Source organism: Paradesulfitobacterium aromaticivorans (genome assembly GCF_054657415.1).
Window position 1 is genome coordinate 1718207 of the sequence record NZ_BAAHYT010000010.1, and the last position, 57671, is coordinate 1775877.

The 57671-nt window shown below is 50.4% G+C and carries 45 protein-coding genes, 1 tRNA gene and 1 pseudogene (2 of these 47 running past the window's edge); 45 read left to right on the forward strand and 2 right to left on the reverse strand.

The window, feature by feature from the left end; translation table 11 throughout:
• The 5 genes and pseudogenes from leuS to holA all read left to right on the forward strand — a co-directional run.
• A protein-coding gene (gene leuS, locus ACYQ2N_RS14150) for a leucine--tRNA ligase (protein ID WP_459999895.1) crosses the window boundary here: on the forward strand, positions 1-1988 show its 3' portion. Its footprint begins 529 nt before the window's first position; the window shows 1988 of its 2517 coding nt (coding positions 530-2517); the start codon falls outside the window, past its left edge; it ends in the stop codon at positions 1986-1988.
• Positions 1989-2203: 215 nt separating this feature from the next.
• A pseudogene (locus ACYQ2N_RS14155) lies at positions 2204-2902 on the forward strand (flavodoxin domain-containing protein); the annotation flags it as partial.
• Between the two features lie 187 nt (positions 2903-3089).
• Positions 3090-3713, forward strand: a complete 624-nt coding sequence (locus tag ACYQ2N_RS14160) for a ComEA family DNA-binding protein (protein ID WP_459999896.1) — start codon at positions 3090-3092, stop codon at positions 3711-3713.
• Positions 3710-6208, forward strand: coding sequence for a DNA internalization-related competence protein ComEC/Rec2 (locus ACYQ2N_RS14165; protein ID WP_459999897.1), 2499 nt, complete (start codon positions 3710-3712; stop codon positions 6206-6208). Before ACYQ2N_RS14160 ends, ACYQ2N_RS14165 begins: the two co-directional genes overlap by 4 nt.
• Before the next feature lie 221 nt (positions 6209-6429).
• Complete coding sequence (gene holA, locus ACYQ2N_RS14170) at positions 6430-7437, forward strand: DNA polymerase III subunit delta (protein WP_459999898.1); 1008 nt, start codon at positions 6430-6432, stop codon at positions 7435-7437.
• A 247-nt stretch (positions 7438-7684) separates the two neighbouring features.
• Here the strand turns inward: holA and rpsT are convergent, their stop codons facing one another.
• Positions 7685-7957, reverse strand: coding sequence for a 30S ribosomal protein S20 (gene rpsT / locus ACYQ2N_RS14175; RefSeq protein WP_459999899.1), 273 nt, complete (start codon positions 7955-7957; stop codon positions 7685-7687).
• A gap of 244 nt (positions 7958-8201) precedes the next feature.
• Here rpsT and ACYQ2N_RS14180 point away from each other — a divergent pair, with 244 nt between their 5' ends.
• From ACYQ2N_RS14180 to ACYQ2N_RS14305, 26 genes are all read left to right on the forward strand, one after another.
• Complete coding sequence (locus tag ACYQ2N_RS14180; protein ID WP_459999900.1) at positions 8202-8534, forward strand: phage holin family protein; 333 nt, start codon at positions 8202-8204, stop codon at positions 8532-8534.
• A gap of 110 nt (positions 8535-8644) precedes the next feature.
• On the forward strand, positions 8645-9724 hold the full coding sequence (gene spoIIP, locus ACYQ2N_RS14185) for a stage II sporulation protein P (protein ID WP_459999901.1): 1080 nt from the start codon (positions 8645-8647) through the stop codon (positions 9722-9724).
• 93 nt (positions 9725-9817) lie between these two features.
• Complete coding sequence (gene murJ / locus ACYQ2N_RS14190) at positions 9818-11386, forward strand: murein biosynthesis integral membrane protein MurJ (RefSeq protein ID WP_459999902.1); 1569 nt, start codon at positions 9818-9820, stop codon at positions 11384-11386.
• A gap of 88 nt (positions 11387-11474) precedes the next feature.
• Positions 11475-13280, forward strand: coding sequence for a translation elongation factor 4 (gene lepA, locus ACYQ2N_RS14195; RefSeq protein ID WP_459999903.1), 1806 nt, complete (start codon positions 11475-11477; stop codon positions 13278-13280).
• Positions 13281-13285: 5 nt separating this feature from the next.
• On the forward strand, positions 13286-14509 hold the full coding sequence (gene hemW, locus ACYQ2N_RS14200) for a radical SAM family heme chaperone HemW (protein ID WP_459999904.1): 1224 nt from the start codon (positions 13286-13288) through the stop codon (positions 14507-14509).
• A gap of 136 nt (positions 14510-14645) precedes the next feature.
• Complete coding sequence (gene hrcA, locus ACYQ2N_RS14205; RefSeq protein WP_459999905.1) at positions 14646-15680, forward strand: heat-inducible transcriptional repressor HrcA; 1035 nt, start codon at positions 14646-14648, stop codon at positions 15678-15680.
• Between the two features lie 36 nt (positions 15681-15716).
• Positions 15717-16331, forward strand: coding sequence for a nucleotide exchange factor GrpE (grpE, locus tag ACYQ2N_RS14210; protein ID WP_459999906.1), 615 nt, complete (start codon positions 15717-15719; stop codon positions 16329-16331).
• A gap of 27 nt (positions 16332-16358) precedes the next feature.
• Complete coding sequence (gene dnaK, locus ACYQ2N_RS14215; RefSeq protein WP_459999907.1) at positions 16359-18200, forward strand: molecular chaperone DnaK; 1842 nt, start codon at positions 16359-16361, stop codon at positions 18198-18200.
• A gap of 138 nt (positions 18201-18338) precedes the next feature.
• On the forward strand, positions 18339-19463 hold the full coding sequence (dnaJ, locus tag ACYQ2N_RS14220; protein WP_459999908.1) for a molecular chaperone DnaJ: 1125 nt from the start codon (positions 18339-18341) through the stop codon (positions 19461-19463).
• An 8-nt stretch (positions 19464-19471) separates the two neighbouring features.
• On the forward strand, positions 19472-20413 hold the full coding sequence (gene prmA, locus ACYQ2N_RS14225; protein WP_459999909.1) for a 50S ribosomal protein L11 methyltransferase: 942 nt from the start codon (positions 19472-19474) through the stop codon (positions 20411-20413).
• The gene (locus ACYQ2N_RS14230; protein WP_459999910.1) at positions 20400-21137 is read left to right on the forward strand and encodes an RsmE family RNA methyltransferase; all 738 of its coding nucleotides are present in this window, start codon (positions 20400-20402) and stop codon (positions 21135-21137) included. The genes prmA and ACYQ2N_RS14230 overlap by 14 nt, the downstream gene beginning before the upstream one ends.
• 145 nt (positions 21138-21282) lie before the next feature.
• On the forward strand, positions 21283-22647 hold the full coding sequence (mtaB, locus tag ACYQ2N_RS14235) for a tRNA (N(6)-L-threonylcarbamoyladenosine(37)-C(2))-methylthiotransferase MtaB (protein WP_459999911.1): 1365 nt from the start codon (positions 21283-21285) through the stop codon (positions 22645-22647).
• 101 nt (positions 22648-22748) lie between these two features.
• Positions 22749-23093, forward strand: a complete 345-nt coding sequence (locus tag ACYQ2N_RS14240) for a histidine triad nucleotide-binding protein (protein ID WP_459999912.1) — start codon at positions 22749-22751, stop codon at positions 23091-23093.
• A 122-nt stretch (positions 23094-23215) separates the two neighbouring features.
• Positions 23216-23392 carry a 30S ribosomal protein S21 gene (gene rpsU, locus ACYQ2N_RS14245; RefSeq protein WP_206812066.1) on the forward strand — a complete coding sequence of 59 codons (177 nt, stop codon included), beginning with the start codon at positions 23216-23218 and terminating at the stop codon, positions 23390-23392.
• A 14-nt stretch (positions 23393-23406) separates the two neighbouring features.
• Complete coding sequence (locus ACYQ2N_RS14250; RefSeq protein ID WP_459999913.1) at positions 23407-23859, forward strand: GatB/YqeY domain-containing protein; 453 nt, start codon at positions 23407-23409, stop codon at positions 23857-23859.
• A gap of 215 nt (positions 23860-24074) precedes the next feature.
• Positions 24075-24362, forward strand: a complete 288-nt coding sequence (locus ACYQ2N_RS14255) for a YabP/YqfC family sporulation protein (RefSeq protein WP_459999914.1) — start codon at positions 24075-24077, stop codon at positions 24360-24362.
• Positions 24355-25533: a sporulation protein YqfD gene (gene yqfD, locus ACYQ2N_RS14260; RefSeq protein WP_459999915.1), complete on the forward strand. Its 1179-nt coding sequence runs from the start codon at positions 24355-24357 to the stop codon at positions 25531-25533. The genes ACYQ2N_RS14255 and yqfD overlap by 8 nt, the downstream gene beginning before the upstream one ends.
• A 58-nt stretch (positions 25534-25591) precedes the next feature.
• Positions 25592-26518 (forward strand): PhoH family protein, encoded by a 927-nt coding sequence (locus tag ACYQ2N_RS14265; RefSeq protein WP_460000547.1) that lies wholly within the window; start codon positions 25592-25594, stop codon positions 26516-26518.
• A 107-nt stretch (positions 26519-26625) separates the two neighbouring features.
• Entirely contained in the window at positions 26626-28863 is a 2238-nt protein-coding gene (locus ACYQ2N_RS14270) for an HD family phosphohydrolase (RefSeq protein WP_459999916.1), read from the forward strand.
• A gap of 1 nt (position 28864) precedes the next feature.
• A complete protein-coding gene (ybeY, locus tag ACYQ2N_RS14275; protein WP_459999917.1) occupies positions 28865-29353 on the forward strand; it encodes an rRNA maturation RNase YbeY in 489 nt (162 codons plus the stop codon).
• 6 nt (positions 29354-29359) lie between these two features.
• Complete coding sequence (locus ACYQ2N_RS14280) at positions 29360-29746, forward strand: diacylglycerol kinase family protein (RefSeq protein ID WP_459999918.1); 387 nt, start codon at positions 29360-29362, stop codon at positions 29744-29746.
• 24 nt (positions 29747-29770) lie between these two features.
• The gene (gene cdd / locus ACYQ2N_RS14285; RefSeq protein ID WP_460000548.1) at positions 29771-30193 is read left to right on the forward strand and encodes a cytidine deaminase; all 423 of its coding nucleotides are present in this window, start codon (positions 29771-29773) and stop codon (positions 30191-30193) included.
• A 210-nt stretch (positions 30194-30403) separates the two neighbouring features.
• The gene (gene era, locus ACYQ2N_RS14290; RefSeq protein ID WP_460000549.1) at positions 30404-31312 is read left to right on the forward strand and encodes a GTPase Era; all 909 of its coding nucleotides are present in this window, start codon (positions 30404-30406) and stop codon (positions 31310-31312) included.
• A 56-nt stretch (positions 31313-31368) separates the two neighbouring features.
• Positions 31369-32016, forward strand: a complete 648-nt coding sequence (gene deoC, locus ACYQ2N_RS14295; protein ID WP_459999919.1) for a deoxyribose-phosphate aldolase — start codon at positions 31369-31371, stop codon at positions 32014-32016.
• A gap of 78 nt (positions 32017-32094) precedes the next feature.
• Positions 32095-32862, forward strand: coding sequence for a DNA repair protein RecO (recO, locus tag ACYQ2N_RS14300; RefSeq protein ID WP_459999920.1), 768 nt, complete (start codon positions 32095-32097; stop codon positions 32860-32862).
• Positions 32863-32869: 7 nt separating this feature from the next.
• Positions 32870-33349 carry a DUF4342 domain-containing protein gene (locus tag ACYQ2N_RS14305; RefSeq protein WP_459999921.1) on the forward strand — a complete coding sequence of 160 codons (480 nt, stop codon included), beginning with the start codon at positions 32870-32872 and terminating at the stop codon, positions 33347-33349.
• A 103-nt stretch (positions 33350-33452) separates the two neighbouring features.
• On the opposite strand, the gene ACYQ2N_RS14310 is transcribed toward ACYQ2N_RS14305, so the two are convergent.
• Positions 33453-33881 (reverse strand): helix-turn-helix domain-containing protein, encoded by a 429-nt coding sequence (locus ACYQ2N_RS14310; RefSeq protein ID WP_459999922.1) that lies wholly within the window; start codon positions 33879-33881, stop codon positions 33453-33455.
• A gap of 147 nt (positions 33882-34028) precedes the next feature.
• Between ACYQ2N_RS14310 and ACYQ2N_RS14315 the strand changes: the two genes are divergently transcribed.
• From ACYQ2N_RS14315 to ACYQ2N_RS14380, 14 genes are all read left to right on the forward strand, one after another.
• Positions 34029-34202: an aspartyl-phosphate phosphatase Spo0E family protein gene (locus ACYQ2N_RS14315; RefSeq protein WP_459999923.1), complete on the forward strand. Its 174-nt coding sequence runs from the start codon at positions 34029-34031 to the stop codon at positions 34200-34202.
• Positions 34203-34528: 326 nt separating this feature from the next.
• Entirely contained in the window at positions 34529-35419 is an 891-nt protein-coding gene (gene glyQ, locus ACYQ2N_RS14320) for a glycine--tRNA ligase subunit alpha (RefSeq protein WP_459999924.1), read from the forward strand.
• Position 35420: 1 nt separating this feature from the next.
• Positions 35421-37499 (forward strand): glycine--tRNA ligase subunit beta, encoded by a 2079-nt coding sequence (glyS, locus tag ACYQ2N_RS14325; RefSeq protein WP_459999925.1) that lies wholly within the window; start codon positions 35421-35423, stop codon positions 37497-37499.
• Positions 37500-37734: 235 nt separating this feature from the next.
• Positions 37735-38370 (forward strand): transcriptional regulator CcpN, encoded by a 636-nt coding sequence (gene ccpN / locus ACYQ2N_RS14330; protein WP_459999926.1) that lies wholly within the window; start codon positions 37735-37737, stop codon positions 38368-38370.
• Between the two features lie 102 nt (positions 38371-38472).
• Positions 38473-39294, forward strand: coding sequence for a pyruvate, water dikinase regulatory protein (locus tag ACYQ2N_RS14335; RefSeq protein WP_459999927.1), 822 nt, complete (start codon positions 38473-38475; stop codon positions 39292-39294).
• A complete protein-coding gene (gene ppdK, locus ACYQ2N_RS14340; RefSeq protein ID WP_459999928.1) occupies positions 39287-41926 on the forward strand; it encodes a pyruvate, phosphate dikinase in 2640 nt (879 codons plus the stop codon). The genes ACYQ2N_RS14335 and ppdK overlap by 8 nt, the downstream gene beginning before the upstream one ends.
• 297 nt (positions 41927-42223) lie before the next feature.
• Positions 42224-42952 (forward strand): helix-turn-helix transcriptional regulator, encoded by a 729-nt coding sequence (locus ACYQ2N_RS14345; RefSeq protein ID WP_460000550.1) that lies wholly within the window; start codon positions 42224-42226, stop codon positions 42950-42952.
• Between the two features lie 176 nt (positions 42953-43128).
• Positions 43129-43623 (forward strand): hypothetical protein, encoded by a 495-nt coding sequence (locus ACYQ2N_RS14350; protein WP_459999929.1) that lies wholly within the window; start codon positions 43129-43131, stop codon positions 43621-43623.
• Positions 43624-43844: 221 nt separating this feature from the next.
• A complete protein-coding gene (locus tag ACYQ2N_RS14355) occupies positions 43845-52256 on the forward strand; it encodes a cell wall-binding repeat-containing protein (RefSeq protein ID WP_459999930.1) in 8412 nt (2803 codons plus the stop codon).
• A gap of 460 nt (positions 52257-52716) precedes the next feature.
• Positions 52717-53166: an HD domain-containing protein gene (locus ACYQ2N_RS14360; protein WP_459999931.1), complete on the forward strand. Its 450-nt coding sequence runs from the start codon at positions 52717-52719 to the stop codon at positions 53164-53166.
• A 19-nt stretch (positions 53167-53185) separates the two neighbouring features.
• On the forward strand, positions 53186-54178 hold the full coding sequence (locus ACYQ2N_RS14365) for a deoxyguanosinetriphosphate triphosphohydrolase (protein WP_459999932.1): 993 nt from the start codon (positions 53186-53188) through the stop codon (positions 54176-54178).
• A gap of 292 nt (positions 54179-54470) precedes the next feature.
• Complete coding sequence (dnaG, locus tag ACYQ2N_RS14370; protein ID WP_459999933.1) at positions 54471-56291, forward strand: DNA primase; 1821 nt, start codon at positions 54471-54473, stop codon at positions 56289-56291.
• Positions 56281-57456: an RNA polymerase sigma factor RpoD gene (rpoD, locus tag ACYQ2N_RS14375; RefSeq protein ID WP_459999934.1), complete on the forward strand. Its 1176-nt coding sequence runs from the start codon at positions 56281-56283 to the stop codon at positions 57454-57456. Before dnaG ends, rpoD begins: the two co-directional genes overlap by 11 nt.
• Before the next feature lie 152 nt (positions 57457-57608).
• Positions 57609-57671, forward strand: a tRNA-Asn gene (locus ACYQ2N_RS14380) (it continues 12 nt past the right edge of the window).

Consider the following 57671-nt stretch of genomic DNA (forward strand, 5'->3'; position numbering starts at 1 on the left):
AGCGTTGCGACACTCTGGTAACGAAAAAGGATCTTGAACAATGGTTCTTCAAAATCACAGATTATGCTGACGAGCTGTTACAAGACCTTGATAAGCTCCCTGGCTGGCCCGAAAAAGTTAAAACCATGCAGCGCAACTGGATCGGTCGCTCGGAAGGGGTGGAAATTTCCTTTTCCTTGGAAAACCGTCCGGACAAGATCCCGGTCTACACGACCAGAATCGACACCGTGTTTGGGGTAAGCTATGTCGTCTTGGCTCCGGAACATCCGCTGGTGCATGAACTGGTGGCAGGGACTGAGTATGAAAAAGATGTCCTTGCCTTTATTGAGAAGATGCACGGACTGAATGAGATTGCCCGCACTTCCACCGAAACCGAGAAGGAAGGAATGTTCATTGGACAGTATTGTGTGAACCCGTTAAGCGGGCAAAAAGTGCCGATCTGGATTGCTAATTATGTTCTTTTAGAATACGGCACTGGTGCGGTTATGGGCGTGCCTGCCCATGACGAGCGCGACTTCGAGTTTGCGCACAAATACAGCCTCCCGATCAAGACTGTAATCCTTCCCTCTGGTACGCCGGTTGAGGATAAGGACAAGGCCTATACGGACGAAGGGGTTATGGTTAATTCCGGCAAGTTTGATGGCCTCTCAAGTGAGGAAGGCTGGGAGCGCATTGCGGACGAAGCTGAACGTCTGGGCGCAGGGGAGCGCAAGGTTAACTTCCGCTTGCGTGACTGGCTTATTTCCCGTCAGCGCTACTGGGGCGCACCCATTCCCATGGTCTACTGTGACGAATGCGGCACGGTCCCGGTTCCGGATGAACAGCTCCCGGTGCTCCTGCCTGATGATGTTGTCTTTAAGGCCGGGGAAAATCCCTTAACCACCTCTCGGACTTTTATCGAGACGACCTGCCCAAAGTGCGGTGGCCCGGCTCACCGCGAGACAGACACCATGGACACCTTCATGTGCTCGTCCTGGTATTATCTGCGCTACACCGATCCCAGGAACACCGAGGCCCCGTTTGCCACAGGGGCAGCTGACCACTGGATGAATGTGGACCAATACGTGGGTGGAGTGGAACACGCCATCCTGCATCTCTTGTATTCTCGCTTCTTTACCAAAGCGTTGCGGGATTTCGGGCATCTCAAAGTGGATGAACCTTTTGCAAACCTGCTGACTCAGGGTATGGTCTGTATGGACGGTTCCAAGATGTCCAAGTCCAAAGGAAATGTGGTCAGCCCTGAGGAAATTATCGGTCGTTTCGGGGCGGATACCGCCCGCCTCTTTATCCTGTTTGCCGCTCCGCCGGAAAAAGATCTGGAATGGAGCGACCAGGGAGTGGAAGGGTGCTACCGCTTCTTAAACAGGGTTTGGCGCTTGGCCGCCCAGTATGAGCCTTTGCTGAAGGATAGCGGCAAGGCAGGGCATCACGGCGGTAACGCTGAAGGCGGCGTAGATGCCGGTGTAGCCATGGTTCTTGCCGATCTCGATGCTGACGGCAAGGAACTGCGCCGCATCACACATGCCACGATTCAACGGGTCACAAACGACATTGGCACGCGCTTTAACTTTAACACCGCCATTAGTGCCATCATGGAACTGGTGAATGCGCTCTATCTCTATAAAGAAAAGCCGAATTCTGATGTGGCAGTGGCCCGGGAAGCATTAGAGAGCATCCTGATCCTGCTTGCGCCCTTTGCTCCGCACATCACGGAAGAAGCTTGGAGCGGGTTGGGATACAAGAATGGCATCCACACCCAGCCCTGGCCCGGGGTAGATGAACAAGCCCTCGTTCAGGAAGAAGTAACGGTAGTCCTTCAAGTTAACGGGAAAGTGCGCGAGCGCATTCAGGTACCGGCGGAGATTTCTGTGCAGGAACTGGAAGAGAGGGTCCGCACCCTGCCGAAGCTCGCTGAATGGACCCAGGGCAAAGAGATCGTTAAAGTGATTACGGTTCCAGGGAAATTGGTAAATGTGGTCGTGAAGTAACCCAAGAGGTTCAGAAGGGCGGGATATCGAATTTTGAGGGCGACCCCCTCTAAATTCGACACGTTATGATGTATCAGTAGGAGAAAACTGGGGAAAATTGAGTTTGGCCGAAGAAGGGATGTGTGGAAAAATGGCGGTACTGATTAGCCCGAGTGTCCGTTGGGTTGGGAAAATTGACTGGGAACTGCGTACATTTCATGGGGAAGAGTTATACGGATGCCTTTGGCCAGCACTATGCTTCGGCAACAATGTTTCAGGATGAGGAGAATGCCGCCGAAGTCTATGCGGAAGCCATAAAGTATTATGCGAATATCCTGACTCCGTTTAGCAAAATGGTCGAGAAAAAGATTCTCGAGCTTCTGGGTCTTAATTTGCCGTTAGACATAATTTGCCCTAGCCATGGGGTCAGTTGGCGCGCCAATCCTATAGAAATCATTGAGAAATATCAAGAGTGGGCCCGCGATTATCAAGAAAACCAGATTACGATAATCTATGATACCATGTGGAACGGTACCCGCCGTATGGCCGAGCAAATCGCCGCAGGAATTAAGGTTGCGGATTCTGAGCTGTGTGTTAAGGTTTTTAACTCAGCGCGCAATGACAAGAACGATATTCTCACGGAAGTTTTTAAGTCCAAAGCGATCGTGGTCGGCTCCCCAACGGTCAACCGGGGGATTCTTTCCTCCGTAGCGGCCATACTCGAAGAAGCGAAAGGACTGGGGTTCAAAAACAAAAAAGCCGCTGCCTACGGATCTTACGGGTGGAGCGGGGAAAGTACGAAAGTTTTGAGTGCCCGTTTAACAGAGGCAGGGTTCACAGTGGTCAATGACGGGCTTAAAGTGTTGTGGCATCCGGATGAAGAAGGGGTGGCTGCCTGCCTTGATTTCGGGAAAGAACTAGTGGGCAACCTGTAGCGTGATAAACGAAACTTACAGGGGTTAAGGATGAACAAGCTTGCCTTAAGGACTACGGGGTGAGCTTTTTTGTTTGATATAATTTCCTTCCGACATAATCACTCTTTTTTCGCGGCAGGAAAAGGAATGATTAGGGCGAATTGGAAAGGATGGTGAAAAAAAACTCTCTTTCCTGGGGGCGTGGCTTATGGAACGCAGACTGCGTATTGTCTGGTGGGTTGCCTTGGCTATATTGGTCGTCGGGGCTGTCTGGAAGTTGTTTATCGTGCCGGGTTCAAACTCTGCTTTTAAGGCGGGTGCGGCGAATGTGGATGAACGCCGGCTGGTGGTCTATGTCACCGGTGCTGTGGAGAAACCGGGGTTGGTGCGCTTGCCTCTCGATGCCCGCCTCGATGACGCCTTGAAAGAAGCCAAGCCTTTGCCTGAAGCTGAGCTTGAACAGATAAATCCGGCGCAGCGGCTTAAGGATGGGCAGAAGATCACAATTCCGTATAAAGCCGGAGCTGTCGGGATAACTCAAGGGGTGAGCGAAGGGTCGGCACAAGATCCGGCTCAAGGGGTGAGCCAAGGGTCAGCACAAGATCCGGTTCAAGGAGTTCAGCCAAATTCTGGCACTAAAATTAACATTAATACAGCCGGTACGGCTGAACTGGATAAATTGCCGGGAATCGGACCTGCGTTGGCTGAGCGTATTATTCAATACCGGACTGAGAACGGTCCTTTTGTGCAGCCCGAAGATCTCATGAACGTCTCGGGGATCGGGCCCAAAACATTTGAAAAAATGAGTTCCATGGTAACGGTCGGGCCATGAGAGATTTGTGGTCTAATAGGTATGTCAGTGTGATCCTGGGTGGGGCGGGAGCAGTCTTTCTGCCGTCGGCGGCCAGGCTTTGGGTGTTGGGGCTCATCATCCTTTTACTGTTGCGTCTGTGGCTGTGGCATCCGCAGGATTTTAGCGGGCATTTAAGCAAGCCGGAAATCATTTTATTGGCCGCCGGTATGGCGGTCGGCTTTGTCTATGGTCTGACGGCAAATCTTAGTTTGCCTAAGCCTGTGACCATTGACAGGTTGTCCCTTAGCGGTGTCTTAGAGGAGTGGCGGCAGGGGGAAGACGGCTTCTCCGGAATTGTGCGCATCAAGCATGTCGACGAAGAGGTTATGCAAAGTATTTTTGGCTTTGCTGACATTGAGGGTCGCAAATATGTCTTAAAGGTATATCCGGGTTCGGATGGAAGTTATCCCGAAGGCTGGAAACGCGTGCAGCCGGGGGATGAACTTAGCTTGAGTGCACGTCTGGAACAGCCTCGGTCACCGGGAATCAAAGGTGGTTTCGACCGCAGGCTCTATTACGCGGTGCGCGGTTTAAGCGGAAGTCTTACGGCCAAGGGAGAGGTCGAACTCGTAGCAGTGGGTAAGCCACCCGCTGCTTGGCGCTTGCGTCAGCAGGTCAAGCAGGTGTTGGTAAGCTGGGGACCTGAAGATAGAGCTGTTTTGGAAGGGATTCTCTTTGGGGATGCCGGGGCTATTCCGCCGGATGTACAGGAGCGCTACCGCAAAACCGGGGTGCTTCATGTTTTTGCAGCTTCGGGGTCAAACGTGGCCTTTGTCTTTGCCCTGGTGTGGGGAATAACCAGATTTCTGCCATTAGGGGCCAGAGTGGGGTTAGCTTCATTGGCCCTTGTTTTCTATGCCGTTCTTTGCGGAGGAAGCTTGCCGGTAGTGCGGGCCGCCATGCTTGGAATAGCTGCGCTTTTAGGTTACCTGGGCAGAGGGAAGGTTTTGAGCTCGCGCTTTCTTTACCTGGCCGCGGGCGCGCTCTTTGTTCATAATCCGTTAGTGTTAAAAGATATCGGCTTCCAATTGTCCTTTGCCGCCGCCTGGGGGATCATTGTCCTGAGCCCTCGGCTTGCGGGCCTTAAACTAATGCTCAAGTTCCCACTTACTGTAAGAACCGCTGCAGCCGGTACCTTGGCCGCCCAGCTTGCCACCCTGCCGATTTTAATCACAGTTTTCCACCGCCTATCCCTGATTGGATTTTTCGCGAACCTGGGGGTACTGTTTCTGATAGGAGTCATCTTTGAGTTCGGCATTGTTGGCGTCATGTTATCGTTTAGCCCTCTGCTTGCTGCTCCGCTTTTTCAGGCAAGTCTCTGGCTTTTGCGCGCTGTTGATTGGTTTTTGGGACAACTGGCTGCCTTGCCGTGGGCCGAAGTTTTAGTGTTGAAACCGTCTGCTCTTTTCTGGATTGTCTGGTACGGGGGCATCGGAATTTGGCTGTGGGGACATAAAAAGGCTATTTTTGTCTTTGAGGTCCAGCTTAAGCGTCTTCGCAGGAAAGCAGGGGCGTTGGTGGAAGAGATTGCTACGCCGGAGGTACATGCAGCAAAGGTTAGTTCGAAGTTGAAGGTGTTAGCATCGAAGTTGAAGGTGTTAGCATCGAAGTGGAAGGTGGTGCCTTTGAAGTGGAGGTACCGCTGGGCAGTTGTTGTTTTGGGGGCGCTCTTGCTCTGGAGTCCGTGGAATTGGCAGCACGAACTAGAGGTAACTTTTCTTGATGTGGGGCAAGGGGATGCCGTCTTAATCCGCACTCCGGGGAATCACTCCTTGCTGATAGACAGCGGACCGCAAACAGAAAAGTTCGACAGCGGGGAGCGAATCATAGTCCCTTACCTTCTCAATGTAGGGATAGGCAAGCTTGATGCTCTGATCGTAACGCATGAGCATGAAGACCATGTCGGGGGAGCCAAGGCTGTGCTTGAGAATATCCCTGTTGGGTGGGTAGGCGTGCCGGATGTAGGTGTACGTTTATACAGTCAGGAGTGGCAAGAGAATCTATTAAAATTAGGGCAGGCTCACAGACTGCGGGCAGGGGATACTATTGAGCTTGATTCCAACGTTTTCCTGGAAGTATTAGCCCCTTCAGAGATCCTGGCCAACACCCGCTCTGATGCCAATAACAATTCCCTTGTGCTTAAGCTGAATTATCAGAGGCAGAGCGTACTTCTAACCGGGGATATGGAAACGGAAGAAATGGAGGAAATTGCTGAGTCAGGTCTGAACTTCGACAATTCATTCTTTAAACAACCGCATCATGGGAGTAAGTATTCTATGGACGAGACTTGGCTTGACCAAGTGCATCCTCAGGCGGTAATAATCTCAGTAGGAAAAAACTCCTTCGGTCACCCTTCCCCCGAAGTCCTGAGTTATTGGCAGGAGCGCCAGGTTCCGGTTTATCGTACGGACAGGGAGGGTACAATAAGCTTGCATTTAAGTGCCGAGGGGGCAGAAATATCTACTGCAAGATAAATTATTCTATCTATTTTTAGGAAAATATGTATAAACACTGGATTAGTGGAAAGAATAGGAGGGAACATCTCTTTTCTCCTCCTCTTTCTTTGACCTCCTCACTTAGGTGGGGGGGCTTTTTCTTTGCCGCCAGAGCTATTTTAGCTTTTCTTCACAAGGCATAGGGATTTGTTCCTGGCTTTTTTCCGTTTTCTTGTTAAAATGGACTAGGAGGGGTGAAAATGCTAGAGATCGAGCGTGTGCGCGAGGCTGTTGCCAGAGGAGAGCTACCACCTGTCTATTTATGGCATGGGGAAGATAAGTTTTTACTCAAAGAAGCGGTCCAAGTGTTGAAAAATTTCTTTCTGGTCGCTGATCCGTCCGGAAGCGGAATTGAATCCTTGCCTGGCAAAGAGGCTTCGCTGGCGCAAGTTATAGAATATGCCAATACCGTTTCTTTCTTTGCCAAACGCCTTTTGGTAATTGAGGATATTCCGTATTTTCAGGATAACTTGAGTATTAACTTAGACTCACTCTATGCTTATCTCGCAAGCCCTAATCCGGATACCTGCTTGCTCTTGCTCGCTGAGCATGTGCACAGAGCCCGCAAGCTTTATAAACTAATCGAACAAAACGGAGTAATACTTGAGTTTGCTGTGCCGAAAAGCTCCCAGGACTGGTTGATGTGGATGAAAGGTGCCGTGCGTGGGTGTGGTAAGAGGATGAGTTCTGAGGTTATGCTGTTTTTTCTCGACTGGGCGGGGCATAATACCGGGGTTGTGAGCCGGGAACTTGACAAAGTGGCAGCTTATGTGGGAGAGCGGGAAGATATAGGCAAAGATGATATTCGGGAAATCGTTAATCGCACGGTTGAAGCAACGGTATTTGAATTGGTGGATGCGATTGCCGCCCGTTCGGCCGAGGATGCTCTGAATAAGCTGCATGAAGTGTTAAGGGCAGAACACCATCTCAAGGTCCTGACGATGATAGTGCGCCAGATAAGACTGTTGCTCGCTGCCCGCAGTTGGCGTAGACAAGGGGGTAAGGGTGCTGATTTCGGGAGTGTGGTCGGGGTCAAAAGTCCGTATGCAGCGCGTAAGATTTGGCAGCAGAGTGAAAAGCTTGCTTACCAGGTACTCTCTGAGGGCTTGGCAAAGTGCCTGCAGACGGAGGTCGCGCTTAAGAGCGGCGGGGGAGATCCTGTTTTCCTGCTTGAGCTTCTGATCGTGGAAATATGCAACAAAAAATGAAAAGGGCTGTCTCAGTTCACATGCAGTTCGAACTGAGGCAACCCTTTAATTAAACAGTTTCGTTACTATTCAGGTATTCGGTATTCAGAATTCAGAATTCAGTAGTCAGAATACGACGATGAACCGTTCTCTCATGCTGCTCCGTTCGGCCATAAGCATTCGTTAACGGCTTGGTCTCACGGCGTTAGTCTCCACCGGAGACTAACGCTCCTGGCTTCTGACTCCTGACTGGAAACTTACTTTTAAATTAGCTAACTTTAGAAAAATGGTTGGCCAACTTTTTGGTGAGACGGGATTTTTTGCGGGCAGCCTTGTTCTTATGGATTAATCCTTTAGAGGAGGCTTTATCCAAAGCACGACTAGCTTTATGCAAAGCCAGAGTTGCTGCTTCCTTATCTGAGGTCAAGGATTCTTCAAAACGCCGGATGGCGGTTTTTAAGGTCGATTTAGCAGCAGCATTTTTAATCGTGCGAACTTTTGCCAGTTCTACTCTTTTGATCGCTGACTTAATATTTGGCACTGGTGGTCACCCCCTTTAGCTATGATATCCCGCTATGGGTACGCAAACTACATTTTATCATTCGTTTTTTGATTTAGCAAGGAAAAAGTGGAAGAAAATGCAGAAGAATAGCGCAAAAATAGCACATGTTGAGGTGGGAGTCTTTTCGCCGACGTGATAAATAAATTTTGCTTTATCTGTCTAAACTAGGATTGTAGTTCGTGTTAATTTGCTAGTGCATCAAAATGATAGGAGGGTATTATCAATGTTAGGAGTAATTGTGAGGTTTGTTGTCTCGGCAATCGTCCTGCTGCTTGTGAGTTACATTGTTCCAGGCCTTCAGGTCGCCGGCTTTACAGGGGCACTGATCGCTGCAGTCGTGATTGCGGCTCTGGGTTATGTTATTGAACTTGCTTTCGGCAAGAACAAGATGTCGCGGGTTGGCCGCGGTACTGTTGGCTTCTTAACCGCTGCTGTGGTTATCTACCTCAGTCAGTTCATTGTTCCAGGTTCAATCCGGGTCAGCATCATTGGCGCACTGTTGGCATCCCTGGTCATTGGGATCATCGATAGCTTTGTACCGACAGAACTGCGCTAGACATATTTTTAGAGAATGACTGGTTACGGAAGCCAAGTGCGATTCAAAGATTTGGTTCTATAGATAACTTGTCCCTCATATTTCTTTTATAAGAAAGGGGGACAAGTTTTTTGTTGAGTGAAGAATATCGACGACCTTGGAAAGTATGGCCGTCTGCCGTTTGGGCCAGACGTGCAGTGGGTTTTTTAGTTTTGGTGCTTTTTTTCGTTTCTATGTTTTATGCGCTTGACCGTGGAAGTTCCCGGCAATTAATTACTTTGCTCCTTAACCAGAAGTTCCCTTTTGAGATAGTATTATTGGAAGGGGCAGCCGGGTTTTCCGGGTCTGAACGGGGTCGTTTGGAACAGGCCCGCGCCCAGGGCACATCTTTAGGGATGTTTCTGCTTACTGGAGTCAACATCGCCGATGCCCGTACTTTCTTTCTTAGCTACTTTTCTCCGCCGCCGCAGGGTCCGGCCTGGCTGAGCTGGGCTTACCACCCTGATGATCCGGAACAGGAGGGCCCTATTTTAGAGCCTTTCGATCAAGAGCCCAAGCCCCCCTCTCTGGTATCTCCAGGGCATCCCGATCCTAAAAAGGTCTTGGTAGGGATATACCACACACATAATTCTGAGAGCTACAGCGGGGATGGCGGCAATGAGCATGAGTCAGGTATTAACGGAGACGTGGTTAAAGTAGGGGCGGCTTTGGCCAAAGCCTTGGAGAATAAACAAATAGGAGCGGTCCATTCTGAGCGCATTCATGACGCGCAAGATTTTATGAAGTCCTACGGGGAATCAGTGAAAACAGCTCAAGCCTTGCTTGAAGACTATCCGACAATTAAGATTCTCCTTGATATTCACCGCGACGGGGTTCCACCGGGAATCAGCAAGTCAACGGTGAATATTGGCGGGCGCGAGGTAAGCAAGGTTCTGATTGTGATTGGTAAGAAAAACCCAGATTGGGAGAAAAACGAAGAGATGGCGCGGGAATTAATTGAAATTGCCACCAAAAAATATCCCGGGCTTTTTGTTCCCGCTATCAGTTATGCATCTGATGCCCGTTATAACCAGCATCTCTCTGAGGGTGCCCTCTTGCTCGAATTCGGAAGCCAGCAAAATACGTTGAAGGAAGCTGAAGGAACAGCCGACTTGGTGGCCGATGTTTTGGTCGAGTGGCTTAAGCAACAAGTTTTAGGGGTAAAATGGTAGGTGCGCTTTTCCACCAGGTTGAAAAATGTTATAATGCGGACGGGCAGGACACGGTCCGGTGCCATTAGGATATATCGGGGAAGGAATAAAGCCATGTCTATTACCCGTTCAGTAGCAAAAGCGGCCGGTTTCCTAATGATTGCGAATTTACTCTCTAGGATACTGGGCTTTTTGCGCGAGTCTTTAATCGCCAATTATTTTGGCAAGTCGGGCGCAACGGATGCCTATTTTGCAGCGTTCAATCTTCCGGATTTGATATATTGGCTTTTGGTGGGCGGCGTATTAAGCGCTGCCTTTATTCCTGTGTTGTCCGAATACCTGTCCAAGGGCAGAGAAGAAGAAGCTTGGCGCGTGGTTAGCTCTGTCGTCAATATTTTATTTATCAGTTTAAGTGTACTAATAATCCTGGGACTTCTCTTTACCCCTGTGTTTGTCCGGATGCAAGTGCCGGGATTTAACCAGGAGGATATGGAACTCGCTACGGGCTTAACCCGGATTATCCTGATTCAGCCCCTGCTTTTGGCTTTAAGCGGGCTTACCATGGGGGTTTTGAATTCGTATAAGGTTTTCTGGCCCTCTGCTTTGGGAAGTGTTCTCTATAACGTCTGTATTATCCTGTTTGGCATTATTTTCTCTGACCCCAACCGCCCGGAAAGCATTTCGGGCTTTGCCTTCGGGGTAGTAGTCGGAGCGGCTGTAAACTTTGCAGTCCAGATTCCGGCTTTGAAGAAAGTAGGGCTAAGGTATTATCCGCTTATTGACTGGCATCATCCCGGAGTGCGTAAGATTGCTGCGTTGGCTTTGCCCATCATAATCAGTTATACCATAAACCAGCTTCAAGTCATCGTCAGCGCCAATCTGGCGTCTTCCCTTCCTCAGGGGAGCATCACAGCGATTCAGTGGTCTTACCGCCTGTATTTGCTGCCGGTGGGGATTTTTGCGTTGGCGGTGGCAGTAGCCGCATTTCCAACCTTGGCTGAGCAGGCAGCTTTGAAGAACTGGCAGAGATTTAAGGAGATCAATTCCAGTGCCGTGCGCATGATTATCTTCCTGACGGTACCGGTTTCCGTAGGTATGATCGTGCTCCGCTATCCATTGCTGCGGGTACTGTTTCAGCATGGGGCTTTTAAGGTACAGGATACGGCTGCCACGGCTCTGCCGTTGTTCTTTTTTTCCTTGGGAATCTTTGCCCAGGCTATCATTCAAGTATTGCCCAGAGCCTTTTACGCCTTGCAGGATACCTGGACTCCGGTGTTGGTGGGGATACTGTCGATGGCTGTCAATATCGGCGGTATGTTTGTCCTGCTTAAACCGCTGGCCCAGGGCGGGGTTGCTTTGGCCACCTCGGTGGCTGCTTTTTTGAATATGTTTATTTTATTTTATCTGTTGCGGAAGCGCTTAGGCGGAATAGACGGCGGGCGCATCCTTTCAACGTTTATGCGGACAGTGGTGGCAGCACTGATGATGGGAGTGCTGATTTGGGTCTGGAGCACGTTCTTAAACGGATATTTAGGCGAGGGTAAGCTGGCTTCGCTCGTTGAGCTTATTTCAGGGATCGGTTTGGGAGTGTTGGTGTTTGGGCTGGCTGCGCACGTCCTCCGGATGGAGGAGTTCAGGCAGGCAGCGGGGCTTTTGCAGAGAAAGCTGGGGCGTTCAGTTTAATTGCCCATTGCCAAGAGTATCTGGTATAATTAAAGTTCAGAATTCGTAGTGCTTACAATATTAAACGGAGTAAATGAGGGGGAACACTGTGGCACAAGCGTCACAACATATTCGCAACTTTTCTATAATAGCTCATATTGACCATGGGAAATCAACCCTGGCCGACCGCCTGATTGAATATACGGGAGCGCTGTCAGCGCGTGAGATGGAAGAACAGGTCTTGGACTCGATGGATTTGGAGCGGGAGCGCGGGATCACCATTAAGCTCCAGGCTGTGCGTTTGAATTATCGCGCTCAGGACGGCCAGGTTTATGAGCTCAACTTAATTGATACTCCGGGACACGTTGACTTCACCTATGAAGTGTCACGCAGTCTGGCCGCCTGCGAGGGGGCACTTTTAGTGGTGGATGCTGCCCAGGGTATCGAGGCCCAGACCTTGGCGAATGTTTACCTAGCGCTTGAGAACAATTTGGAAATTGTCCCGGTAATTAATAAGATTGATCTACCGAGTGCGGAACCCGACCGGGTGAAGCAGGAAATCGAGGATGTGATCGGCCTTGATGCCAGCGACGCCATTTTGGCTTCGGCGAAGACCGGCGTAGGGGTGACGGAAATTCTCGAAGCGGTCGTCGGCAAAGTGCCGCCGCCGGGCGGGGATGACAGTTCTCCCTTGAAAGCGTTAATTTTTGATTCTCACTTTGACGCTTACAAAGGGGCAATCTCCTATGTACGGGTAATGGATGGCCGCGTGGCCAAGGGGACACAAATCAAAATGATGTCCACGAATAAGGTGTTTGAAGTGACTGAAGTCGGGGTTTTCTCCCCCGCCATGCGTATGGTGGATGAGCTTAAGGCGGGTGAGGTCGGTTTCATCGCTGCGAGCATTAAGAATGTTAAAGATACTCAGGTCGGAGACACGATTACAGATGCTGAAAGGTCCGCTCTTTTTCCGTTGCCGGGCTACCGCAAAGCTACGCCCATGGTTTTCTGCGGTCTCTACCCGGTCGACTCCAGCGATTATGATCGTCTGCGGGATGCCTTGGAAAAGCTGCACTTAAATGATGCCAGCCTGGTGTTTGAACCTGAGACTTCAGCGGCTCTCGGCTTTGGCTACCGTTGCGGCTTCCTCGGCCTTTTGCACATGGAAATTATCCAGGAGCGCCTGGAGCGTGAGTACGACCTGAATCTAATTACCACGGCCCCGAGCGTTATTTACCAGGTCACAAAGACCAACGGAGAGACAATTAAGGTCGATAATCCGGCCAACCTGCCTGTGGCCGGAGAGATCCTGGCGATCGCGGAACCCGTTGTGAAAGCGACCATCATGACGCCGTCTGAATTCGTCGGTGCGATCATGGAATTAAACCAGGAAAAACGCGGTAATTACGTGAATATGGAATATCTTTCAGTGAACCGTGTGAGCCTGATCTATGAACTGCCCCTCAGTGAGATAGTGTATGATTATTTTGACTTGTTGAAGTCCAGGACTAAGGGTTACGCCTCACTTGATTATGAACTGACAGGGTATAAAGAGGCAGACTTGGTGAAACTGGATATTTTGGTCGGCGGGGAAGTCGTGGACGCTTTATCTTTTATTGTGCACCGAGATAAATCCTATACCAGGGGTAGAAAGATGGCGGAGAAATTGCGGGAAATCATTCCGCGCCAGATGTTCGAAGTCCCGATTCAGGCTGTAATTGGGGCCAAGGTAATCGCGCGTGAAACGATCAGGGCCATGCGTAAAGATGTGCTCGCGAAGTGCTACGGAGGAGATATCTCCCGTAAACGCAAACTCTTGGAGAAACAGAAAGAGGGCAAGAAACGCATGAAGCAGGTCGGGAATGTCGAGATTCCGCAAGATGCGTTTATGGCAGTGCTTGAACTCGAGGAGTAAAGTAAATGTGTTATTCTGATATCCTTTCTTTAGCGCAGCGTCCCTCGCTTTATGTCCATGTCCCCTTTTGTCTCAAGAAATGTGATTACTGCGCGTTTTTTTCCCTTTCCTTAGGGCAGCGCGCTCGTGGTCGGGATTTTGGTTCCCACAGCTTGGTGGAAATCTACCTCGAAGGCTTGGCAGCAGAAATGCGCTGGCGGCAGAAGGATACCCCTCTGGGGGTGTCTTCTCTTTTTATCGGCGGGGGGACACCGACAGCCCTCTCTGAAACTGAGCTCGAAGTACTGCTCACCGGTATTAATAAATATTTCCGGTTTGAAGCAAGCGCGGAGAAAACCGCCGAGAAAACTGTGGAAGGAAACCCGGGGACGCTAACGCCGGGGAAACTCTCCGCTCTCAGAACGTTTGGAATTAACCGCTTTTCTCTTGGGGTGCAGTCATTTAATGATGAACTTCTACGCCAGGTGGGAAGAATTCACTGCGCGGATGATGCCCGGCGCAGTATTAAAGAACTGAGAGCAGCAGGCTTTGACAATCTGAACCTGGATTTAATGTTTGGTCTTCCCGGACAAGACCTGCGTACCTGGCAGAAAAGCGTGGAAGAGGCTTTGGCGTGGGCACCGGAGCATTTGTCAGTGTATGGGTTGATGCTGGAGGAAGGGACTGAGTTATTCAAGCGAGTTTATCCTGGCGAAAGTGTTAAAGAAGAACCATACCCTCTGACTCTCCCAGATGACGACCTTCAGGCTGATATGTATGATTGGGCAGTTGGACGCCTGGAAAGGGCGGGGTATGTGCGCTATGAAACTTCTAATTTTGCCAGGCCCGGCTATGAATGTCAGCATAATCTGACTTACTGGCAGGGCCGGGAATACCTGGGACTAGGGCCGGGTGCGGTCTCTTTTCAGGGTCGAGTGCGTTCCAAAAACGTTGAAGATATTCCGGAATACCGGGAACTTGTGCGCGCCGCTAGAGAAGCCCCAGAGGAGCGCGAGGAGCTTTCTGAGCGCGAGCGCATGACGGAACGCGTTATTTTGGGTTTGCGTTTGGCTCAGGGTGTGGACCTCGCCGCTTTTGCCCGCGATTTCGGGGTCAGGCTTGAGGATATTTATCGTGATGTGTTAGAAAAATATGAAAGCCAGGGAATACTGTTTAAAGAAAAAGGGTATTTAAAGCTTAATCCTTGTTATTTTTTTATCGCTAACACTGTATTGCAAGAATTTCTCTAAAGATTTCTCCCTTGACAAAGGGAAAATGCCATGGTAATGTGAGGGCATAAATATTAGCACTCATCAATAGAGAGTGCTAACAAGTTTCCTGCTGTTGCTTGCCCAAGATGGTTTTTTTCAGAAAGGTTGGGGCAAAATGCAAATGGATGACCGCAAACAAAGAATCCTGCGTGCCATCGTCCAGGATTATATCGCCAGCGCTGAGCCTGTAGGCTCCCGCACAATTGCCCGCAAATTCAACTTGGGAGTTTCCCCGGCCACAATCCGCAACGAAATGGCTGATCTTGAAGACTTAGGGTTTATTGAACAACCCCATACTTCAGCGGGCCGCATTCCCTCTGATGCCGGTTATCGTTATTATGTAGACTGTCTCATGGATGCTCCCAAGCTGAGCAGCGAGGACAAAAATACGATTGAAATTGAGACCACGAAGCGCATCAGTGAGATTGAGGAAGTTATTTCCCATACGGCCAAGCTGTTGTCCCAGTTGACAAGCCTTACCAGTATTGTCATGGGACCACAGAAAGGGAAAAGCTCTTTCGGGCAGATGTATTTTTTGCCGTATCAGCCTGGCAAAGCAATTATGGTTGTGGTCAAAGAAAATGGGGCGGTTGAGAACCATATTGTGGATATTGGAGAATATCTGACCGCAGAAGACCTGCAGCAAGTAGCAACTGTTTTTAACAATAAGCTGAAAGGGTTCTCCCTGGGGCAGATCAAGAAGACACTTTTGCATGAGATTTACAGTGAACTCACAAAGCAACGCCATCTCCTCGACAATGCCCTTTCGATGTTAGGGGCTATTCTGGACGACGAACCGGAAGGGGAAAAAGTGTACCTGGGCGGCACTCTAAATATGCTTAATCAGCCGGAATTCCGGGACTTTGACAAAGTCAAAAGCCTTTTTGGGGCTTTTGAAGAAGATGAGTGCCTCAAAAAGTTGCTTTCTGCGCCCCGGAATGGACTAAGCGTAACAATCGGGGGGGAAAATAAGCTGCAGGAGTTTCAGGATTGCAGTGTTATTTCTGCCACTTACCGAGTGAACGGGGAAGTAATTGGCTCAATCGGAGTGCTTGGCCCCACGCGCATGGATTATGCTAAGTCTATGGGGATCGTGGATTTTATGACGCGCAGTTTGACGGACCTTCTCTCTAAGAGCCGCAAGCGCTAGTGAGGCAAGGATTTAGAGAAACGGAGTTGTAAATGAATGAGATATAGGAACGGGGAAATCGAGGAGTTAGACCCGCAAGCACAGCAGGAAGGTGCTGAGTGGGAAAATTCCGGGCAGAAGGTCGAGGATGCAAGTGCAGATAGCTTAAGTTTGGAAAATGAAAGTACTGGGGAAGGATCACCGGAGACAGCCTTTACACTTGAAGCCGAGCTTAAAGAGGCTAAGACCCAAGCAGATGATTATTATAACCGGCTCCAGCGTTTGCAGGCCGAATTCGATAACTTTCGCAAGCGTACACTTAAGGAAAAAGAAGAACTTGTTAAGTACGCGTCCGAGCGGGTGGTGGGAGAACTGCTCCCGGTCATTGACAATTTTGAAAGAGCACTTGAGGCGGCCAAGAACAGCCAGGATTTTGCCGCTTTGGCCCAAGGGGTGGAGATGATTTTCCGGCAACTGAATGGCGTTTTGGGCAAGGAAGGGCTGGCAGAGATTGAGGCAGTGGGCCAGGCTTTTGACCCCAACCTGCATGAGGCCATCATGCAAGTGGATTCTGAGGAACATCCGGCCAATACGGTCGTTGAGGAAGTTCAAAAAGGGTATTATCTAAAAGATAAAGTTTTGCGTCCGAGCATGGTTAAAGTTTCAAGCTAGGGTGCATGTCAAGGAGGAAGAAAAACAATGGGTAAAGTGATAGGAATTGACTTAGGAACAACAAACTCTTGTGTCGCTGTCATGGAAGGTGGGGAAGCTGTAGTTATCGCTAATGCCGAAGGGAGCCGCATCACCCCTTCAGTGGTAGGCTTCTCCAAGACCGGAGAGCGCCTCGTAGGCCAGGTCGCCAAAAGGCAGGCCGTGTCCAACCCGGATAAAACGGTGAGTTCGATTAAGAGGCACATGGGCTCAGATCATAAAGTTAGTATTGACGGCAAGAATTATAGTCCCCAGGAGATCTCTGCGATGGTTCTGCAAAAACTCAAAGCAGATGCGGAAGCTTATCTCGGGCAGAGTGTAACCCAGGCCGTTATCACTGTTCCCGCCTATTTCACGGATGCTCAGCGCCAAGCTACCAAAGATGCAGGGACCATCGCCGGTCTCGAGGTTTTGCGGATTATCAACGAGCCGACAGCAGCAGCACTCGCTTACGGACTTGATAAACAGCAGGATCAGACAGTCCTCGTCTTTGATTTGGGTGGCGGAACGTTTGATGTCTCGATTCTTGAGCTAAGCCAAGGAATGGTTGAGGTCAAAGCTACCAGCGGCAACAACCATTTGGGCGGGGATGACTTTGACCAGCGCCTGATTGATTATATGGTCGCGGAATTTAAGAAATCCCAAGGGGTAGATCTCGCGAAAGACCGGGTCGCAGTTCAACGCCTCAAAGAAGCAGCGGAAAAAGCCAAAATTGAGCTTTCCGGAGTTAGCACCAGTAACGTTAACCTCCCGTTTATTACGATGACAGCGGAGGGCCCGGCTCACATGGACATGAACATCAGCAGGGCCAAATTCGAAGAATTGGTGGCTGACATGGTGGAAGCTACGATGGGACCGACCCGCCAAGCGATGGAAGATGCTAAACTGAGCTGGAACGATCTTAACCAGATCATCTTGGTCGGCGGTTCCACTAGGATTCCGGCAGTGCAGGAAGCAATTAAGCGGGTGAGCGGCAAGGAACCGCACAAAGGGGTCAATCCGGACGAAGTAGTGGCCTTGGGGGCTGCGATCCAGGGTGGAGTTCTGACCGGGGAAATGAAAGACATTATCCTAGTGGATGTAACTCCGCTATCTTTGGGCATTGAGACTATGGGCGGCGTCTTTACCCGCATTATCGACCGCAATACGACTATTCCGACGACCAAGAGCCAAATATTCTCCACGGCTGCCGACAACCAAACTTCGGTTGATATCCATGTCCTCCAAGGGGAACGGGAAATGGCCGCCTATAACAAAACGCTGGGCCGTTTCCAACTGACAGGAATTCCGCCTGCACCCCGGGGAATTCCGCAAATCGAGGTCAAGTTTGACATTGATGTTAACGGGATCGTGCACGTGTCAGCCAAAGATATGGCCACCAACAATGAGCAGAAAGTGACCATCACTTCTTCGACCGGTCTCTCTAAAGATGAGATCGAGAAGATGCGCCAGGATGCTGAAGCTCATGCCGAGGAAGACCGTAGTCGCAAAGAATTAATCGATGCTAAGAATCAAGCCGACTCTTTAATCTATCAGACTGAAAAATCCCTGAAAGACTTCGAAGGCAAAGGGGATGCCGCTGAAGCAGATGCAATTAAGAAAGCGGTGGAAGAACTTAAAACTGCTGCTGCCGGTGAGGATGCCGCAGCGATTAACGCTAAAGCAGAAGAACTGACTAAGGTGCTTCATCCGTTCATCGAAAAGATGTATCAGCAGCACGGCGCTCCGGGACAAACTCCTAACTCCGGTGACCCCGGGAATAATGAAGGGGCCAAAGGGAACGACAATGTCGTGGATGCTGAATATACTGAAGTAGACAAAGACAAATAAAACTTAAGAGGGTGCAGAGGGAGATCCTTTGTGCCCCCTCTTTATGGTATCGTGGACCTTAGAAGTTCTGTGATGTCTTTTATTATGAGGGTGTCTTTATCCTGAGGAAGTTTGTGGACCGGATGATGGAGGAAGAGTATGAAACGGGATTACTATGAGGTGTTGGGAGTCGAACGCAGCGCAAGCGAACAGGAGATTAAGCAGTCCTACCGCAAGCTTGCGCGCCAGTACCATCCGGATGTGAACCCGGGCAATAAAGAAGCAGAGGAAAAGTTCAAGGAAATTTCCGAGGCTTATGATGTTTTAAGTGACGCGGAGAAAAAGGCGCGCTACGATCAGTTCGGGCACGCCGGAACCGACCCTAATCAGGCCGGTTATGGCGGGGGCTTCGGAGATTTCGGTTTCGGAGATATCTTTGACGCTTTCTTCGGCGGCGGTGGCGGCGGTGGCCGCCGCAATGGTCCGCAGCGGGGTGCGGATTTGCGCTATGATATGGCTGTTACCTTTGAAGAGGCAGCTTTTGGTATTGAAAAAGAGATTCAGGTGCCTCGCTCGGAGACCTGTCCTGACTGCCAGGGTTCAGGCGCGGCAGCGGGAACTCACCCCACAACTTGTTCGCAGTGCCAGGGCAGCGGGCAGATCAAAGTAACTCAGCGCACGCCGTTTGGGCATATTCAGACAGCCCGTACTTGCCCTGCCTGTCACGGAGAAGGGAAGACAATTTCCAGCCCTTGCCGCACTTGTAACGGGCAAGGGAAAGTGCGCAAGGTTAAAAATATCAAGATCAATGTACCGGCAGGTTCGGAAGACGGACTTAACCTGCGTTTGAGCGGGGATGGGGAGGCCGGCCACCGCGGTGGGCCTCCCGGTGATCTTTATATCGTGCTCCATGTCAAGCCGCACAAGTTTTTTGAGCGGGATGGCAATGATGTTTATTGTGAGATCCCCATCACTTTTGTGCAGGCTGCTCTGGGGGCGGAAGTGGAAGTGCCTACTCTTGACGGGAATGTCAAGATGAAGATTCCGGAAGGGACGCAGACTGCCACAGTGTTCCGGCTCAAAGGGCATGGTATTCCGTACCGGCGCGGCAGCGGGCGCGGGGACCAGCATGTGAGAGTTATTGTCAGCACTCCGACAAAGCTGTCCGATAAGCAAAAAGAGCTGCTTAAGGAATTTGGCGAGTTGACAAGCGAAACTCAGCAAATGGGGAAGAAATCCTTGTTCGATAAGTTCAAGGAAAACTTGCGCGATGCGATGGGGTGAACGAAAGCATGAACTGGCATGAAGTGGCGGTAACAGTTTCAGCCGAAGGGGAGGAAGCTGTTGCCGATCTTTTTTATAAGTTAGGCTGCCCCGGAGTCAGTGTGGAAGACCCGGAACTCCTACAGAGCTACATTGAGTCCGGCAGTTGGGATTACCATACTTTTGGGGAAGTCGCCTTAACCGGTACGTCCGTGGTCAAAGGGTATGTGCCGGAAGATGAGGATTTAAGCGCTAAGCTGGCTGAACTCGATCAGGGATTGCGCCTGCTCCTGGAGCTTTTCCCCTCCTGGGTGGTTCAGGTTAAAGGGATAACTCTCACGGAAGAAGACTGGGCCACGGCTTGGAAGGCCTATTATAAACCAGTCAGAGTAGGGGAACACTTGTTAATTAAACCGACCTGGGAGGATGCTCCGGTAAAAGCGGGGGATATTGTCCTGGAATTAGACCCAGGTATGGCCTTTGGCACGGGTACGCATCCAACCACCACGCTGTGCCTGGAGATGCTGGAGAAAATTGTGCAATCGGGCATGAAGGTTTTTGATTTGGGCACGGGTTCCGGCATTTTGGCTATCGCTGCCGCTAGACTTGGTGCGCGGGTTGAGGCTGTGGATCTTGATAAAGTGGCGGTGGAAGTTGCCCGGGAAAATGTAGCCTTAAACGGGGTCAGTGAGTCGGTCGCAGTGGTGCACGGGAACCTGGGGCAGGTACTGACCGGCCAGGCTGATATCGTAGTCGCCAATATTATTGCTGATGTTATCATTCGGCTGCTGCCTGAACTTAAAAAGCTCCTGGCCGCGGGAGGGGAGTTTTTGGCTTCCGGGATTATCGATGTGCGCGCAGACGAGGTTGAAGCAGAGTTGCAGGCGGCAGGGCTTGAAATAGTTGAACGTACGGAAGACTCAGGCTGGATACTTTACCGGGCGAGGTGGGCTGAGGATGCACCGTTTTAAAATTGGGGAGCGCGGCCAGAAAATGTTTTGGCTGCATGGGCCGGAAAGGGAGCATTTGGTGCGGGTTTTGCGCCTTGCGCCCGGAGATAAGGTGATAGGTTTTGACAATAGCGGCGGGGAATGGCTGGGCGAGGTGGAGCAGATTTATCCTGAAAGTGTGGGTATCCGTATTCTGGGAGAACATTACCCGGAAGTTGAAGCCAAGTCTTCCGTGTATTTGGTAACCGGGCTCGCCAAAGGGGACAAGCTTGAATGGGTGGTGCAGAAAGGCACGGAATTAGGGATGGCCGGACTGGTGCCCTTGCGGGCGAAACGCTCCGTGGTGCGCCTGGAAGGGGATAAAGCTCGGGAGCGGGTCAAACGTTGGGGGAAAATTGCCGCCCAAGCCGCCAAACAGTGCCAGCGTGTGCGTGAGCCTGTGATTTACCCTGTAAGCGCTTGGGCTGAACTGAAAGAGCTTTTGCCTGAAGTGACTCAGTGGGTGATTCCGTATGAAGATGAGCAGGGGCTCCATCTTAGCCAGGCACTGGCAGAACTTGACCGGTCTCTCCCGCTCGCAATTCTTATTGGCCCAGAGGGCGGTTTTGAGCCGGAGGAAGTAAGCTGGGCCTTCGATTTCCTCACGGCCCGGGCTGTGACCCTGGGACCGCGCATCCTGCGGGCGGAAACTGCGGCGTTGGCAGCTCTTACGATAGCGCTCTCGCAGTGGGGAGACCTGGGGTGATTTCGATGTTCGATGGTCGTGGCCAAATCAAGAGGTCGGAAGCTGGAGGTTATGGACGAGCGGATTTCGGGTTTGAGTGGTCGATGGTTCAGCCAAGTCGGTGGTCAGAGGTCGGAAGTCAGACAGCGATCGGAGGTGAATCAGGATGGAAGAGGATACAGATATCGTCCGCCAGAAGGTGCGTTTCGTCACGTTGGGCTGTAAGGTTAATCAGGTGGAAAGCGAGGCTTTGGCCCAGTTGTTTCGCAATGCCGGGTATGAAGTTGTGGACATTGCCGGTAAAGCCGAGGTGGTAGTGGTCAACACCTGCACCGTCACCAACACCGGAGGTAGTAAATCCCGCCAAGTGATTCGCCGCATGATTAAGTCTCATCCGGACAGCTTTATTGTGGTAATGGGCTGCTATGCTCAAACATCTCCCGGAGAAGTCCTGAATATTGAAGGGGTGGATCTGGTTATAGGCACCCAGGATCGTAGCCGCATGCTTGAGCTGATCGAGCAGGTGCGCGCGCAACGAGAGGTGCGTGACGGACGCGAGGTACGCGCACAACGCCAGCCGCTTAGTGCCGTGCATGACATCTGGCAGGTTAAGGAGTTCGAAGAGCTTCCCATGCTCGAGGGGGAAAGCCGCACCCGCGCGATGCTTAAGATCCAAGAGGGGTGCAACCAGTTTTGCACTTACTGCATTATTCCCTATGCCCGTGGACCCGTGCGCAGCCGCCGTGCGCACAACGCCCTGGCTGAAGCCGAAAAACTGGTTCAAGCCGGGTACAAAGAAATAGTGCTTACCGGAATCCATACCGGTGCCTATGGCCAGGACATGGCCGGGGACTGGGATTTAGCCCGCTTAGTGCGCGAGTTAGTTAAGATTGACGGCTTAAAGCGGCTGCGGCTTAGTTCGATTGAGCCGATGGAGTTTGCTCCTGCCCTGCTTGAAAGCATCTTTTCTTCTCCAGTCGTGTGCCCGCATTTGCATATCCCCCTGCAGAGCGGGAGTGATGCCATACTGGCCCGTATGCAGCGACCGTACACTCTTGGGGACTATAAAGGTTTGCTTAATAAGCTTTTGCAAAACATTCCGGATTTGGCTGTGACCACGGATGTAATTGTCGGCTTTCCGGGTGAGAGTGAGAGAGATCATCGGGACGCTTTAGCCTTCGTTGAGAGCTGTGGTTTTGCCCGTATCCACGTTTTTCCCTATTCCAGGCGCGAAGGTACTCCTGCCGCAGGTTATCCTGATCAAGTGCCGAACCGCCTCAAAGAGGGGCGGGTCAAAGAGATGCTGGAGGTCGCCCGTTCCAGCCATGAATCCTATGTGGAACGCTTCCTCGGGCGTGAAGTTGAGGTTCTGGTTGAAAGAGTGGACGAGAGCGGGACCGCTTTCGGCCATACCGGTAATTATCTTGAAGTGTATTTGCCGCACCAAACCCGTGAGCACGTCTGGCACAGCGGAGAGCTTGTCAAAATAACTCTCGCAAAAGCTTATCTTAAAGAGGAAAATCTAAGCTAAGAGAGAAACACTATAAGAACTAATCACAGTTATGCTTAGCGAAAACGAAACGGCACCAAGTCGGGGTGTCCGTAATATACATAGAAAGGGGAATAATACAGGTGTCAGATTGCATTTTTTGTAAGATTGTAAATAAGGACATTCCAAGTGAGGTGGTATATGAAGACCGAGAACTCATAGCATTTAAGGATATTTCTCCTTTAGCTCCGGTACATTTGCTCGTAATTCCCAAAAAACATATTAAAGACTTAAATGGAGTCGCTGCTGAAGATGAGGGCTTAATAGGACACTTGCTTGGAGTAGTGCAAAAGCTTGCAACTGATCAAGGGGTTGCCGAATCAGGCTATAGAGTCATCACTAATATAGGATCTGATGGCGGTCAAGTCGTGCCGCACTTGCACTTCCATTTATTAGGTGGACAAAAGCTCGGTTCCAAATTGGGGTGAAGAAAAAGGTTGAAACGAACACAGACTTTGGCAAAGGTTTCGCGTGAACTTGACGCGACCAAGTTCATCCAGTATAATCAAAAATGTGTACTTTTGACGAGCCAGTGGAGGGAGGGATAAGAATGAGTGAGATCAAGGTCGGTAAGAACGAATCCCTGGATAGCGCACTCCGCCGGTTCAAGCGTACTTGTCAGCGTTCGGGTGTTTTGTCGGAAGCTCGTAAACATGAACATTACGAAAAACCGAGTGTACGCCGCAAGAAGAAATCCGAAGCCGCGCGTAAACGCAAGTTCAAGTAAGGAGTGGCTCACTATTGTCCCTTAAAGATCGCCTTGTTGAGGATATGAAGGCTGCCATGAAGGCCAAAGAGGAGGGGAAGGTCAAGCTTTCCGTAATCCGCATGGCTCGGGCTGCCATTAAGAACTCAGAAATAGATAAAAAGCAGGAATTTAATGATGAGCAAGTTATCGAGGTTCTGGCACGCGAGTTGAAGATGCGGCGCGATGCCATTGCCGAATTCGCGAAAGCGGATCGCCCCGAGACGGTTAAGTCTTTGGAAGAGGAAATTGCAGTCCTGATGGAGTATCTTCCTCAACAACTTTCCGAAGGGGAGATTCGCCAGCTTGCCCAGGAAATCATTCAAAGTGTGGGGGCTCAAGGCCCTAAGGATTTGGGCAAAGTAATGGGAGCTTTGGCTCCTAAGACCAGAGGACGCGCCGATGGCAAGCTCGTCAACCAAATCGTGCGCGAACTGCTAGGTAGCTAGCCATAAGTTTGGCGCAAGTTTTAACTTAATTAATTTACTGTAGGAAGAGACCCGGTCGGATTAAATCTGATCGGGTCTTTCGTATAGTGGTTTGTACTAATCCCCTCCCTCCCTTCATAAATATTAACGAAGGGAGGGATTTTTTTCCTCCTCTGGATTGACATTTCAAGGGTAGCAACGGCGTGGGCACTAGTGCGCGAGGGAGGAGTTTTGGGATGCTGGATAAGCTGTCAAAAAGCGTGGGCGACGCTTTGGAATTTCCGCCGGATGTGGCAGGGACGGGGCCGAAAATCACGATTACCGGCCGTGAACAAATTACGGTAGAAAATTATGGCGCGATTATCGCCTTCAGCCCGGAAGAAATTAAGCTTGATACGGCTGTGGGCGAACTGGCTATGTGCGGCCGTGAATTCGTGCTCAAGACTATTCTTACGACCGAACTTTACATCGAAGGAACGCTCATAACGCTCTCTTTTGACGGGGGTGAGTCTGGTAATGGTTAATAAGGCGCGATCTTTTATTTATGGACAGGTGTATTTTTTGGCGCAAGGAAATGACATCTCCGGTTTTATTAACGAGGCGGTACGGGATAAAGTCGTATTGTTCAATGCCCAAAGGTCGGAGCGGGGTCTGAAAGCGCGTGTCAAGCTTGAGGACTTTAGGAAACTTAGACGGGCAGCGAGAACCAGCCATTCCAGGGTACGAATTAACGCCAAATACGGCTTGCCTTTCATCCTTAGACGCTGGTGGCGTCGCAAAGGGCTTTTGGCCGGGTTGGCTATTATTGTGATCGCTGTGAGTATTTTATCGCAAATGGTGCTGTCTATTACCGTAAGCGGAAATAAAAATTTGTCAGCGGACACTGTGATTAAACAAGCGGAAACCCTTGGCCTCAAGAAATGGGTTTGGCATAAAAATCTTGATCTTAATGCTCTGTCCAAAGTATTGCAGGAACAGACACCTGATGCAGCTTGGATAGGAATCGAGCGCACCGGTACTCATGTTGAAATTAATATCGTTGAAAAAATCCGTCCGGTTGTTCCCTCACAGGCCGGGAACTTAATAGCGGCCAAAGCGGGGTTAATCCGTGAGATCATGGTAATTCAGGGAGTGCCGCAGGTTCATGAAGGAGAGACAGTGCGGGCCGGACAAGTTCTGATTGTGCAGGGTCCTATTCCGGCCGGGCCCGGTATTCCGGCGTCAGCGCAGAATTCAGCAGCCAAAGGGTTTGTCAGGGGCCGCGTGTGGTACACTGCGGAAGGAAAAGTGCCGCTTGTTGAAAGCAAGGTCGAAGAGAGCGGGCAGACAGCAATTGGCTGGGGTATAAAATTTGGTTCCAGAGTCATAATGGTAACGACACCTCAGTCACCTTACGCACAGGCAGACAAAGAAGTGGGAAGCAGACCTGTTTTGGCCTGGAGGAATTGGCGTTTTCCTGTCGAACTTATATCAGTAAAGTACAAAGAATTAGTGCAAAATAATTATGAACGTGCGGCTCTTGAGGCGCGCCAAGAGGCTGAGGAGCACGCGCGGGCCGAGGTTTACGCTAAGATTACGCCTGGAGCGAAGGTGGTAGAGGAAGCGGTTAAGGTTCTACCCGCAGGAAGCGGAGTGGAAAGAGTTCGGATAGAGGTGGAAACCTACGAGGATTTAGCTGTTTATACCAATCCTTGATGGAGGCGAAAGCTTGCGTACTGAAGCTAAGTTTGTGTTAGAGAATGCTACAGAAGCCATGGGTTTGTTAGGACTTGAAGATGCTCATGTGAGGATGTTGGAAGAGCGTTTGGGTGGGAAATGTGTCGTAAGGGGGGGGGAGCTGATTGTCAGCGGCAGTCCGTCTGAGGTTGAACATACGGAAGCTGCTATCAGTGAGCTTCTGGCAATGGTTCGGCACGGGCATGCCCTAACCCCTACGGATGTGTCTTATGTTATTTCCCAGGTGGAAGAGGGAATATTCAGTGGCGTTGCCGATGTTTTGGGCAAAGCAATAGCGACCACACACCGCGGGCGTATGATTAAACCTAAGACCTTGGGCCAGGCGGACTATATTAAGGCAATTGGGCAAAATCCGATCGTGTTCGGCGTTGGTCCTGCCGGTACCGGCAAGACATACCTCGCTGTGGTGATGGCAGCTAGGGCGCTACGAGCCAAGGAGGTGAGCAGGATCGTGCTTACCCGCCCTGCAGTTGAGGCTGGGGAGAAGCTTGGCTTTCTGCCCGGAGATGTTCAGGAAAAAGTTGATCCCTACCTGCGTCCGCTGTATGATGCCCTTTATGATTTGTTTGGACCGGAGACGACCGCCCGCTATCTGGAAAAGGGTGCGATCGAAATTGCTCCTCTTGCGTATATGCGCGGGCGCACGCTTGATGACTCTTTTATTATTTTGGACGAAGCTCAGAATACCACTCCCGAGCAAATGAAAATGTTTCTGACACGGCTGGGATTTGGTTCACAGGCGGTTGTCACCGGAGATGTTACCCAGGTGGACTTGCCTAGGGGGCAATATTCCGGTCTGGTCGAAGTCCAACATATTTTAGCGGGGATTTCCGGGATTGCATTTCATTACTTTTCAGCGGCTGATGTTGTGCGCAATCCCCTCGTGCAGAGGATTATCCAGGCCTATGAAGAGCTGGATAAGCCGGGACGAAAGCCTAACTAATCCGCATATAACACCAGACATCCATGCCGCGGGTGCGGATTTTCAGAAGGATGTCGTCTGCCGAAGAGTCCTGCAGACCGACATTATAGTACGGGCTCTTAAAGAGGATGATGAGGTTGGATTTACGTAAGACATGGACAAGCTATTTTGCTAAGTTTGTGCAAGGCACCATGTGGCAAAGGGGTATTTTTGCCGTGGTGTATTTTCTGTTGTTTACCTTTTTAATTTCTTCGAGTCTGTTTGTGTCTAAATTAAATATTAAAGTCGGGGAGCCAAGCCCGCAAGATATTTATGCACCATGGGACAAAGACTTCGAGGATATCGAGAAATATCACAAAGATCAAGAGGCGGCTGCCAAAACCGTTCAGCCTGTCTATAACCCTGATGAAGACTATGCTTCAAGTCTGGCCAGAGATTTGAGCAAGGCGTTTTTAGCTGTGCAGGATGCGGTTAATTCCAGCCAGGATAACCGCCTGGCCAAGCTAAAGCAGACTCCTCCGTTTGGTTCGTTGACGGATGGGGATTTGGCTGCGCTCGTGCGCATAAGTGTTGAAGACTTGAATATTGCGGAACAGAAGGCGAGCTCCATTATTATCGGTAGGGCACGCAACCTGGATTCAGGTGCCCGGACTCAGGCTGATGTCCCCTCCTTGAAAGGAAAGATGACGCAGGATATTGACCAGAGCGACCTTTCTCAGACCATAAAAAGGTTCTTGGACACTTTCGTAGATTCTAAAGTGAGTCGACCTACTTTAGTTTTTGATGAGCAGGCTACGGAAAAACTGCGCAATCAGGCCCGTTCGGAGATAAAGCTTGAGGTGCATCGGTATAAGACTAAGCAAAAAATTGTCGGCATCGGGGATATCGTTGATGAAAGCACCTATAGTGTGCTCATGGCATACGGCTTAATTGACTACCGCGCGCCCTGGCGTTCCACAGCGGGGATTGCCTTAGTTGTGCTTGGGGGCATGGCTGCTATAGCGGTCTATGTTCTCCAATACAAACGCGCAACTCTGGAATTTAAGAAAATGATTCTGATTGGGCTTACCATTGCTTTAGTGCTCATCACTGGGAAAGGGATTATTGCGCTTAATCTTGGCGGGGCGGAGTATAACGCTTTGGCCGGCATGCTGATCCCGGTGGCATGGGCCACAATGGCGGTTGCGATCTTGGTGGATGTGGAAGCTGCACTCCTGGTGTCTGTAGTGCTGGCGGTGTTTGTAGCCCTTTTGACAGATCCTACTTTAGCGATGGCGGTCGGTACGCAAGTGGGACTCGTCGCACTTTTTGGCGGGCTGGTGGGCGTGCATAGTGTGAGCAACCTGAGCCAGCGTTCGGACCTAGCCCGGGCCGGACTTTATATTTCGGCGGTAAATGTGCTTACAGTCAGCGGAGTGGCGCTTATGTCCGGAATGCGGCTTACGGTGTGGGCAGTAGGCATTTTGCTGGCCATAGTGAATGGCTTGGCATCGTCGGTCTTGACCGTGGGGACTTTGCACTGGTTTGAATCAGGGTTCAACATCACATCGGCAGTGCGCCTGCTTGAACTGTCAAATCCTAACCGCCCGTTGCTTAAACGCTTACTCATGGAAGCACCGGGGACGTACCACCATAGTATTTTAGTAGGGAATTTGGCTGAATCTGCGGCAGAGGTGGTCAACGCCGATGCGACCTTGGTACGGGTGGGGGCCATGTACCATGATATCGGGAAACTTAAACGCCCATATTTTTTTATCGAGAACCAATTTGCCCAGGACAATCCCCACGATAAGATTGCGCCCACTTTAAGCGCGCTGATCATTACTTCCCATGTCAAAGATGGTTTAGAGTTAGGCAAGGAGAACAAGCTGCCCGAGCCGATTATGGATATTGTTGCCCAGCATCACGGGGACAGCCTGGTGAGTTTCTTTTACCATAAGGCCAAAGAAGAGAATGAGGATATCCCGGAAGAAGCTTTCCAGTATGACGGGCCGCGGCCGCAGAGCAAGGAGGCGGCTTTGGTGTGTCTTGCAGACAGTGTGGAGGCTGCGGTACGTTCCATGAAACAGCCCACTCCGGGGCGGATTGAAGGTTTAGTTAGAAAGATTATTAAAGATAAACTCAATGACGGACAGCTTGATCAGTGTGACCTGACTTTTCAGGATCTGGACAAGATCGCGATGGCTTTCGTGCGTGTCCTGACCGGGATCTTTCACTCACGGGTAGAATATCCCGATTTACCGGCCCGAGGAGGCGCCCAGAATGAAGAAGCAAAGGATGAGGATTCTAAGGATACGAAGGGTCCGGAAAGGAAAGAATCTGAAGTACAGGGATCCCTCCCAGATAGAGCAGAAAGGACCGAATGAATTGAATCTGGATATAATATGGGAAGAAGAAAGTATCTCTCCTGAAGAGAGGGAGGATTTAACTTCGCTTTTGCGCAGAGGGATAGAGCGTGCTGTATTGCTGGCCGGGGGGTCCCCTGAGAGCGAAGTGAGCCTTAGCTTGGTTGATGATGAACGGATACATGAGTTAAACCGGGAGTACCGGGGGATAGACCGCCCGACTGATGTGCTCTCTTTTGCGCTGCAGGAAGAAAGTGCGGAGGAACCCGAAATAAGCGAAGGGGAAATAGAATTCGAGGATAATTTGCTGGGTGACATCATTATTTCCGTAACACGGGCCAGGGAGCAGGCTCTTGAGTACGGACACTCTGTTGCCCGTGAGTTAGTCTATCTGGCGGTACACGGTAGTCTGCATCTTATGGGATATGATCACGAACAGGAGCAAGCACGCCAGGAAATGCGGCTTAAAGAAGAGGAAGTGATGGCCCGGCTTGGGCTTGAGAGGGAGTAGACAGAGATGACCAAGTATCAGAAACCAGCCGGATTTGCCCGTAGTTTAGGTTTGGCCTGGCGCGGCCTGCTTTATAGCTGGAAAACTCAGGGACACCTGCAGTTTCATGCAGTCGCAGCGCTTGTAGTTATGGCGGCTGCCTGGTGGGTGCGCCTTAGCCGCTGGGAATGGCTACTTTTGATTTATGCGATTGGGAGCGTTATTACGGCGGAAGTGATGAACACGGCAGTGGAGTTGGTCGTTGATTTGGCGCAGCCGAAGTTTCACCCTTTGGCCGGGATGGCCAAGGATGTGGCTGCCGGGGCGGTGTTGGTGACAGCCATTCAAGCCGTGGTAATCGGGAGTTCAGTGTTCTGGCCCCCGCTCCGGCGCTGGCTGGAGCAGTTTCTTTAATTAGGAGGGATTTTGGTGGAGGAGATTTTTCCCCCATTGGAAAATAAGGGTGATGAGGATTTAATCCGCCTGGCAAGGGAAGCCTATCAACAGGCTTATGTGCCGTATTCCAACTACCCTGTCGGCGCAGCGGCTCGCTTCTCTTCTGGTAAAATCTATCGCGGATGCAATGTGGAGAACGCAAGTTATGGACTTACAGTATGCGCTGAGCGTACGGCGATTTTTCTGGCAGCTGCTGCCGGGGAACGTGAACTTTCAAGCATTGCCATTGCTGTGCCCACGGAGGAATTTCCTTCCCCGTGCGGAGCCTGCCGTCAGGTGATGCGGGAGTTTGCTAAGGATTGCCGGATCATGCTTGTAAATGGGCAGGGACGGGTTAAGGCGACTTCTTTGGAGGAGCTTTTGCCGTTTTCTTTCGGGCCGGAGTACGTTCAGGTAAGTCGGTAGTCGGTAGTCAGTAGTCGGTAGTCGGTAGTCGGTAGTCGGTAGTCAGTAGTCGGTAGTCGGTAGTCGGTAGTCGGTAGTCGGTAGTCGGTAGTCAGTAGTCAGGAGTCAGGAGTCAGAATGCCTCCGGGGGATAAACCGTTCTTTCATGCTGACTCCAGAGTAGTTGTAAAAAGTTTGGAGGGACACCGTTCGGTGCAAGAGCATACTTCTATGTCAACCAAGTCTAAGGATTTTCGTTCCGGGTTTGTCTCTGTAATCGGTCGGCCTAATGCCGGAAAATCCACCTTGCTTAACCACCTGCTGGGGCAAAAAGTTCTGATTATGTCGGATAAGCCCCAGACGACCAGGAATAAGATCCAGTGCATACTTACAGAAGATAGGGGACAGATTATTTTTTTAGATACCCCTGGTATTCACAAGCCCAAACACAAGCTGGGAGAGTATATGGTCGATGCGGCCAGGAATTCGCTCAAGGATGTGGATGTGCTTGTGTATGTGGTGGACGCTGCGGAAAAGTATGGCAGCGGGGAAGAGTACATCATTCATATGATCAAGGAAGCCACCACTCCTTGTATCTTGGCCTTAAATAAAATTGACTTGCTGAGCAAAGAACAGCTTATTGCTTTAGTGGAGCAGTATGCAGGTTTAGCCGACTTCGTTGCTGTTGTGCCTATTTCCGCGAAGACCGGGGATAATACGGATGAACTGCTGAAGGTGATCTTTGACCACATGCAGGAGGGGCCGCTTTATTACCCTGAGGATGAGGTGACAGACCAGCCTGAACGCTTTATTATGGCAGAGTTAATCCGGGAGAAGGTGCTTGCTTTAACCCGGGACGAGGTGCCTCACTCCATCGCCGTCGTGGTCGAGGAAGTTCAGGAGAAACAGACTTTAGTTAAGGTGCGCGCTTTGATTATGGTGGAAAGGGATTCCCAAAAAGGGATCATTATCGGGGAAGGCGGCAAACTGCTGAAAGAGATCGGTCGTCTGGCCCGCGAAGATATCGAGAAACTCCTCGGGAGCAAGGTTTTCCTGGAGCTATGGGTTAAAGTGAAAAAAGACTGGCGCAATCGGCAGCAATCGCTGCGGGAACTGGGGTATGACCGTAGGGAAACCTAGAAGTATTAAAGAATCCATTATGAAAGAAAACAATTGTTTGTAAGGAAGTGGGCTAAATGAATTTAGCAGGTATGATCGACCATACGTTACTTAAGGCGGAAGCCTCCGAGAAAGACATCGTCACGCTTTGCCATGAAGCGCAAAAATACAAATTTGCTACTGTGTGCGTAAATCCCGCGTACGTTCGTACTGCTGCCAAGCTCTTACACGGCACCGGTGTCGGCGTGAGCGCGGTGATCGGTTTTCCGCTCGGGGCTACTCTTGCTGAAATAAAAGTTCAGGAAGTGTTTGCCGTTAAAGCTCAGGGGGCTAAAGAAGTTGACATGGTCATGAATATCGGCTGTATCAAGTCAGGAAACTGGGATGCGGCGGCACGGGATGTTAGTCGGGTTGTAGAAGCTGCGCACAGCTGCGGTCTTGTCATTAAGGTAATTATCGAGACGGCGCTCCTCACAGATGAAGAGAAAAAGCAGGCTGCTGAAATTGTGCGGGACTCAGGAGCCGAGTTTATTAAGACTTCGACCGGATTTGCCAGTGGCGGGGCCACCGTGGAAGACGTGCAAAAGCTTAAGGCCTGGGTCGGAGCGGGAGTAAAAGTTAAAGCTGCAGGAGGGATTCGCACCCGGGAACTGGCCCTCCAGCTTGTGGAAGCAGGTGCTGAACGTCTGGGTGCCAGTGCATCGATCACGATAATCAGCGGCTGAAAATATTTTTTTCTCATCGTCAAGGATGATGCATAGCGGGATGCGGGAGGACGAAAAATAGAGAGAGGGTGGCCGCGAGTGGCTGTTTTTCATGCTGACGCTTTGGTTATCCGCAGCCGCGAATACGGCGAGTCTGACCGCTTGCTTACACTTTTTGCCCGCGAGTCCGGCAAGCTCCACGCTGTGGCCAAAGGGGTACGTAAGCCGACCAGCCGCCAGCGCGCAGGAGCACAATTGTTCACCTATGCCGACTTTCTCTTGCACAAGGGGCGCACGCTGGACACTGTCACCCAGGCGAGCCCCAAGGAGAGCTTTCCGCACCTGTGGAATGACTTGGACAGGACGTTGGCCGCAACAGCGATCGCTGAACTCTTGGATGTGGCTACAGTCAGGGAAGAGCCACAGCCACAATTGTTCACCTTGGCTTTGACTTGCTTCTTTCTCTTAGCAGAGGTTAACCCCTTTCTTGTGCAAAGTATTTTCTCCTTGCGCCTGCTTGGGATTCTCGGATATTCCCCACGTCTGGGGGAATGTGCGGAATGTGGAGCTGTAATTAAAGGGGATAAAGCCCTTTTCAGCCCCGCAGCAGGCGGCACTGTTTGTAGTGAGTGTCGCGGGCTTTTCAACGGAAAATCACTAAGCCTGGGGACGGTAGCTTTTATGCGCCAGCTAGAGCACACGGAGTGGCAAAAAGTTAAACGCCTGCGCTGGTCGGCCTGGATGGAGCAGGAAATGCGAGAAGCACTACAGCAATACTGCGAGGAGAAATTCGAGAAAAATCTACGTTCGTGGCGGATGGGGAAAGAAATAGGCGGAGAAAGCTCCAACAATCAACGGGAAGGGTGAAGCGCACATGAATGAAGAAATGTGGAGTGAACTTGAAAAAATCGATATTCTCCGTGAGCGCATGGGGGTAGGGTATGATGAAGCCGACAGAGCCCTTAAAGCCGCCGCCGGGGATGTCATTAAGGCGTTGGCTAAGCTCGAACATGAGCAGCAATCCGCGACCGGAGGATGGAAAAATCGTGGCCGGGAAGTCTGGGGAGATTTGAAAGACAAAATAGAAGTTCTGAATCAGACTAAGGTGAATCTTAAACGCCGGGACAAGACCTTCTTAAGTGTTTCTGCCCCTTTGGGAGCGGCTTTAGCCTATACTTTCTGGCGGCGGCCAGGGCTCAGGCTATTGGGTCTGCTTGGTGCGGCCGGAGCAGCCCTTGCCCATTATGAATTGGAAGTGGACAAGACCCCGGTAGCGGAGCCAGGAGAGGTTACGGAAACTGTGATTATCAGCGTAGACAGAGACGACGAGGCTCCGGAGCAAATTGGAATTTAATCCTTTAAATAGAAAGAAACCTTGATTCGAGTATTACTCAATCAAGGTTTCTTTCTATAACCTCGTCATTGAAGGTAGCATTTTTCAACGACATATCGCAAGCCTACATATAAGGAAGAATTGTTATAATAAGTTTTTTAACCAACTCCAATTCTTTCGGCGAGCACTTGTTGATTAATTCGTATACATCCATTCTTGTTTCTTGGTAGCTGTCAAAGGCATGAGTGGGAGCAGAGGACTCAGTGAGATCGGTGATATTAGATGCGTAAGGATTAAGGGTATCGTTTAGATAATACGGACTGTCATTATTTTTTCCAAAAACGAGGTAATCTAAAGATAGGTGTAAGCAATGGGTGACTTTAACCAAAACGGGGAGGCTCATTTGCCGCTCTCCTCGTTCGAGCTGTCCGACATAGTAATCCGAAAGCTCAATCACTTCTGCAAACTCTTCCCGCGAAAGTTTAAGCTTATCTCTTTCTTGTCGTATTCTTTGTCCGACAGCCTTGTTATCTATTACAGCATTTTTTTCCACTTCATCACCCCTTACTGAAGATACTTTAGCTGACTTCACAGGGTATCTGAACTTGCAACGTGCATATATTTATTATTTGCAACCAGCGAATATTTGATGTAAAATAATACCTGTAGTTATTTTATGAGTGCTTGCGGAGTGAAAGAGATGAATACAGACAAGATGGAAATTGCCAGAGCTATTCTAAATAATGCGGGGAATATGAACGTAAGTAAAGAAATGCTCCTCAAAATAAGTCAACAAATGGATAAATACATTGTTGAATATTACCGCAAGAGTGGAGGACAAGAGGGTGCTTTCAATAACGGAGAAAATGTATAAACAATTGACAGAAGCCTGTCCACTGTATATAATACTTACAAAAATACCCTATTGTGCCATGATGAGAATAAGCTTGCCCAAACTTCCCTTAGCGAGTCCGGAATGGTGGAAGCCGGACGGAAGCAGCAAGTATGGGGCCTCGGAGCACTGTTTAATTAAGGTGGATCCAAAAGGATCAAGCAGGGTGGAACCGCGGGAATAACTCTCGTCCCTGCAGCGGAAGCTGCGGGGGTGAGAGTTTTTTAGTTCCACCATAACCATAACCACGACCATCTACCATCGAACCATGAATATCGAATATCGAACATCGAAAAAGGAGGCAGGATATGAAATTTCAGGATATGATCTTATTTCTCAATCAATTTTGGGGAGAACAAGGGTGTATTATTGCTCAGCCGTATGATGTGGAAAAAGGAGCAGGCACCATGAATCCGGCTACTTTTCTAAGGGCCTTGGGGCCGGAACCGTGGAATGTTGCTTATGTGGAACCTTCCCGGCGTCCGACAGACGGGCGTTACGGGGAAAACCCCAATCGTCTGCAGCATTATTTTCAGTACCAAGTGATTCTTAAGCCTTCCCCGGCTAATGTGCAGGAGCTTTACCTGCAAAGCTTGGAGCGCCTTGGGATTAATCCCAAAGAACATGACATCCGTTTCGTCGAAGATAACTGGGAATCGCCGACCCTGGGTGCATGGGGCTTGGGTTGGGAAGTTTGGCTTGACGGCATGGAGGTAACCCAGTTCACTTATTTTCAGCAGTGCGGTGGGATTGACTGCCAGCCGGTAAGTGCGGAAATAACTTATGGACTCGAAAGACTCGCCATGTTTATTCAGAACAAGGACAGCGTCTATGATATCGAGTGGGTAGGGGATATTACTTACGGGGATATTTACCTGCAAAATGAAATCGACTACTCCCACTATAATTTTGAGGCCGCTGACATCGAAGCGCTCCAGACCTGGTTCGAGATGTACGAGCGCGAAGCGAAGCGCACAGTGGAAAAGGGCTTAGTTGTGCCCGCCTATGATTATGTCTTAAAGTGTTCCCACACCTTTAATCTGCTGGAAGCAAGAGGGGCGATCAGCGTGACTGAACGCACTTCCTATATCGCTCGGGTCAGGGCTTTAGCCCGTCTCTGTGCCCAAGCATATGTCGAGCAGCGGGAAAAACTCGGTTTCCCCTTGCTCAAGGGTAAAAGTGCGAAGGAGGTGGGTTGAGATGGGTAAGGACTTTCTTTTGGAAATCGGAATGGAAGAAATTCCGGCCAAGTTCATTCCGGGGGCTGTGGCTCAACTGGAAGATCAGACGCGCAGAAAGCTGGAAGATATGCGTCTGGGTTTTAGTGGAGTGAAAATTTACGCGACCCCAAGGCGCTTAGCAGTGCTCATACAAGAATTAGCCTCCAGACAAACAGACCTTAACACGGAAGTGAAAGGTCCTGCAGTGAAGGCTGCTTATTCTGCTGACGGGAAGCCGACCAAAGCGGCCGAAGGCTTTGCCCGTTCCCAGGGGGTAAAGGTGGAGGCGCTTTTTACGCAGGAAGTAAACGGAGTTCCTTATATCTTTGCCAAGAAATCTGAGAGCGGCCAAGAGAGCAAATCTTTGCTCCCGGGATTGTGCCGTGACTTGATCACTTCTCTTCATTTCCCGAAACCGATGCGCTGGGGCGATCTGGATTTTCGCTTTGCCCGCCCGATTCGCTGGTTGGTGGCCCTGTATGGCGAGGATGTGGTGGAATTCGAGTTTGTAGAGCTTAAAGCGGGACGGGTCTCTCAGGGGCACCGTACTCTGGCTGAGGAAGCTGTTGTGTTAGAAAACCCGGCTGAGTATAAGGAAAAATTGCGGCAGGCGTATGTTATAGCAGACCCTGAAGAGAGAAAGAGTAACGTCTGGCATCAGATTCAGGCTCTGGCTGAGAAAGCAGGGGGAGTTGTGCCTGAGGATGAGGAACTCCTAGGGGAGGTCACTCATTTGGTGGAATATCCGACGGCCTTGCTTGGGGAAGTTCCGGCGCGTTACATGGAACTGCCGCAAGCGGTAATTACTACCCCAATGCGCGAACACCAGCGCTATTTCCCGGTGCGTTCCCGCGAAGGCAAGCTCCTTCCTTACTTTATAACTGTGCGCAACGGGGATGATGCTGCCTTAGAGAAAGTGAAAGCGGGGAATGAGAAAGTCTTAAAAGCCCGCCTTGAAGATGCCGCTTTTTATTACCGCGAAGACTCGAAAGTTCCGCTTGCAGACTTTGTGCAGAAGCTGGAGAAAATCGTTTATCATGAAAAACTGGGTACGGTCAGAGCCCGGGTTGAGCGCCTGCGCTTCCTCTCCGGGTTTATCGCCAGGAGCTTGGGTTTGGGCACGGAAAGACAGGAGCTGATTGACCGCACTGCTTTCCTGGCCAAGGCCGATCTGGCTACACTCATGGTATACGATTTTCCGGAACTGCAAGGGATTATGGGAGCGGAATACGCCCAGGCCAGCAAGGAAAGCCTGGAAGTGTGCCAGGGGATCGTGGAGCATTACCAGCCCCGTTTCGCTGGGGATGCCCTGCCAGAGTCACTCCCAGGCCGGATCGTGAGTCTAGCGGATAAACTGGATGCCATTATCGGCGCTTTCGGGATCGGAATCCAGCCTACCGGTTCGCAGGATCCCTATGCTTTAAGGCGTCAGGCCCAGGGGATAGTCGGCATTCTGCTTAAGGCAGAGTGGGATCTCTCCCTTGAAGACTTAATAAGCGAGGCTCACCGCCTCTTAGCTGCTCAGGGTATAGCCCTTCTGTCCCTTAACGAGATTTTGCCTGCCCTCCAGGACTTTTTCCAGCAGCGCCTGCGTTTTGCCCTTCAGGATCAGGGTCTGCGCTATGATACGGTTGACGCTGCTTTGGCCCAAGGAAGTGACAAGCTCTACCGCTGTGCCCAGAAAGCCCTGGTTTTGCATGCCAAGAGGGAAGATCCTGTTTTGGCGGAGTACGTCCAAGCTTATGTGCGCTGCTATAATCTTAGCAAAAAAGCAGAGCTTAAGGCCTTTGATGAGAGGGCCCTGCAGGACCCGGCCGAACTCAAGCTGGCGGAAGAGATGCTGCTGCGCCGGGAGCGCTTTGACAATCTGCTTGACGCCCGTGAATACGAACAAGCGTATAAAGTGGCCGCTGAGATGGTCCCTCTGATCGAGGCTCTTTTCCAGGCAGTGATGATTATGGTGGAAGATGAGAAACTAAGAGAAGCGCGTTTGGCTCTGCTTGGGCGGTGTGTGGAAATGCTAGGCTGCCTGGGGGATTTAAGCCAGCTCAGTGTATAGAGCCATCAGTGTTACGTTGAAAGCTTAAGCACAAAAGTTAGGTACAGACATTAGATCAAGCTTCAGAGCCAAGCATTTCAGCCTAAGGTTATTAAAAAAGTTGAATATTGAGTGAAAAAAATGTAATTAGTATAACACATTGGTGGATCTGTGTGCTAAAATAGGAGGTGTCTTAGGGGATTCACACCTCCTAATTTCTAATTTCTAAAGCTCGGGAAAAGGGCGGTGACAAGGGTTGGAACTGACAGAACGTCAAGCGCGCATTGTTGAAATCGTTAAGCAATCGAGTCCGATTACGGGAGAACAGATTGCGGCCAAGCTGGATTTGACGCGAGCCACCCTGCGTCCGGATCTCACGATTTTAACCATGGCCGGCGTCTTGGACGCTCGCCCCCGAGTCGGGTATTTTTATCGGGGTAAAGCGGAACTTTCACCTTTTGCAGAAAAACTGCGCCAGTTGCGCGTTGGGGATTTTAAGTCAATGGCCGCAGTCGTAAAAGAGACCGCCACCATCTATGAAGCAATTGTGGTCATGTTTACGCAAAATGTCGGGAGTTTGAGTGTCGTGGACGAAGATCGGGTTCTTTTGGGGATGGTCTCACGCAAAGACTTACTCAAGGCAGCCCTGGGTAAAATTGACATGCAGCAGGTGCCAATAGGGGTAATTATGACCCGCATGCCTAACATTATTATGACTACTCCGGATGAACCCGTTCTGGAAGCAGCCAAAAGGCTGGTGCAGCACCAAGTTGACAGCTTGCCGGTCGTGGAAGAATTTGTGGATGAACACGGGGAGGCCCGGTACGAAGTAGTGGGTCGTTTTACTAAAACGAATGTCGCGAAACTGTTTGTGGAGATAGCCAAGATGTAAGGGTTAGGAGTCAGTAGTTAGTAGTCAGGAGACAGGAGAATTCTTCTGAATTCTGAATACCTGAATACATTATTTAACCTCGTGCAGGGAGGGGGTGTGTACTTGTCAATCGAAAAACCTGTAATTTATGTGATTTCCGATGCCTTGGGGGAGACTGCTGAATTCGTAAGCAGGGCTGCCGCCGCCCAGTTTAACGGAGTGCGCACGCGCATTCGACGGGTTCCGTATGTGCGGGATGAATCCCATCTGGATGAGATCATCGAAGAGGCGGCTCAGGAACAGGCAATCCTTGTTTATACGCTCGTGCTTACGAATTTGCGCACTTATCTTGAACATAAAGCAGCAGAGTACAAGCTCCAGACGATAGATATTTTGGGGCCGTTGATCGGCGCTCTTTCCACTCAGACCGGCCTTGCCCCCAGCCATATTCCGAATATCACGCACCGCCTTGACGAGCAGTACTTCCGTAAAGTGGAGGCGGTAGAATTTGCAGTTAAATATGATGACGGCAAAGACCCGCGGGGAGCGCTCTATGCTGATGTAGTGTTGGTCGGAATTTCCCGGACTTCCAAGACTCCGCTTAGTATGTATCTGGCCCATAAGGGGATCAAGTCTGTGAATATTCCTCTTGTGCCGGAAGTAAATCCGCCAGAGGAACTGTACAAGGTTTCTCCGCATAAGATCATCGGGCTTACGCTCAGGCCTGATGTCTTAAACCAAATTCGGACTGAACGCCTAAAGACCCTCGGTCTCGGTGCTAAAGCAGACTATGCCAGTTTGGAGAGGATCATGCAGGAACTGGAGTATGCCCGCGGGGTCATGAAGAAAATCGGCTGTCCTATTATTGATGCTACCGGCAAAGCAGTTGAAGAGACTGCGAGCCTGGTATTAGAAATAATTTTTAAGGGGGAGAGACATGTCTAGGAAATATGTTTATCTTTTTCGGGAGGGCAAGGCTTCAATGCGTGACCTCTTGGGAGGGAAAGGGGCTAATCTGGCGGAGATGACCAATATTGGCCTGCCGGTGCCTCAGGGCTTTACAATCACTACGGAGGCCTGCAATGAGTACTATGAAAACGCTCAGCAGTTCCCAGAGGGCATGTGGGATCAAATCGAGCCATCCTTAGCTGAGGTGGAACGGGCTACGGGCAAACTCTTCGGGGATCGCCAGAATCCTTTGCTCGTTTCCGTGCGTTCCGGAGCCAAGTTTTCCATGCCCGGGATGATGGATACGATACTTAACCTGGGCTTAAATGACGAAACTGTCCAGGGCGTGGTTGAAGCCACGCACAACGAACGCTTTGCCTATGACTGCTACCGCCGTTTTATCCAAATGTTCGGTGATGTTGTGTTAGAGGTAGGACATCATCATTTCGAAGTGATCCTGGAAAAAGCTAAAGATAACCAAGGGGTTAAATATGATTCTGAGCTCTCTCCGGAAAGCCTTAAATGGATGGTCGAGGAATATAAGAAACTCATTCAACGCACTACCGGCAAACCTTTTCCGCTTGACCCCAAGGTTCAGCTTGAAGAGGCGATCCGGGCTGTTTTCCGCTCCTGGAATAATGACCGGGCCATCATTTATCGTAAAATCAACAATATTCCGGACAACATTGGGACAGCTGTGAATGTGCAATCCATGGTTTTCGGCAACATGGGCAATGACTCCGGCACAGGGGTAGCCTTTACCCGCAATCCTTCCACCGGGGAGAAGGCTCTCTACGGAGAATACTTGATGAATGCCCAAGGTGAGGACGTTGTGGCCGGGATTCGTACTCCTCTGCCTATTGCCAGCCTGGCTGCAGAGAACAAGGCTATTTATGATCAGTTTGTGGAGATTTCCACCAATCTGGAATATCACTACCGTGATATGCAGGACATTGAATTCACGATTGAGAGGGGAAAACTCTATATCCTGCAGACCCGCAACGGCAAGCGCACGGCTCCGGCTGCCATCAGGGTCGCAGTAGAATTGTGTAAGGAAGGCCTGATAACGAAGGAAGAAGCGATCGGCCGCATTGAGCCGGGACAGCTTGACCAGCTCTTGCACCGGCGCATGGATAGCACGGCTAAGTTGGATATTCTAGCTAAAGGCCTGCCTGCATCCCCTGGAGCAGCTTCAGGCAAGATTGTGCTCGATGCTGATGAGGCGGAAAAGATGGGGAATGCCGGGGAAAAAGTCATTTTGGTACGCACAGAGACCACCCCGGATGATATTCATGGAATCTTGGCTGCGCAAGGGATTTTAACCAGCCGGGGCGGCATGACCAGCCACGCAGCGGTGGTGGCCCGTCATATGGGTAAGCCTGCTGTGTGTGGTTGTGAAGCCTTAAAAATTGACTATGCCAATCACACGGTGACGATTGAGGATGTAATCTATCCCGAAGGCACAGTTTTCTCTATTGATGGAGCGACCGGCCGCGTCATTAAAGGTTCTGTGCCCATGATTGACCCTGAACTGAGCAGCGAGTTTAAGGAACTTTTAGTGTGGGCCGATGAAATCCGTGTTCTTAAAGTCCAAGCCAATGCCGATACTCCTCAGGATGCCCAAAACGCCCGCGACTTCGGCGCTCAGGGAATCGGACTGTGCCGGACCGAGCACATGTTCATGGACCCTGCCCGGATTCCGATCGTGCAGGAAATGATCCTGGCGCAAAGCCTGGATGAGCGGGAAGCGGCTTTAGCCAAGCTGCTGCCCATGCAGGAAGGCGACTTTTACGGCATCCTTAAGGTGATGCACGGACTGCCGGTAGTTATCCGCCTGCTTGACCCACCGCTTCATGAGTTCCTGCCGCATGTGGAAGAATTGGTAGTAGAAATTACCAAGCTTAAGCTTACAGGGGAAAATCCTCAGGAGTTAGGTGAAAAAGAGGTGTTGCTGCGCAAGGTGCGCTCGCTCACAGAGCTTAATCCCATGCTCGGGCACCGCGGCTGCCGTCTGGCTGTAACTTTCCCGGAGATTTACGCGATGCAGGCCAGGGCGATCTTCCAAGCCTCTGCCCGTCTGGTTAAGGAAGGATATGAGATTCATCCGGAAGTCATGATCCCACTTGTAATCGATACCAAAGAGCTTGAATTACTGCGCAAGCTTACGGAAGAGACAGCGGAAGCGGTCATGGAGAAGCAAAACGTGCGCTTTGCGTATAAAGTGGGAACCATGATCGAAGTGCCGCGGGCAGCCCTTCTGGCAGACGAGATCGGGAAAGTGGCGGACTTCTTCTCCTTTGGCACCAATGATTTGACTCAGACCACTTTTGGCTTCTCGCGCGATGATGCGGAAGGGAAATTCCTCCCGGCCTATTTGGACAAGAACATTCTCGAGCACAACCCGTTTGCCGTGCTTGACCGCGAAGGGGTCGGCAAATTGATGAAGATGGGCGTTCAACTCGGCCGTGAAGCGAATCCTGACATTGAACTCGGGATTTGCGGGGAACACGGGGGCGAGCCTTCTTCGATCGAGTTCTGCCACCTGATCGGTTTAGATTACGTTTCCTGCTCGCCGTTTAGGGTGCCGATCGCCCGCCTGGCTGCGGCTCAGGCCGCGGTAAACGTCTAAAGACCAATCGCCCGAATATTAGGGAAAGCGTGATAAGCATTATACCATAAGGTATTTGAGTCAATTTCATAAGTATAAAAACAGGGTGTTGGCAGCTAAAATCTTGAGCATTTAGCGTACCAGCACCCCATTTTTCATATATGCAGGAAAACGTCGTATTTTAGCGAATTTACATAACATTTAATTGGAAACAATGACCAGGTTAGCCAAAACTAATCTAGCTGAAGAACGCAATATGCGTAAACAAGCGGTATCAATAGCGTATTTATATTTAAGGTGGTGCGGGGTGTGGGTTATATGACGCAGTCTTTATTTGAAAACAAAGAGCTGTTTTTGGAGATAATAAAGCATTTCCCCTATCCGATGTTCATCTGTGAGGCAGATGGAATGATGATCTTTGCCAATGAAGCGTTTATGAAGTTTGTTAATATATCCGAACCTGAGATGATTTATGGAAAACATAATGTATTGCAGGAATCCGATCTTGAAAGATGGGGGATAAAAGAATTTATTTTGCGGGCGTATCAAGGAGAAATAGTTCATATAGATGATGTTAAAGTACCGGTACCAGAGCTTATCGAAAAGTTCGGCGGCAACAAAGAAATGGTTTTTGAAAGCCTGTTTCATAATATTACTTGCTTCCCGATCTATAATGATAACAACCAATTGCAATACGTCGTCAGTGTTTTTATTACCTCCAGGTCTTATAAAGATAAAGAAGAAATTATCAAAGGCAAAGAATACATCGAAGACCATTGGAAGGAAGAGTTTGACATAGACAAAATAGCAAGTGCTGTTAACCTGAGCAGGTATCACTATATGCGTTTGTTTAAAAAGCATATGGGGTTGACACCCTTCGACTACTATCAGGAGGTAAAGATTGGCAAGATAAAGGAAAGGCTGCGCGATAAAAACCTATCCATAACCCAAGCCTTTGCCGTCTGCGGTGTAGATTATGGGAACTTCGCAAAAATATTCAGAGAAAAAGTGGGTATGACTCCTTCCCAATATCGAATGACGATTTGACACAAAAATAAAGAATTCCACAAAAAGGTTTTCCAATAACCAAAAATGGTTTTGGAGGCTTTTTTTCTTTGCAAAACAGCAATATCTAACGTAAATTGAGCAATAATTCAATATCTTGATTCTTATTATTCGCCTAAAATTGAACTGCATGGATGCTCGGAAGGAGCGAGTGTGTTGTGATTGAAAAAAAGGCAGGGGAGCAAACGCTTGAGGAACTCGTAGAAGCACTTAAAGCCTTACGGGAGAAAGAGAAATTACAGGACAATCTGGTACATAAATTTCGAAGTCTTATTATGGACCAAGGCTTATCCAGCCAAATCATCAAGGGTTTCCCGCACCCCATGGCGTTTTTTTTGCAGAATGGGGATTTGGTGCTTGTAAACAGTGCTTTTTCTAAAGAAACGGGGCTATACCCTGCTGAACTGACAAAAAGCAAGCACAACATGTTAAATCGGATCACCGATGCCAACTTTCGAATTCTTGATGCTGTGGAAAACGTGTTCAGGGGAGAAATAACGTCTTTAACAGGCCTGTCCGATCCGCTGGGTATGTTCATAAGTGAAAGCTCGAATAAAAGAAGATCATTTATAAACTGTAAGTGTGCAATTTTTTTCCCTGTGATTGAAGTTGAAGGCCAAGTCACTCAAGGCGCTGTGATATTTATTGAGTAGTGGTGTTTATTATGTTCCTTGTCGGTTTTTTTCAAAGCGTGTTGTTTGATTTATCAGATGACAACCGCTGATAATACTTCCGCTTCTTTAAGATGTGAGATAAGCAGCGCTAAGCCCCTGGATAACACAGCTAAGACTTCAGATGTGGTTTAAAACCCTACCTGAATTAAACTTCGTTTTAAATTTCGAGGGTTGAAAATATTTGTAAGAGGTGGATTATTATGAGCATCTCAATTCGTATTTACAAAATAATGGGAGGAGTTCTGACAGCCATTTTGCTTGCGGCGAGTCTAATTCTATTTCTTCCGTCGCCGGGGTATGCGGCTGCTACCTGGACTGTCACCGATGCCAACGACACAGCAGGCAGCGCTTCCGACATTACACTGCGGTACGCCATGACCCATGCCCAGTCCGGGGACACAATTAACTTCGCCGACAGCGTGATTGGACAATGCTACTATACAACCGATGGGTCTGATCCGGTAACCAGCAGCACACGTAAAGCTTACGACGGCTTAATCCCGGTATCACAGACAGAAACGATTAAAGCCGTGAATCATACGTCAGCCGGTTGGAGTGCCGTGACTTCGGCCACCTTTAACATCGGCGGCGCTGATTCGCCGCGGGAGCCGATGATCTTCCCTTATGAAGGCAGCTTTACCGGTCCCCAGACGGTGTACACATTTGCTTCCGGTGCCGACCAGCTCTACTACACCACCGACGGGACGGACCCGGGAACCAGCAGTACGCGCACCTCCTACCAGGGCGACTTCACCTCAATCACCGTGTCCCAGTCCGAAACGATCAAGGTCATCGCCCAGTATGGCTCATCCGGCCCGAGCAACGTCGCTTCGGCCTCCTTCACCATCGGCGGCACCGGACCGCTCATGGCGCCGGTGATTACTCCCAACGGAGGCAACTTCTCCGGTCCCTTGATGGTAGACATCTACAACAGGTCCGGCACTATCTATCTATCAAGCCCGCTGCCGAAGATCAACATGGATCTCACGATTGACGGCCCCGGAGCCGAAAGCCTCACAATCAGTGGCAACTTCAAGTCCCGCGTCTTCGAAGTGGACGGGGGCAGTGTGTCCATCTCCGGCATCACTGTTGAGAACGGTTTTGCACGCGGAAACTCGGGCTCTGATGGATACAACGGCATAGCTGGCGGCGGAGGAGGGGGCGGCGGGGCAGCAGAAGGGGGAGGAGGCCTGCTGGTCAAGGGTGGTACCGTGACCATCGAGGGCATCGATTTTTTGTATAACCAGGCTGTGGGCGGTCCCGGCGGGAATGGCGGCGCCGGCTATACGGGTAGCGATGACTATGGCGACGGCGGCATCGGTGCCTCCAGTGACCTGCTCGATAACTCGGCCGGCGGCCAGGGCGGCATTGCGCCATTTGCTGCCGTAAACTTTGGGATTTTTAACCTTTCATCCGACCGGCCTGGATCGGATGCATCCGATGGGACGCATTACGGCGGAGGAGGCGGCGGTTCCGGTATCAACAGTGACAATGAATCAAGCGGTTATAGTTTTGGCGGCCAGGGCGGGCAAGATGTGAACGGCACAACTGGTACCGGACCCAACGGCAACAATCAAAACACCAACGGCAGCAAGGGCGGGAACGGTGGCAGCGGCGGCGCTGGCAGCGTTACCGGCGGCTATTATTACGGAGGCAACGGTGGTAATGGCGGGGATGCATACGGCGGCGCGATATGCGTGATTGACGGGTATGTGCAGATACTGAACAGCTCATTTACCGGTAACAGCGCTGTAGGCGGCATGGGCGGTGCAGGGGGAATAAGCTATCAGGGTATGAGTAATGGTCAAAGCCTTGATTCTTTTATCTACTCAATTGGCGGCACGCTGCTTTCAGGAAACAGGGGCGATTTTGAGTCTGGGAGCTTGGCGTGGTTTGTTGACTTCGGCCTGTCAAGGGCCGGCAGTGCCTTCAACTTTGAAGCTAAAACCAGTACGGCATATCCTTTCGGCGGTTACCCCGGCAACGGCGGAAACGGTGAAGGCGGGGCCATTTACGTCAGCCCTTACAATGGATCCTTTGGTTTCAATGGCGCTCCCGTGGTTATTGTGAACAGTACATTTGCCGACAACGGTGCCTACGGCGGCCTCCCGGGCCCAAAGACTGACTGGACCGGATTATCCGGCTCCAACGGACAGCATTCTGCTGATGATATCGCAAACAAAACCAACAGCGCCCATGTTGCGGTAAGGAATGTGACCGGCGCTGACAGTACTCTGGGGGATATAAGGACTTTAAGCGGGCCCTCCGCCATGTACTCTGAGATCACAGCCAGTTCGCTCAGTGTGGCGGCTGACGGCACCGCAAGCACAACCATCAAGGTTAGCCTGCGCGACACAGTCAACATCCCGGTGGTGGGAGACAGGGTGACCCTGAACCAGGGGAGCGGGCATTCAAACATATCGCCCTCTTATGCCTACACAGATAGTGACGGCAATGCCGTCTTTACTGTAACCGACACCAAGGCGGAGACGGTGGCATACACGGCTACCGATGAGACAAATGTGACCATCAGCGGGAAGCCTTTGCAAATTTGGAATGGGTATCAGAATGTAGCGTCCACGGAATCCACAGTGACTTACACGCCTGGGCCTGCGAGTGCAGGAAAGTCTACCGTTTCAGCCAGCCCATCCACTGTTCCCGCTAACGATATCGATTCTGCGACAGTTACGGTGACTTTAGAAGATGCCGGCGGGAATCCATTAAGCGGTAAGACGGTAATCTTAAACGAGGGGTCCGGCAATTCAATAATCATACCACAGAACAACGGCCTCACCGATGCTAATGGGGCAGCAACCTTCACCGTGACAGATAACAGGCCCGAAACGGTGACCTATTCAGCCCAGGTAACTACTGATAACGTGACAATCACCCAGACTGCCACGGTTACTTTCACATCTCATGCTGTCAATGCCGCTCAATCCGGTGTTACGGTTAATCCTCAGAGCGTTTTTGCGGACGGTCTTGCCTCTTCAACCATCACAGTAATACTTAGGGATGCCTACGGTTATCCCGTGAGCGGAAAGACGGTAAGCTTAAACCAGGGAACGGGCAATTCAAAAATAACACCACAGAACAACGGCGGAACCGATGCAAATGGGGCAGCGACCTTCACCGTGACCGATACCAAGCCTGAGACGGTGACCTATACAGCTGGGGATACAACTGATAACGTGACAATCACTCAGAATGCCACGGTTACTTTCACACCTCATGATGTCAGCGCCTTAAATTCCGATATGACTGTTAATCCCGGGAGCGTCATTGCGGACGGTCTTGCCTACTCAACCATCACAGTGACACTTAGGGATGCCTACGGTTATCCCGTGAGCGGAAAGACGGTAAGCTTAAACCAGGGAACCGGCAATTCAAAAATAACACCACAGAACAATGGCGTAACCGATGCTAATGGGACAGCGACCTTCAGCGTGACCGATACCAGGGTCGAGTCGGTGACCTATACAGCCCTTGATATATCGGATAACGTTACGGTGAGCCGGACTGCTGTAGTAAATTTTGAATCGGCCACCCGGATTGTGAATACCACAAGCGATGACGGCGGTCCCGGTACACTCCGCTATGCCATGCAAAACGCCCCAGCGGGATTAACAATCACTTTCCAGAGCGGGCTTACGGGAACCATCACGCTGCAAAGCCTGCTTCCGGTTATCAATCAAGACCTGACCATCGACGGTAGCGGCGCCAATGTTACCATCAGCGGGAATAGCCAGTATCGCGTTTTCGCGGTAAGCGGCGCAAGGGTGACCATCAAAGGCCTCACAATAGCAGATGGCAGGGCGGACGGGAGCAATGATGTCTTTGGCGGGGTTGGCGGCGGCTTATATATTTATGGCGGCACGGTATATATCGATAACGTCACTTTCAATAACAACAACGCTACCGGCGGTTACGGGACCTCCGGCGGATGGGGAATGAGCACCGGCGGAAACGGTGGTAATGGCTGGGGCGGTGCAGTATGCCTAAATAATGGTTCCCTGACAGTCAATAACAGCTCGTTTACCGATAACCAAGCAGTTGGCGGTTTAGGCGGCACAGGCTACTATGGCGGCAATGGTGGCAATGGTGAGGGCGGGGCAGTGTTTGTAGTAGAAGGTTCTTTGACAGTCACTAATAGTTCGTTTACGGGTAATAACGTCATTGGCGGCAGCGGAGGCGGAGGTTTCAACAGCGGCAACTCTGGCAGCGCTCTTGGCTCAAGCCTCTGCAACCTGCTTGGCACAGTCGCGTTAAGCGGCGTCACGCACGATCCTGGAAGTAACAGCCTCTATAACCTTTCTACAATCAATACCGTGACCTTCGATTCACAAGGCGGCGGCCCGGTATCAAGCATAAGCAATAGCTCAGTCTCGACTATAAGTGAGCCGGCAGCACCGACACGGACAGGTTTCTCATTCGGAGGCTGGTATAAGGAGGCAGACTGCACTAATGAGTGGAATTTCAGCACAGACACGGTAACAGGCGATATAACCCTCTATGCGAAGTGGACGGTTCAGACCCATACGGTGACCTTCAAGGACTGGGACGGAACAGTATTAAAAACAGAAACAGTGAATTATGGAGCAGGAGCAACTGCGCCAGGAAATCCAACCAGGACAGGCTATACCTTTACTGGGTGGGATGTTGACTTTAGCAATGTGACCTCTGATCTGACAGTAACGGCGCAGTACAGCCAGAACCCGGTAACCTACACCGTAACCTACAACGGCAACGGAGGAACAGGGACAGCGCCGACCGAAAGTGATAAGGCAGCAGGAGCCACATTTAGTGCCGCAGCAGCCAACAGCTTCACAGCGCCCAGTGGCAAGCAGTTCAAAGAGTGGAACACTGATGCAGGCGGGACAGGCACAAGCTATGCAGCTGGAGTAACGGTAACCATGCCTGCAAGTAACTTGACTCTTTATGCGATCTGGGAGAATATCCCTGCAGTCACTCTGAGCAGCATCGCGATCACCACCCAGGCGACCAAATTAAGCTATAACGTCGGTGATCCTCTGGACATCAGCGGCATGGTCATAACCGGCACCTACAGTGACAACTCAACAAAGACCGAGAGCATTACAACAGCCAACGTCACAGGCTTTGACAGCAGCGCCCCGGCGGCCAGCCAGACACTGACGGTAACAGTGGGCGGTAAGACGACAACTTATACCGTGACGATCAATGCAGCACCAGCCGTTCAGCTCGCCGCCCCGACTGGACTCGGTTGGAACAGTACCACGCCTGGAATAGCCGAATGGAGTGCAGTCGACAACGCCAGCAGTTACAGCGTGCAGCTGCTAAAAGATGATAGTAACCTCGGAAGGGCCGTGTCGGTGACGACAACCAGTGCGTTGTCCTATGATTTCACATCCGCGATCGAAGCGGCTGGCAGCGGAAGCTACACTTTCACGGTGACTGCCGTAGGAGACGGAACTGACTACAGCGACAGTGCGGTAAGCACAGTGAGCAGTGACTACAATTACACAGCAACGCCCGCGACAGTATCTGTGACCAGCATCACCTTGACGGGAGCAGGCAATGTTACCACGGTGCAAAACGGCTTTACCCTACAGATGAGCGCGGCGGTTTCACCGGCCAATGCGAGTAATTCCAGTGTAACCTGGTCGGTGACCCCTGGCAGCGGTAACGCCACGATCGATTCCTCCAGCGGTCTCTTGACAGGGACGGGAGTCGGCACGGTGACGGCCAAGGCGACAGCCAATGACGGCTCGGGTGTCAGCGGAACCCTGCAAGTGACGGTCATACCGGCCCCGGCTGTCCCACTCGCAACCCCATCGAGACTGAGCTGGGATATCACAACACCCGGTAAGGCTGAATGGAGTGCGGTCAATAACGCCAGCAGCTACAGCGTGCAGTTGATAAAAGACGGAAGTGACCTCGGAAGCACGGTTACGGTGACCACGCCAAGTGCGCTGACCTATGATTTCACATCCGCGATCGAAGCGGCAGGAAGCGGGAGCTACACCTTCACCGTAACGGCCGTAGGAGATGGAACCAACTACAGCAACAGTGCAGTCAGCACAGCAAGCAATGCCTACAATTACACAGCGCCGACCACCCTGAGCAGCATAGCGATTACCACCCCGGCGAGCAAATTAAGCTATTACATTGGAGATGCTCTGGACATCAGCGGCATGGTCGTAACCGGAACCTACAGTGACAGCTCAACAAAAACCGAGAGCATCACAACAGCCAACGTCACAGGCTTTGACAGCAGCGCCCCGGCAGCCGGCCAGACATTGACGGTAAACGTGGGCGGCAAGACGGCCACATATACCGTGACGATCAATGCAGCGCCGGCCACCCATACCGTAACCTTCCAAGACTGGGACGGCACAGTGCTGAAGGTCCAGACGGTCAATGATAAAGCAGCAGCTTCAGCGCCAAGCAATCCGGGCAGGACGGGATATTTCTTCACCGGCTGGAATATCAGCTTCAGTAATGTGACCTCCGACCTGACAGTAACGGCGCAGTACAGCCAGAATCCCCTTTCCCTGACCATGAGCCCGGATAATGGGGTGGCAGGGGACACCATCGGATTCTCCGGCAAAACAACGACTTCCTCAGCCATCACCGTGCAAGTGGTAAAAGCGGATGGAACAGAAATATACACTCAAAGCTTAACCTCCGACGCAAACGGAAACTTCAGCGGAAGATTTAACGTTCCCGGTGATATGACCTCGGGTATCCTTTACGGATCAGCGCAAGCTGCGGGAAGAAAAGTAAGCGCCAACGTGCTTGTCCACGAGGCTGCATATGTACCACCGGTTGTGATTAATACGCCAACAGTCACAGTAAGCACTAACGGCTCCAACAAAAACCTGGAGATACCGGCTACAGCCTCAACGACATCGGCCGCCATCACGGTAAACATACCTGCAGCGGTAACCGATGCCACCATAAGCGTATCCCAGATGGTGAACTCCCCGGTAGCCGGTGTTGTAACAACCCAGCCGCTGCCTGCTATGAACATAGAGGCAGTGACAGCGCTCAGCTCAAGCCCGGTCAAGGTTGATATGCCGGCCGAGGTTACTATCAGCGCTCCGGCCTCCAGCAACTGGGACGGGACCATCAACGTACCCACCGTCAAAGCGAACAACACCGTATCCGTCAGTGCGGATGCCGGAAAGACAGCCACAGTCAATACCGTCATAGAAGTGGGTTACGGAGATATACCTCTGACCTTCAACAAGGCTGTAAGGCTGCTCATCCCCGGCATGGCCGGAAAGGATGCCGGCTACACCCGTAACGGCAGCTTTACAAAGATAACACGAATACTGAGCGCCGACAGCCAGAACGTCGCCGATGCCGAAATCCCTAACGGAGGAGAGGCCAGGATTGATGTAGGCAGCGACATGGTTATCTGGACGAAGCACTTCACGAGCTTTGTAGCCTATACCCAGGCGAGCAGTGCATACTCATCCGGTGGCGGTGGCGGCAGCTCCCAGGCAGCTCAAATTACAGTAATCTTCAAAGACTGGGACGGTTCGGTACTGAAGACCGATACAGTGAATTACGGAGCGGCGGCAACAGCGCCGGTCAATCCGAACAGAAAGGGATACACATTTACCGGTTGGGATAAAACGTTTAATAACGTAACAATCGATTTGACAGTAACGGCGCAGTACAGCCCGGTTGCCATTGATAAGCCAATCATAAGGCTGGCCGGGACAGACCGGATTGAGACAGCTTTGAAAATTGCTCAGGCAACCTACCCAGGTAAAATCCCTAACGCTATTTTAGCGACAGCCGACAATTATCCCGATGCTTTAGCCGGCAGTGTTCTAGCTTATCAGCTTAAGGCGCCTATTCTCCTGGTGGGAAGCACGGAAGCGGATCAGGAGAAGGTACTGGATTATTTGAAATCAAATCTGCAGCCGGAAGGGACGGTATATCTCCTGGGCGGAACCGGCGTCATCGACAAAAGCTTTGAGGACGAACTTAATACCAACGGAATCAAAAAAATCACCCGGCTTGCCGGAGCGGACCGGTATGAAACCTCCGCTAAAATAGCCGATCAATTGCGAGTTAAGACCGGAACTCCGTTAGTGTTGGTCAGCGGGGAAAATTACCCGGATGCTTTGTCTGTCAGCAGTATTGCAGCCCAGATGGGGATGCCCATCTTGCTCAGCCAAAAAGACGGGCTCAGTGAGAGCATCAGTCAAGATATCGCCGCCATTCAGCCGGACAAAGTCTATATCATTGGACAGGAAGGAGCAATCAGCCCAAATATAGAAAACCAGGTTGCCCGCATTACCGGTTTAACGTCAGAGAATATTGTAAGAATCGGTGGCGTTGACCGCTATGCCACTTCATTGGCGATTGCCCAATACTTTAACATAGACAGTCGTAATGCCTGCATAGCCACCGGCGAAAACTATCCTGATGCCTTGGCCGGCAGCGTCTATGCCGCTAAGCGGAAGGCACCGATTATCCTGACGGACAGCAATCTGACAGTACAGACAGTGAGTTATCTTGAATCAGGAAAACCGGCTGGAATGGTAATTTTCGGCGGAGAAGCTGCGGTCAGTAAGGACATCGAACAGCAACTCAAACAGTTGTTAAATCAATAAGACAAAACGTGTTCCATAATGTGAAAAAACAGCGATTGGTCTATTTTGATTGCAGCCGCCCAGGCCACGGTTAAGAATAGGTAAGGGAAAATTTCGAAGACGTGCGAAATTTAGAGGAGTCAGTTGGCTCCTCTAATTCAATTTTTTTAACTGTTCGGCAGGAATCTTCTGTGAAATGTAGAAATACATATAGAATATATGTTCGGTGAAAAGGGGGCATTCGGGATTAAAACGATTCGGGATTCTGTGCACAATATTATTCAGTTTGACAAGGATGAGGAAAAATATCTACTGGACATTATTGATACGCAAGAATTTCAGCGTCTAAGGTTCATAAAACAGTTAGGTTTATCCTATTTTACCTACCCTTGCGCTGAACATTCCCGTTTTGTACACTCCTTAGGAGTAACCCACTTATAAGCAATATATTGAGGAATTACAAGAATATAGGAGTGTGGTCTTGGCTGCGGCACGGCTGCGGCACGGCCCTTTTTCACATGCCTTGGAAAAGACGATTGGCATAAAACATGAGCAATGGACCGTAGCCATTATAAATGGAGATACGGAAATTAACAGTATTTTGCGCACAAATAATATTAATCCCAGAGAAGTTGCTGATGTAATTCAGAGAACACAAACTTCTCAAGCAGTAGTAAAATTGCTCTCAAGCCAATTAGATACTGATAGGATCGATTATCTTCTGAGGGATTCAAAAATGAGCGGGGCGGGTTACGGCACCTTTGACCTTGAATGGCTGATCTTTCTTGAAATGTTAAGTACCTATATTTTCTTGCTTGAATCTGGATATCAACCTAATGAAGCCAAGGGTAAAGCGGTTGAATTAAAACCCCACTTAGGAAATTTAATCGATGAATCGATTAAATTCTATAATGCAAACTTTTCAAGTTGAAAGTTAAGGTGACCTAGACATGGACAGTGAAAGTATTCGTGAACGAACTGAAAGAGAAGAAAAGGAGCGGCTTTCCCGCTTCGCTGCTCTTAGCAAATATGCGAAGCGCGCGCGCGAGGAACATGAGTGCACGATCCGGACCAAATTCCAGCGGGACCGTGACCGCATTCTGCATAGCAAGCCTTTTCGACGCCTCAAACATAAAACTCAGGTCTATATTGCGCCTTCCGGTGACCATTACCGTACGCGGATGACCCACAGCCTGGAAGTGTCCCAGATCTGCCGCACGATTGGTCGCGGCCTTAAGCTTAATGAAGATTTAATTGAAGGGATAGCCTTAGGGCACGATGTCGGGCACACTCCATTCGGACATGTGGGGGAGGAAGCCTTAAGGAATATTATTGGGCATTTCGAACATAACGAACAATCGATCCGCATCTTGACTAAGCTTGCGCAGGATGGCAAGGGACTGAACCTGACAGCTCCGGTCTTGGACGGGATTTTGCATCATACAGGGGAGGGCGTCCCCGAGACTTTGGAAGGTCAGATTGTAAAGATTGGGGATCGCATTGCCTACCTTTGCCATGATTATGATGATGCTTTGCGGGCCGGGCTTTTGTCTCCGCTCGACCTGCCCCTGTCTGTGCGTACCGTGCTAGGGGACAATCCCAGTGCGATGATTACCGCGATGGTAGTGGATATGATCGAGGCCTCAACCGGACAAGCCTGCATTCAGCAATCAGAGCGTGTTGGCACGGCAATGCATGAGTTCAGACAATTTATGTTTGCCAGAGTATATAACAGCCCGACTTTGCGCGAGGAGCGCCGCAAAGGGCAATTTGTTGTGCAGACTCTGTTTAATTACTACATTGGCAACATCGGGCAGCTTCCCCTGGGCTATTTAGAGTGGGCTGAAGGAGACAAGACCCAGGCAGTAATTGATTATGTCTCCGGACTTTCGGACAATTATGCGATCGATTTGTTCCAAGGCTTGTTTGTACCAAGGCATTAAGCTAGCTTGCGCTGCTTCTAGTCGATTTTGAGTTGAAGTCACGATACCAAGACAGTTTATTTATAATCGAGACATGTGGGCTCTCGTTAGGGCTCACTTATTTTTTGTATAAATTTTGTCGAAGGTGGAAGGATTTAATGTTCTTAACAGAGAATAGTTACACCCTGACTAACTTCAAACTTTTTTCCTCGTGGGGAAAAAGAGGATTCCGCGCTTTTTTGGCGAAGAATTCTATAGCAAAGGGTTGACAAACGGAAAGAATTGTGGCAGGGATAGTAAAGGTTGAAGCAAGGTGGAATACGGAATTCCGGAAGAAATCATTGAAGAAGTGCGCGTGCGCACAGATATTGTGGAAATCATCTCTGAATACGTGACACTCCAGCGCAAGGGCAAAAATCATCTAGGACTGTGCCCGTTCCATGCGGAAAAAACCCCCAGTTTTACAGTTACTCCGGAAAAGCAGATATTTTACTGTTTTGGCTGTCACGTTGGCGGGAATGTCTTTTCTTTTTTAATGAAGAGGGAAAATTGGACTTTCATAGAAACCGTACGCCACCTCGCTCACAGAAGCGGGGTTTCCCTGCCGGAGCGGGAACTCTCCGCTACGGAGCGTAAAAAGCGGGAGCGCCGCCGCCGTTGGGAAGAAATTCACGAGTGGGCAGCCGCTTATTTTCAGGAGATACTCTTAGAGAAACCGGAGGGTGAAGCGGGAAGACATTACTTGCACAGTCGTGGCCTTGATGAGCAGACTATCCGCTCTTTCCGCCTGGGGTATGCTCCCCCACGTTGGGATGGCTTAATAAAGACCCTTAGTGAGCATGGCGTTACTTTGGCAGAAATGGTAGAGGCGGGGTTGGCTCTTGAAGCGGAGAATTCCGGCGGCCAGGGGGGACGTGTTTACGACCGTTTCCGCAACCGCGTAATATTCAGTATATTAGACAGCAGCCAGCGTCCGGTCGCTTTTGGTGGGCGGGTGCTTGACGACTCTTTACCGAAGTATCTCAATTCACCTGAGACGGAGTTTTTTAGCAAAGGTCAGCACTTATATGGTATGCACCGGGCTCATCAGGGAATCCGGGAACAAGGCTTTGCGCTCTTAGTTGAAGGGTACATGGATGTTATTGCGATGCAGAAGGCAGGATATCCTAATGCAGTAGCCTCCTTGGGTACAGCACTCACTAAGGATCAGGCCAAGCTTCTCAGGCGCTATACCAACAAGATTATGATCGGGTATGATGCTGATGCTGCCGGTGTGCAGGCTGCGGTGCGGGCGGGGGAGATTCTTAGAGATGTGGGCCTGGCCGTCCAGGTGCTTCAGTGGCCGGATGGTAAAGACCCTGATGAGTTTCTGCGTAAGCATGGAGCACAGGAAATCACTACAGTTTTTAATAATGCCCGTACTTTTATTGAATTTAAGTACAATATATTAAGTGGTGGCAGTGCGCCCCGCAGTATTCCGGAGAAGGCGGAACTCATTTCCAAGCTGGCCCCGGACATAATAAAAGTAACAAGTCCGGCGGAAAGAGAAGGGTATGAACGTTTTCTAGGCTTGGAGTTAGGGCTTACCTTAGAGGCTGTTCAAAGCGAGATCTTGCGCCAGGAACAGAAAAAGCCCAAAAATGGGCGGGAAAACGAAAATTCCCGCTTTGGACAGGATATTTCTGTAAAAAATAGAGATAATATCATTAGGTATGTTCAGCCTGTATCCGCAGTGCCTATGGGTATTTACCGGGCAGAGATAATCCTCTTACGTCTTATGTTTGAATTTCCCCGTTTTATTGCGCGCTTTGAAGAGGAATTAAATATTGAATCCTGGAAACTAGAGGAGCATAAAGAGATTTACCGGAGTTTGTGCGCGGGCGGCTCAGTTTCCCAGGCAGACCTGCCGGAGAACACTCAGGGGAAGCTGGCAGCCATTATGCTTGATGATATAGACCTTACGCATCCTGAGCAACTTTTCGAAGACTCTGTGCGCCGTATCAAATCAGGGCAAACGGAGGAAGACATCGCTGATCTTCAAGAGCGCCTAGCCATACTGGAAAAATCAGGCGACCTGGCTGGAGCCATGGTCCTGTTAAGAGAGATAGGAGAGCGGTTAAGACGTGGCGAATAATAAGGTTGTAGGTACCAAAATAAATGACCCAAAGGAAGGAGGTAATCCGGTGAGCGAAGAGGAAGTAAAGATGGAGAGCGTGAAGATCCTCATCCAAAAAGGCCATAAGAAAGGTTCACTCACATATGGTGAAATAATGGACGCCCTCCAGGGAATCGAACTCACCGCTGACCAGATAGATGAGATATATGAGCAACTTGGCCGGATGGGCATTGATGTGGTACCTGAGCCTGAAGAAATAGAAGAAGAGGTGCTCGAGAAAGCGGCTGATGAACTGACTGAAGAACCAGAAGAAATCGAAGAAACTGAAGTAGACCTCTCCGTTCCCGAAGGAGTCGGCATTGATGATCCAGTCCGTATGTACCTGAAAGAAATCGGACGTGTACCTCTGCTTACCGCTGAAGAAGAAATTGAGCTAGCAAAACGGATGGAAGCTGGGGATGAAGCTGCCAAACGCCGTTTGGCCGAAGCCAACCTGCGCTTGGTCGTAAGTATTGCCAAAAGATATGTAGGCCGGGGTATGCTCTTTTTGGATTTAATCCAAGAAGGGAACCTCGGGCTGATCAAAGCTGTAGAGAAATTCGATTTCCGCAAAGGATTTAAATTCAGCACCTATGCCACCTGGTGGATTCGCCAGGCTATCACCCGTGCTATTGCCGATCAGGCCCGCACCATTCGGATTCCGGTTCATATGGTTGAAACGATTAATAAACTCATCAGGGTCTCGCGCCAGCTTTTGCAAGAGCTGGGCCGGGAGCCGGTTCCGGAAGAGATTGCCAAAGTTATGGATATTCCGGTTGAGCGTGTGCGCGAGATTATGAAAATCGCGCAGGAGCCTGTATCCTTAGAGACCCCTATCGGAGAGGAAGAAGACTCGCATTTAGGAGATTTTATCCCGGATGAGGATGCCCCTGCTCCCTCTGAGGCAGCTTCCTTTATTCTCCTAAAGGAACAGCTTGAGGAGGTCTTAGAGACCCTCACTCCCCGGGAAGAGAAAGTCCTGCGCCTGCGCTTTGGCCTTGATGACGGCCGTACCCGGACTCTGGAAGAGGTCGGGCAGGAATTTGGAGTAACCCGGGAACGCATCCGCCAAATTGAGGCCAAAGCTTTGCGTAAGCTGCGTCATCCCAGCCGCAGCAAAAAGCTGAAAGATTATCTGGAGTAAAAACTTTTCTGCTTTCAAACTGGTAGCTGACTCGGAACTAAAAGTTGCTAAATCTAAAGGTGTTATATATTTTGTCCTGTAAATTTTTAAAATGACGAATTATGCTTGACGCACTAAGACAAATCCCTTATAATACTTGATGCAAAGGGCTTTCCTCGATAGCTCAATGGTGGAGCAACCGGCTGTTAACCGGTAGGTTGCAGGTTCGAGTCCTG

Bases quoted from the DNA above. Each gene is read 5' to 3' on its own strand.
- mtaB (WP_459999911.1), top strand. From the start codon at position 21,283: ATGGAAGAGGATACAGATATCGTCCGCCAGAAGGTGCGTTTCGTCACG.
- ACYQ2N_RS14355 (WP_459999930.1), top strand. From the start codon at position 43,845: ATGAGCATCTCAATTCGTATTTACAAAATAATGGGAGGAGTTCTGACA.
- ACYQ2N_RS14265 (WP_460000547.1), top strand. From the start codon at position 25,592: ATGGGTTTGTTAGGACTTGAAGATGCTCATGTGAGGATGTTGGAAGAG.
- ACYQ2N_RS14365 (WP_459999932.1), top strand. From the start codon at position 53,186: ATGGACAGTGAAAGTATTCGTGAACGAACTGAAAGAGAAGAAAAGGAG.
- ACYQ2N_RS14280 (WP_459999918.1), top strand. From the start codon at position 29,360: ATGACCAAGTATCAGAAACCAGCCGGATTTGCCCGTAGTTTAGGTTTG.
- ACYQ2N_RS14230 (WP_459999910.1), top strand. From the start codon at position 20,400: ATGCACCGTTTTAAAATTGGGGAGCGCGGCCAGAAAATGTTTTGGCTG.
- ACYQ2N_RS14180 (WP_459999900.1), top strand. From the start codon at position 8,202: ATGTTAGGAGTAATTGTGAGGTTTGTTGTCTCGGCAATCGTCCTGCTG.
- ACYQ2N_RS14270 (WP_459999916.1), top strand. From the start codon at position 26,626: ATGATGAGGTTGGATTTACGTAAGACATGGACAAGCTATTTTGCTAAG.
- era (WP_460000549.1), top strand. From the start codon at position 30,404: ATGTCAACCAAGTCTAAGGATTTTCGTTCCGGGTTTGTCTCTGTAATC.
- rpsU (WP_206812066.1), top strand. From the start codon at position 23,216: ATGAGTGAGATCAAGGTCGGTAAGAACGAATCCCTGGATAGCGCACTC.
- dnaK (WP_459999907.1), top strand. From the start codon at position 16,359: ATGGGTAAAGTGATAGGAATTGACTTAGGAACAACAAACTCTTGTGTC.
- prmA (WP_459999909.1), top strand. From the start codon at position 19,472: ATGAACTGGCATGAAGTGGCGGTAACAGTTTCAGCCGAAGGGGAGGAA.
- ACYQ2N_RS14255 (WP_459999914.1), top strand. From the start codon at position 24,075: ATGCTGGATAAGCTGTCAAAAAGCGTGGGCGACGCTTTGGAATTTCCG.
- yqfD (WP_459999915.1), top strand. From the start codon at position 24,355: ATGGTTAATAAGGCGCGATCTTTTATTTATGGACAGGTGTATTTTTTG.
- glyQ (WP_459999924.1), top strand. From the start codon at position 34,529: ATGAAATTTCAGGATATGATCTTATTTCTCAATCAATTTTGGGGAGAA.
- ACYQ2N_RS14345 (WP_460000550.1), top strand. From the start codon at position 42,224: ATGACGCAGTCTTTATTTGAAAACAAAGAGCTGTTTTTGGAGATAATA.
- dnaJ (WP_459999908.1), top strand. From the start codon at position 18,339: ATGAAACGGGATTACTATGAGGTGTTGGGAGTCGAACGCAGCGCAAGC.
- ACYQ2N_RS14160 (WP_459999896.1), top strand. From the start codon at position 3,090: ATGGAACGCAGACTGCGTATTGTCTGGTGGGTTGCCTTGGCTATATTG.
- holA (WP_459999898.1), top strand. From the start codon at position 6,430: ATGCTAGAGATCGAGCGTGTGCGCGAGGCTGTTGCCAGAGGAGAGCTA.
- deoC (WP_459999919.1), top strand. From the start codon at position 31,369: ATGAATTTAGCAGGTATGATCGACCATACGTTACTTAAGGCGGAAGCC.
- ACYQ2N_RS14305 (WP_459999921.1), top strand. From the start codon at position 32,870: ATGAATGAAGAAATGTGGAGTGAACTTGAAAAAATCGATATTCTCCGT.
- hemW (WP_459999904.1), top strand. From the start codon at position 13,286: ATGTGTTATTCTGATATCCTTTCTTTAGCGCAGCGTCCCTCGCTTTAT.
- ppdK (WP_459999928.1), top strand. From the start codon at position 39,287: ATGTCTAGGAAATATGTTTATCTTTTTCGGGAGGGCAAGGCTTCAATG.
- glyS (WP_459999925.1), top strand. From the start codon at position 35,421: ATGGGTAAGGACTTTCTTTTGGAAATCGGAATGGAAGAAATTCCGGCC.
- murJ (WP_459999902.1), top strand. From the start codon at position 9,818: ATGTCTATTACCCGTTCAGTAGCAAAAGCGGCCGGTTTCCTAATGATT.
- grpE (WP_459999906.1), top strand. From the start codon at position 15,717: ATGAGATATAGGAACGGGGAAATCGAGGAGTTAGACCCGCAAGCACAG.
- ACYQ2N_RS14165 (WP_459999897.1), top strand. From the start codon at position 3,710: ATGAGAGATTTGTGGTCTAATAGGTATGTCAGTGTGATCCTGGGTGGG.
- ACYQ2N_RS14315 (WP_459999923.1), top strand. From the start codon at position 34,029: ATGAATACAGACAAGATGGAAATTGCCAGAGCTATTCTAAATAATGCG.
- hrcA (WP_459999905.1), top strand. From the start codon at position 14,646: ATGCAAATGGATGACCGCAAACAAAGAATCCTGCGTGCCATCGTCCAG.